This window comes from Bacillus sp. FSL H8-0534 (assembly GCF_038005885.1).
GTDB lineage: Bacteria > Bacillota > Bacilli > Bacillales > Bacillaceae_G > Bacillus_A > Bacillus_A pseudomycoides.
In genome coordinates, this window is record NZ_JBBOUC010000001.1 from 2768234 (window position 1) to 2825904 (window position 57671).

The window sequence follows — 57671 nt, forward strand, 5'->3', positions numbered from 1 at the left end:
GAAAACGCAATAATGCCAGGTCTTTTCGTATATTTACGAGCAATTTTCACAGCATTTTCAACTGCTTCAGCACCGCTATTTAAAAATAATACTTGTTTTTCAAATTTTCCAGGAGCTAATGCAGCAAGCTTCTCTGCTAATTCAATATATGGCTCATACATCATTACATTAAATCCAGTATGAATATATTGATCTACTTGTTTATGAAGCGCCTCTTTCACAGCAGGGTGACAATGTCCTACGTTAATCGTTCCAATTGCTCCTGCAAAATCGATAAATTGATTTCCATCTACATCTGTTACAAGCGCACCATCGGCTGACTGTACGAATGTTGAAATCCCATTACTCACGCCCCTTGGTACGATATTTTGACGGCGTTCTAATAAAGAAGCTGCCTTTGGTCCTGGAATTTGTTCATTTACTTTAGCGAATTTTGTATTCATCGTTTCTCCCATCCTTTTCTATGCTATGATTTTCTTTTTCTATATTGCAAGATGTATGCCAATTTACAAATGTAGTGTTGTTCTAACATTCCTAGTATTTCGACATAAAAAATAAGTCTATAAAGACTTGTTATGAGTCTCTATAGACTTATTTTATTTATACATTAGACTTCCTTTGTTCCCAAATAAATTCACCCGAGCTAGAAATAAGATCCCCTACAGAATCTAGTACAACATCGGCAAGTGGTGCTAATGTTTGTCGATCCCCCGTCCCAGAAAGAACACCAATTGCATAACAACCGCCACTATTTTTCGCTAAATGTAAATCGGTCGGTGTATCGCCAACTACCGCTACTTCCGATGAATCCAAGCTAAACTTCTCGCAAAATGCTTCTACAATTTGTTTATCTGGTTTTTGTGCCGGAAATGTATCTGCAGTTACAATACAATCAAAGAAAGATTCCAATCGATACTGCTTTAAAAATAATTCTGTCGGTGCAAAATCATCAGCTGTCACCACTCCTAAAATGAAACCTTTATCTTTCAATGTTTGTAAAACCCTTGGTAAATCTGCTGTCATTCTCATATGTGAACGATGTTCGTACATAAGAGTAAATAGTTTTCCACTTATCCAGTGATGCATATCACTCTTTTTAACAGACGGTATATACTTACAACAAATTTTCGCTATATCGAGGCTTGTTCCTGCTGCTAATACACTACTTGGATGAACAAACGCCCCTTTAACACCAATTTCTTCCAAAATAGTCAACTGTAATGATTGAGGTAATTGATGTAGTTCTATAAGTTCAGCTACAAGTTCTTCTGCAACTTTAATCCAAATCGAATGAAAATCCATTAATGTTCCATCTTTATCAAAGAGTATTGCCTTTATCTTCTCCATAACACACCCTACCTTTCTGCCCTTCTCACATTCAGTGTAGCAAGTAAATGTGGATATAAGATGAACGCATTGTAAAAATACATTGAAAATCAAACCAACTCCCAATTTACAAAAGGAATTAATGACACGATTCCATCGACACATTCCTATATATATAAATAAAAAAGGATACCTTTATAAGGTATCCTCTTTATGTTCTGGAACAAATAGTTCAAGACAATGATATATATTTTCAAATTCCATTGGCGCATCTCCGCCATATTCACCATCTAAATTAATCATTAATTTATCCGGCGAATGAACCTTAATACGATTTGCCTGCGTATATAAAACTTTTGGATTATTAATATGCTCACCGCGCTGTGCTTGTGTTGCTGCTTTAATCAAATCAGCAATAGAACCCTTCTTCAGCACTAATAAGTCAAATAAACCATCGTTAATAGATGCATATGGTGCAACCTTTTCAAAACCACCAACTGAACGGGTATTCGTAATTAAAAACATCGTAATCTCTTCTTGCAATAGCTTTCCATCATACTCGATTTCAACGTATGTTGGATGTAATGACGGCAGCATTTCGATACCTTTTAAATAATAGGCAAGCTGTCCTAGTACTGTTTTCAGCTTACTTGGTACTTCGTATGTTAATTCTGTAATACGTCCGCCGCCAGCAATGTTAATAAAATATGTATCGTTCGCTCTACCAAGGTCTAATGGAACAGTCTTACCTTCACAAATAATATCTGCCGCCTCTTCAATAGAACGCGGTACACCGATTGCACGTGCAAAATCATTTGTTGTCCCAACTGGAATGATTCCGAATTTCGGACGATATTCATTCCCTACTAAACCATTCACCACTTCATTTAACGTCCCGTCACCACCAGCTGCAATGACAACATCAAATTTACGATTTGCCGCTTGCCTCGCTGCCACAGTCGCATCTCCAGGACCCGTTGTCGCATGACAAGATGTTTCATATCCAGCTTGTTCTAATTTTTGTAATACTTCTGGTAAGTTCTTTTTAATTAACTCACGGCCAGAAGTAGGGTTATAAATTATTCTTGCTCGCTTCATCATTCATTAGCACAGGAAATTTCTCATTCACCATTCACAGAAAAAGAATATACCGAATCTTTATTCAGCGTTCCTATGCCTACCTCCTCTCATCTCCATATCCTTCCTTTAGCCCATTTAAAAGGACAAATAAGGACCCAGGTTCATACCGCTTTACATCAGCAAAATATAAAGAACAACCTACTAATGAAAGCTTTGCTTTATTGAACTAAGTAATATATATCATTTCACCATTCATAGTACTTTCTGTTTCTTACATACAAAACAGGGGATAACAATTATCTATTATTTCACGAGATGAAAAAACTCTCTATGTCTAGATTTATCATTATTCCCACCTTTTTGCAACTATCATACCATAGTTGCTATACAAACATTTTCTCACTTTTGTCAGTTAATCAAACGTTTGTTTAAATAATTTCTTAATTTAAACAAACGTTTGATTAACTCAGAAAAAACACCCAAATATGGGTGCTTTCTCTGATTAATCTTTACTATTTGATAACCGCTTAACTTCATAAGCTAGGCTATCCAGTTCCACTTTTCTTTATTATCGCTTGTTGATTTCTTCTAACAAGATTTTATTAACAAGTGGTGGGTTTGCTTGTCCTTTTGTCGCCTTCATAATTTGACCCACTAAGAAGCCAATTGCACGGTCTTTACCGTTTTTAAAGTCTTCAATAGATTGTTCGTTATTATCAAGAATTTCTGTTACGACCTTACGAAGTGTACCTTCGTCAGAAATTTGAACAAGACCTTTTGCTTTAACGATTTCTTCTGGGTCTCCACCTTTTTCAATTAATTCGTTAAATACTTTTTTCGCAATTTTAGATGAAATTGTACCTTTTTCAATTAATTGAACCATTTTAGATAGACCAGCTGGCGTTAATGCTACGTCTTTTAATTCTTTTTGTTGTTTATTTAAGTATGCAAGTACTTCACCCATTAACCAGTTTGATGTTAATTTCGCGTCTGCACCGTCTACAATTGTTGCTTCAAAGAAATCAGACATCTCTTTTGTTAATGTTAATACGTGTGCATCATAAGCTGGTAAACCAAGTTCTTCAACATAGCGTACTTTACGAGCATCTGGAAGTTCTGGAATAGAAGCGCGAACGCGTTCTTTCCACTCATCATCGATGTAAAGTTCAACTAAGTCTGGCTCTGGGAAGTAACGGTAATCGTCAGATCCTTCTTTTACACGCATTAAGATTGTTTTCTTTGTTGCTTCATCATAACGACGTGTTTCTTGTTGAATGATGCCACCAGATAATAATTCTTTTTCTTGGCGTACTTGTTCATGCTCAAGACCTTTTTGTACATAAGTGAAAGAGTTTAAGTTTTTCAGCTCTGCTTTTGTACCGAACTTCTCTTGTCCTACTGGACGAAGGGAAATGTTCGCATCACAGCGAAGAGACCCCTCTTCCATCTTACAGTCAGATACACCTGTATATTGAATGATAGATTTTAATTTTTCTAAGTATGCATATGCTTCTTCTGGCGTACGCATATCTGGCTCAGATACGATTTCGATTAATGGCATACCTTGACGATTATAATCCACTAATGAACCTTCACTTGTATGCGTTGATTTACCTGCATCTTCTTCTAGGTGAAGACGTGTAATACCGATGCGTTTCTTTTTGCCATCTACTTCAATTTCAATCCAACCATTTTCCCCAATTGGTTTATCATATTGAGAAATTTGGTATGCTTTCGGATTATCTGGATAGAAATAGTTTTTACGATCAAACTTTGTTTCTGTTGCGATTTCACAGTTTAATGCCATTGCAGCTTTCATTGCAAAGTTAACTGCTTCTTTATTTAGAGTTGGAAGCACCCCAGGATATCCTAAGTCAATTACACTTGTTTGTGTATTTGGATCCGCTCCGAATTCTGTTGGACTCGCAGAGAAAATTTTCGAATTCGTTTTTAACTCAACGTGAACCTCTAAACCGATAATTGTTTCTAAATTCATCTATGCTCGCCTCCTACAGACTTGCTTTTTTTGTATGATAATCTGTTGCTTGCTCAAACGCATGTGCAACGCGATAAATTGTTGCTTCATCGAAGTGTTTACCGATAATTTGTAAACCAAGTGGCATGTTGTTCGCACCGAATCCACATGGAACAGAAATCGCCGGAACACCTGCTAAGTTCACTGGAATTGTTAAAATGTCGTTTGCGTACATTGTCATTGGATCATCTACTTTTTCGCCTACTTTGAATGCTGGAGTTGGCGTTGTTGGTCCAATAATAACGTCATAGTTAGCAAATACATTTTCAAAGTCATTTTTAATTAATGTACGTACTTGTTGTGCTTTTTTGTAATATGCATCATAGTAACCAGAGCTAAGCGCAAATGTACCGAGCATGATACGACGTTTCACTTCATCACCGAAGCCTTCGCTACGCGTGTTTTTGTAAAGGTCCATTAAGTTACTCACATTGTCAGAACGCACGCCATAGCGTACGCCATCAAAGCGTGAAAGGTTAGCAGACGCCTCTGAAGAAGAAATTAAGTAATACGTTGCTAAAGCATATTTAGAGTGCGGAAGAGATACTTCTTCCCAAGTTGCCCCCATACCTTCTAATACTTTTAACGCAGCTAGTACTGACTCACGAGCTTCTTCGCCAACACCTTCTCCTAAGTATTCTTTTGGTACAGCGATACGTAAACCTTTTACATCACCTGTTAAACCAGCTAAGTAGTTGCCAACTTCAACATTTGCAGAAGTTGTATCCATGCGGTCAACACCCGAAATCGCTTGTAATAGGTATGCATTGTCTTCTACTGTACGTGTAATTGGTCCGATTTGGTCAAGAGAAGATGCAAATGCAACTAAACCAAAGCGAGATACACGTCCGTAAGTTGGTTTTAAACCAACAACACCGCAATATGCAGCTGGTTGACGGATTGAACCACCCGTATCAGAACCTAAAGAGAATAATACTTCTCCTGCCGCTACTGCCGCTGCAGAACCACCACTAGATCCGCCCGGAACATAATCTAAATTCCATGGGTTTTTCGTAGCATAGAAACCAGAGTTTTCATTTGAAGACCCCATTGCAAACTCGTCCATGTTTAATTTACCGATTGTAATTGTGTCAGCAGCTTTCAGCTTTTGCACAACTGTCGCATCATAAATTGGATCAAAGTTTGCTAATATTTTGCTCGCACAAGTTGTACGAAGGCCGTTTGTTACAATGTTGTCTTTCACACCGATTGGCATACCGAATAGTAAACCGTTATCTTCAGCACCAATTTTTGCATCTAATTCCTTCGCTTTCGCGCGTGCATTTTCTTCATCTAATGTAAGAAAAGCTTTTACGTTATCTTCTACATCCGCAATACGTTTGTATGATTCTTCTACTAAATCCGTAACGGAAATTTCTTTGTTGTTTAACTTCTTATGTAACTCTGATACAGAATGATCAAATAATGACATCGAAATTCCCCTCCTCTATTCTAATACTGCTGGAACACGGATTTGATTATCTTTGTGATCCGGTGCATTTTTTAATACTTCTTCAACTGGTAAACCTTTTTCTGGTACATCTTCACGCATAATATTTTTCATATCTAATACATGAGTTGTTGGTTTAACACCTGTTGTATCTAATTCATTTAACTGCTCTGCAAATGTAACAATTGCATCGAGTTGCTTTTGAAATTTTTCTGCTTCTTGATCTGTAATTGCAAGACGTGCTAAATGCGCTACATGCTTTACATTCTCAACGGAAATTCTTGACACGGCTAGGCCACCTCCATAATATATCGTTCAATCTACAATACTATTGATGATACCAAATTTTCAGTACTTCAAGCAAGTCAACACACGGTACTTACAGCATTTTTACATAAAAAAAGAAAGGCTTCTGCCTTTCCTCTCAATTTATTCTTTATCTAGTGGTTCTTTTTTCGGTAAACGCTCGTTATCTTCTTCATTATCACGAATTGTTTTTTGCAGTACAAAACAGGACATTGTTAAAAATAATGTACCTATTAAATAGTATCCTTTTACGCTAAGTGTTTCATCTAATGTATAAATACCAATTAACATACCAGAAAGCGCACAAACAAATGAAGTCCATGCTAAAAATGTGAACGCTTGGGTATTTCTTCTCCTCATGGTTCTCCCCCTTGTAGCTGTACCTCCATAATAGATAAGTATATTACTATTATGGATTTTTATGTGAAATATGTTTATCTACTTATTACTCTATTGCATACATTTTCTAATATAAAATTTATTTTTTATCTAATCTGAAAAAACAAATCATAATTGTTTGACATTTATTTCAAACATACATACAATAGAAATAAATATTACGAATCTCGAAATGTACGGGAGTGGAAATAATTGTTGCAATATGAACATTTTTTAGATTTACTGCTAGATAATGCCAAGAAGCTTTTCTACCCTGAAGAATGGGTGAGCCTTGATTTATCACTTTCTAAAACAGAAGTATTCTGTCTGTTATGGATGGAGCGAAATACAGATATTACAATGACGAAAATCACGGAGCTTCTCGATATTCCAATGAGCACAACGACAGGTGTCGTTAATCGACTTGTGAAAAAAGGATATATTGAGCGCTATCGGAATGAAAATGATCGACGCATTGTACTAATTCGCTTAACAGAAACTGGCGTACAACTCGTTCAAGAAGTAAAACACAATGCGGCTTATTACTTTAACCTTGTGACAGAAGCATTATCAGAAGAAGAAAAAGCATTTTTACTACAAATCTTCCAAAAGATTATGAATCACATCGCTACGTCACAACAAAAGCAAGTCGAAAAGCTTCCTACACCTAAGATGAAGAACATCCCGATTGAATAAGGCCCTTTATGGGTTTTTATTCAAACATATATTTCGACACTCGTAATATTCGACAACCGAAGCAAAGGGGATATAAATATGAGAATTATTTTGTATACAGGTAAAGGCGGCGTAGGAAAAACTAGCATTTCAGCAGCAACAGCACTTCAAAGTGCAAAACAAGGATTAAAAACATTAGTAATGAGCACTGATCCAGCTCATAGCTTAGGAGATTCCTTTGGCATAAAATTATCTTCTGAGCCACTAGAAATTCGTGAAAATTTATGGGCACAAGAAATCAATACAATTTATGAAATGGAAAAAGGCTGGGGGAAATTACAAAAGTATATTACATTGCTATTCACATCAAAAGCTGCTGACGATATTACAACAGAGGAATTAACGATGTTTCCTGGCATGGAGGACTTAATTAGTTTACTTCGTGTACTCGATTACTATAAACAGAAAACATATGATGTCATCATTATTGATTGCGCACCAACCGGAGAAACTCTCGCCATGCTAAGCTTTCCTGATATGCTCGGCTGGTGGATGGAAAAACTCTTTCCGATTAAAAGAAAAGTTTTAAAAGTTGTCCGACCTGTTGCACAACCACTTCTAGGAGTCCCACTTCCTACTGATGATATTATGGATGAATTAACAAATACACTTGAACACCTTGGAGAAATGCGGGATATTTTATCTAACCGTGAAGTGACAAGTATTCGCGTTGTTGTAAATCCAGAAAAAATGGTTATTAAAGAAGCGCAGCGTAGCTTCACCTATTTGAATTTATATGATTATAACGTGGATGCGATCATGATTAACCGCGTCATCCCTAATACCGTTACCGACTCCTACTTCCAAGCATGGAAAGACGCGCAGAAAAAATATAAAGCATTAATTCAAGATAGCTTCCAACCACTTCCTATTTATGAAGCTCCAATGTTTGAACAAGAAGTAATTGGATTACCTATGTTAGAGCGTGTAGGAGATGCTCTATTCAAAGATGATGTAGAACCAACCGCTGTAAAATTCAACGGGCGTACACAATATGTAAAAAAAGATGGTGATGAATATATTTTTGTTCTCTCTATTCCATTCTCAGATAAAAGTGAACTCGCTTTAAATCAAAAAGGTGATGAACTCATCATTCGCGCCGGCTCTGTCAAACGAAACATTACTTTACCAAAAACATTAACGCACTTATCTGTTCAGGGCGCAAAATTTGAAGGGGATGTGCTAATCATTCGATTTGGAGGCGTTGTTCATGCATGAGGATTTGCTAAGAACAGTCATTCAAACAAAATTAAAGCTTGGGATGTGTATCATCAATGAATTACCTACTCCTATCGGACAGCAAGCTAAAAAGATGATTCATATTTTGCAAGAAGAGCTTTCCGCTTGTATACAGGAAGAAAAACAGCCTGCAGAAGTAAACTTAAAAAGCATTACGATTGAATAACTATAAGAGCATAGGGGGCCCCTTTCCTTGCGGGCTTTCTATTTCTTTACCTGGGGATGATTTATTTGATTAAAACACCTAAAATTAAACATATATCTACCAATATTATTGTTTGGTTTATTCCCTTATTATTTTTCATTCATAACCTTGAAGAATCTATTAAAATACCTCAGTATCTTGCCAATCAATTCTCAATTCATTTCATAAGCAATAAGCAGTTTGTAATAGCGATTTGTATATTAACGACCATTGTTCTACTCTTCATTACCCTATACCAAATTCATATTATATCGTCTGTTTACTGGATTATTTTCATACAAGGAGCTATTTTCTTTAACGCTGTTCAACATATTGTTTTATTTTTCGTTTATCGCTCTTACAATCCTGGGGCAATATCAGCATTTATAATTGTACTGTTTTCCCTCTATGCATTCTCACTAGTAAAATTATTAATCAATAAAAAGAAACTGGCTCTCACACTATTTTTTAGTTTACTCTCCTATCCTATTATGATCTGGATCACCTTATTTTCAGCTAGCTTCCTTACTTAATCAAATTAAAAAACTAGGAAAACTCCTGGCCTTTTCACTCTACCTAACAGACATTGAATTTTTTATTACACAGAATTGGAAGGTACAAAATTAGGGTATCGTCTGTTAGGTATGATATATGTTGAACGAGCTAACAGCGAAGGGGTTCCTACTGGTTAGTTCGTTAAACCCGATATTATTTTACGATTTTTTTAAGTTTTTACACGCTGTAACAATTTGAAACAGAGCCTTGAAATCAAATAAAAAGTGCTCTTCTTCATATCTGTAATAAAAATAAGAAGAAGAGCACTTATATACTCATTCACATCTCCTCATCTTCCAAGCCTTTAAGAGCTTGCTTGGAATTAGCACGGTATTAAGAAACCCGTTGCTGAGGTATCGCAGGGCCAGTCCCTCCACCTCTCTGGATAAGAGTGTATCGATTTAATTGTCACTTAATTACGTCTTACTATAAAACTCTGAAAAGCGAGGGTCAATATAAAAACCCTAAAATATACTAGTTATCTTTTTATTAAAATTTTTAAATGAAATAAGAAAGTCTTTCTAAAAGGAAAATCTCCTCTGTTAATTGAATAACATTACATGAATACGAAATAAAAACGGAGGACGATCGATTATATGAAAACAGCCCTTTTACTCGTTGATATTCAAAATGATTATTTTCCAAATGGTAAAATGGAACTACGTGGCACCATGGAAGCTAGCGAGTATGCAAGTCAACTACTTCGGCATTTTCGAGAAATGAATCAACCTATTTTTCATATCCAACATGTATCTATTCAAGAAAATGCTACTTTTTTTCTCCCTAACACAGAAGGAGTCCACATTCATGAAAATGTTCGCCCCCTAAAAAATGAAACTGTTATTCTCAAACACTATCCAAATGGTTTTCGGGAAACGGACCTATTAGAGCAATTGCAAAACTTAGAAATTGAACATGTTATTATATGCGGGATGATGACTCATATGTGTATTGATGCTACAGTAAGAGCTGCTTTTGATTTCGGTTTTCGTTGTACTGTTGTACATGATGCATGCGCAACAAAAGATCTCATCTTTAAAAACGCTACGATTCCTGCCGTTTATATCCATAATACAATTTTAGCAAGTTTGAATGACGTATATGCAGATGTCATGAGTACAGAAGAATTCTTCAGTTTTAGAAACTCCATCTGAAACAAAAATCATGTCTCTCACAGACAGAGACATGATTTTTTATGCTGTTATTCAAAGGTTACCGTAACTTGAAATCTCCCGAACTTGTTTTTACTTTCACCTTATTTTCCCCTGTACCTTTTACTCCAACCAACTGATTTTTTGATTTCTCTTCATATAGCAGACCAGCAACATTTATATCCGCTTTACCTGAACTTCCATCAAACTCAACTCTTAAAGATTCAGGAAATGTATCAAATTGCATCTTAACATCACCGCTTGATGTATTACACTCTACTTCTCCCCGCAAACTACGATCATTATATTCAATATCACCCGATGATGTATTAGCTGCTAATTCTTTAGAATGTAAACCTTCTACTCTAATTTTTCCGCTACGTGTGTTCAATTTTGCTACTTCGATTTCACTTTTATCTGTCTTAATCTTTCCACTAGATGTTTTAGCTGTTAATTTTTCATTTACCTTAGAATGTGATAATGATACATCCCCAGAAGAAGTATTTATCTCCGCTACCTTTGTTTCAATTTCTTTTGCAACAAAATCTCCTGATGATGTGGTTACTTTGACAGTGTCATATATTTTCTTTGGAACTTTAACTTGTAAATTTACATCTGCGGCAGTTCCAATTCCCCATCCAACATAATTCTGATTTTTACTAAATTTAATATTTAATCTATTGTTTTCTTTTTTTACATCAAATTTATATTCATCTACTAGCTCTTTGCTTATTTCTCCATCCAGTAACACTTCGATATCTTTTGAATCAACTGTAATAATTTCAACATCTGCGGCAGAAGTCTTTATTTCAATTTCATCAATTTTTTCAACAGCCACCGTTTCTTTTTTATGAATTTCAGTTTTATTAAAAGCTACACCGAAAACAGTCATTGCCCCAACACCAATGCCCCCAATAACTAACAACGATAATGCGATAAGAACAATCTTTTTCATAAAATAACACTTCCTTCGTCGTATTTCTTTCTATAAAATCGTTAAAAATTAAATTCCATACATCCCTGTTCATATAGCTTTTATTATTCAGTACCATATATTATATAGTACTGTTCAATAGCTACTTATTTTTCTCCCAATCTTTCATGTTTCATTTTATCATTTACCATAATTTGTTACAATGTTTTTTCTGAAAAATACAAAAACACTACTTTCAGTGAGCAAAACCGAAAGTAGTGTCCTCTTGTCTAACCATAGATTTTCTTTCAAATTGTATTATACAGGAAATTCAAAAAATTAATACAGAAGAATATGACGAATGGATCAATTTTTCTGGTGCTTTTGTTTCTTTTCACTCTTTTATATTGTATTTAAGCAAGGTAGCAGTTTTCCAATCAGAATCTTTCTTACATGAAAAAGGCCTTCCCTATTACAGGAAGGCCTTTTCATCTATTTCTTATAAAGTTTCAGAAGTAGTTTTTCCTTGCATGTGAAGTGCGATATAGTCAGGTCCACCAGCTTTAGAGTCTGTACCAGACATGTTAAAACCACCAAATGGTTGGTAACCTACGATTGCACCAGTACATCCACGGTTGAAGTATAAATTACCAACGTGGAAGTCTTCACGTGCTTTTTCGATATGTTCACGGTTATTAGAAACAACAGCTCCTGTTAAACCGTATTCTGTATTATTTGCAATTGCAAGCGCATGATCAAAGTCTTTCGCTTTACAGAATGCTACTACTGGCCCGAAGATTTCTTCTTTCATTAAACGAGCGTCTTCTGCAACGTCAGCAACGATTGTTGGTTGGATGAACCAGCCTTTAGAGTCGTCTCCTTCGCCACCTGCTACTACTTTACCTTCTTCTTTACCAATTGCAACATAGCTCATTACTTTATCAAATGCAGCTTGGTCATTAACTGGTCCCATGTTCATGTCTTTTTCAGCTGGGTTACCTACAGTTAATTCTTTCGTTAATTCAACAGCACGGTTTAATACATGATCGTATACATCTTCATGGATTACTGCACGAGAACAAGCAGAACATTTTTGTCCTGAGAATCCAAATGCAGATGCAACGATAGACTTAGCAGCTAATTCAAGATCTGCTTCTTTATCAACAACGATTGTATCTTTACCGCCCATTTCAGCGATAACACGTTTTAACCAAATTTGGCCTGGATTTACTTTTGCTGCGCGTTCGTAAATACGAATACCTACATCGCGTGATCCAGTGAAGCTAATGAAACGTGTACGAGGGTGGTCTACTAAGTAGTCACCAACTTCAGATCCGCTACCAGGGATGAAGTTTACAACGCCTGCTGGTAAGCCTGCTTCTTCTAATACTTCCATAAATTTCGCTGCCACTACAGGTGTTGTACTAGCTGGTTTTAGTAATACTGTGTTACCAGAAACTACTGCAGCTGTTGTCATACCTGCCATAATTGCGAATGGGAAGTTCCAAGGAGAAATGATAACACCTACTCCTAATGGAATGTAAGAGAAACGATTATATTCAATTGGACGGCTTTCTACTGGAATACCGTCTTTTAATTTTAACATTTGACGACCATAATATTCCATAAAGTCGATTGCTTCTGCTGTATCAGCATCTGCCTCATTCCATGGTTTACCTGCTTCTTTTACAAGAATAGCAGAAAACTCATGCTTTCTACGACGAACAATTGCTGCAGCACGGAATAAAATGTCTGCACGCATTTCTGGTTTTGACTTTCTCCAAGTTTGGAATGTTTCATCCGCCACTTGCATTGCTTTTTCAGCTAATTCACGGCTTGCTTTTGAAACACTGCCCACAACTTCTTCTTTATTTGCAGGGTTTACAGAAACGATTTTCTCGTCTGTAGTGATCTTTTCTCCCCCGATAATTAATGGATAGTCTTGTCCAAGATAAGATTCTACTTTCTTTAAACCTTCTTCAAACGCTAACTTGTTAGCCTCTACTGAAAAATCTGTAAATGGCTCATGCTTGTATGCTACTACCATTCTTTTTAGCCTCCCCTTAGAAAAACGTTTACATTTTACAACATTATTCTACACGATAATTTAGATTTATTCAAATATTCCTAGACTTATATTTTAAAAATTAATAAATTTTTAAAATATAATAAAAAAGAAAAGCTTCATACGTTATGTATGAAGCTAAATAATATGAACATATTCCAAAACATTTTTCCCAATTAATAAAATTGTCACCAATAAAAATAAAGTGCGCACATATCCAACACCTTTTTGTACTGCAAACTTTGATCCTAGATAAGCCCCTAAAATCATTGATAACCCCATAATAATACCGTATTCAAAATGAATGACATCTAAAAATAGAAATGTGATTAAAGATACAATGTTACTAACGAAATTCAAAAGTTTTCCAGATGCAGCAGCTTGAATAAAGTCCAAACCAATTAATAAAAATGCAAAAATTAAAAATGAACCTGTCCCGGGACCAAAAAATCCATCATAAAATCCTAAACTTAAAATAACAAAGAAAAACATTAATGCTTTTCCTTTCGTCATCTTTTTATAAGTGGACACACTTCCCCAATCTTTTTTTACAATAATATAAATTGCAATAAATACCAACATAACAAGTACAAGTGGCCGTAAAATATCAGGTGGAATAAATTTCACAACTAAAGCTCCAGCTATCGCACCCACAATAGTTAATGGGATTAATTTTCCTACTATACGAAAATTAACCTTTCCTGAACGAATAAAATAAATAGCACTTGTAAAAGTCCCCATCGTTGCAGCCAGCTTATTTGTTGCAATTGCCGATGCAGGCGATAAGCCCACAAACATAAGTGCTGGAAGTGAAATGAGCCCTCCTCCTCCAACAACTGAATCAATAAATGCAGCCAAAAAACCAAAAGCAACGAGTAATACAATAATCTGTAAGCTTAACTCATCCATGTCTTTTCTCCTTACCCCTTTTTGTTCACAACATTAGAAATTATAACAAAATTACAGAAGAAAAAAAGCCGTTCCAGAAAGGAACAGCTTTTTTCTTAATCTAAAATTTTCACAAATGGTTCATCCTGCTTCGCCTCACGAATAATAATCGCTTCTGGTCGTTCAACAGATTTAATTGTCACCTGTACTTTCACATAATTCGGGAAGTATTGCATAACTTGTCCAGCAACAAATTGTGTAAATCCAATCACTTCTGCTTTTCCATTAAACTGAACAGGGATTTCAAGTTTCATTTCTTTTAATTGATCATCTTTATAAAATCCTGTACCAACAATAGCTGTGTAGTCACCTTTGAAAAACTCACTCAGTTTTGCTTTAAAGTTTTCTACAATTGCGTAATCTTCACGCACATCCGTTTTAGCTGATTCAGAAGGGAACAAGTAATATTTTTCATTAATTGCTTTCCAATCTCCTACTTTGTCACTGCCTTTATCTATTTGAGCATAAGATACAAATTTTCCTGGTACAAGTGTCGATTTTGATCCTTGGCGATAAATCGCAAATGTAATGGGAACATTTTTTAATTTTGGATCTTTCTTTTGCAATAATGTTAAAATTTCTTGTGCCATAGACTTACCTTGATCTAACATTTCTTTTTCTGAAATTTCCACCTCACGTGGATACCCATGTTCCTCAGTATAATAATGAACCGAATTCATTGCTAAACCAATAACAACTCCACCAAGTTCAACTTCTTTTTCACCTTTTCGTACATAATAATCGTGCTCTAAAATATTAGAAAGATACATTGGTGTTTTTTTGTTTCGAACCTCTAATGATTCTGAACCTTCTTGTAACGCCGGATTTAATCCAATATTAGGGAATTTCACTGCATCTTTTTTCAGTTTCTCTTCTAACTCTTTTTGCTCCGCATCTGTACGCTTTCTCTTTACAAGCATTTGAACCGTTTCTTTATCTAAAGAGCTACCACCTTTGAATAAATAATCCTTCGTACTAAACGATTCTTTCGCAATACGCATTAGTCCTGTTTCAAATTCATCTATATCCAGACGGCTATTTAATCCTTGTACAACTAAGCCACGTGCAGAACCTGGATCAAATGGCACCGTTGTTTTGTAATAATCCTCAGAAATAGAATATTTCGGAACAATCGCTTGTTCTTTTGATTTACCCGATTTTTCAACAACTTTTTCTTCTTTTTTTATACCTGTACTACATCCACTTAGAAGTAGACCTAGGCTTAATACCGCTAATGCTATTTTTTTCATGGTAAGTTTGCACCTCTTACTTATTCAGCTCTTGTAAGAACCTCTCTTCATTCCAAACCTCAATATTATGTTTCTCTGCTTGTGCTAATTTTGACCCTGCCGCTTCACCAGCAACGACTAAATCAGTACTTTTACTTACACTACCTGTTACTTTTCCACCTAGCTCTTCAATCTTTTTCTTCGCTTCGCTACGCCCCATAACTTCTAGTTTCCCTGTTAGAACGATTGTTTTTCCAGCGAAGTAAGATGCAATATTTTGTAAATCAGCACGTTTTATGCCTTTGTAGGTCATGTTAACACCGTACTCTTTAAATTGTTGTAATAATTCTAACACGTCTTCATTATCAAAGTACGTTACAATTGATTGGGCCATTTTCTCGCCAATTTCATTAATCTCTTTTAACTCTTCTTCTGTTGCTTTCACAAGATGATCCATCGTTTCAAAATGCTCAGCTAACGTGCGAGCAGCTTTTGCACCGACATGACGAATACCAAGTCCAAATAATAGACGCTCCAACGAATTTTCCTTAGAAGTTTCAATTGCTTGTACTAATTTAGATGCTGATTTCTCACCAAAACGCTCTAATTGTAACAATTGCTCTTGCGTTAATGGATACAAATCTGCGAATGTCCGAATATAATCTGCTTCAAAGAGCTGTGTAATAACACGCTCTCCAAGCCCATCAATATTCATTGCATTTCTTGAAACAAAATGAATCAATCCTTCACGAATTTGCGCTGGACATGCTGGATTAATACAACGCAAAGCTACCTCTTCTTCTAAACGAACCAGTTCACTGTCACAAGCCGGACAATGCGTTGGCATATGATACTCTTCTTCTTCACCAGTACGTTTATCGAAAATAACATTAACTACTTCTGGAATAATGTCTCCAGCCTTTTTCACAATAACGTAGTCACCAATTCGAATATCTTTTTCACGAATTAGATCCTCGTTATGTAGAGATGCACGGCGGACAATTGTTCCTGCCACTCGAACTGGCTCTAGTTCTGCCGTCGGTGTCACAACCCCTGTGCGTCCCACGCTCAGTTCAATACCTGTTAATCTCGTTACAACTTCTTCTGCCGGAAACTTATAAGCAATTGCCCAGCGTGGACTCTTTGCTGTTGTTCCTAAACTATCTTGCAAGGCCACATCATCTACTTTAATTACGATTCCATCAATCTCATAATTAAGATTCGGGCGCTTTTCCTGCCATTCTTCTACATAAGCGATTACATCTTCAATTGTTTCACATGTGCGGCGATTTGGATTCGTTTTAAACCCAAGCTCGCCTAAGAAGTTTAATGATTCGCTATGTGATGCAATCGTCTTTTCTTTCACATCAGCAAGGCCGTACACAAACATTGACAAATTACGCTTCGCAGCAATTTTTGGATCAAGCTGGCGAAGTGATCCTGCTGCTGCATTACGTGGATTTGCAAAAACTGCCTCGCCATTTTGTTCTTTCTCTTCGTTTAATTTTACAAATGAACGCTTTGGCATATATGCTTCACCGCGCGCTTCTAATGTTACTTCTTCTTTCAAACGAAGAGGGATCGCTTTAATTGTTTTTAAATTTTGCGTAATATCTTCACCAGTTACGCCATCGCCACGTGTTGCGCCTTGAACGAAGCGTCCTTTTTCATAATGAAGGGAAACAGCAAGACCGTCAATTTTTAGTTCACATATATATCTTACATTTGAATCATCAATTCCTTGACGTACTCTGCGATCAAAATCACGTAAATCTCCTTCATTAAAGGCATTTCCTAAACTTAACATCGGCGATTTGTGCGTTACTTTTTCAAATATATCAAGCACTGCTCCCCCAACTCGAACGGTGGGAGAATCTTCTATTAAAAATTCTGGGTTCTCTGCTTCTAATTTTATAAGCTCCTGCATATCACGGTCGTATTCCGCATCAGAAACAGAAGGATTGTCTAATACGTGATATTGATAGTTGAATGCATTTAACATATCACGAAGTTCTTCTATACGCTGCTTTGCCTCTTCTTTTGACATATCCTTACTCCTTTCTATTGTTTCGTTACAGGTGCAAATTTTGCTAATAAGCGTTTAATGCCAATTGGACTTGGAAATGCAATATCTAATTCTTTTGCATCTCCTTCACCTTTCACACTTACAACTGTACCAACACCCCATTTTTGATGGGACGCTTTATCACCTACAGCCCAGCCAATTTGCTCTCCTCCTGTCGTTTTCACAGTTGGACGCACAAATGCAGAGCGGGAACGTGTTGTCGTTGTTGCCCCAGCCGATCTTCCTTTTGCACTAAATGTCTCACGCTTTGGCGCTGTTTCATTTAATGGTTCTAGCAACTCCGTAGGAATTTCTGAAATAAATCGAGATGCTGCATTCATATTTGTTCTACCGAATAACGTACGCATTTGGGCATTTGATAAATATAACTCTTCTTCCGCACGAGTAATACCTACATAAGCAAGACGGCGTTCCTCTTGCATTTCATCTTCTTCCATAAGAGAGCGAGTATGCGGGAACACTCCTTCTTCTAGTCCAATAATAAAGACAACTGGGAATTCAAGTCCCTTTGCCGAGTGCATCGTCATTAAAATAACTTCTTCACCCGCAGCTGGATCCTCATCCACGCGATCAATATCTGCTACAAGTGCCAAATCTGTTAAGAAAGCAACAAGACTCTTATCTTCACTTTGCGATTCAAATGTCTGTGTAACAGATAAAAACTCATCTAAGTTTTCAAGTCGTCCTTCTGCTTCTAAAGAACGTTCATTCTTTAGCATATCGCGGTAACCCGTTTTCTCAATCACTTCTTCTACTAGTTCTGTAACAGATAAGTATTCTTGCATGTTTACCCAGTTGTGTAATTGACTTGCAAATTCTTTTACTGCTTTTGTGATTTTTGCACTTACTCCGACATGTTCAATTTCATCCATTACAGCCGTTAATGAAATCCCATTTTGCACGCCGTAGTTAATAATTTTATCGATAGACGTGGCACCGATTCCTCGCTTCGGCATGTTAATAATACGTGCGAAGCTAATCTCATCATCTGGATTTGCAATTAAACGTAAGTATGCCAAAATATCTTTAATCTCTTTACGATCATAGAACTTAATGCCGCCGACAATTTTATATGGAATATTAGACTTTAAGAAAATCTCCTCGACCATACGAGACTGGGCGTTCGTACGATACAGAACCGCAAAATCTGTATATTTTCGATTTCCCATTTGAATTTCATCGCGAATTTTTTTTGCAACAAAATATGCTTCATCCTTTTCCGTTGCAGCACGGTAATACGAAATCTTACTTCCAATTTGATTGTCTGTCCATAATTTTTTCGGTTTACGATTTGAATTATTTTCAATTACAGCATTAGCCGCATTTAAAATATTTTGTGATGAACGGTAGTTTTGCTCTAACAAGATAACCTGTGCATTTTCGTAGTCTTTTTCAAATGACAAAATGTTAGAAATGTCCGCCCCACGCCAACGATAAATGGACTGGTCAGAATCACCAACAACACAAAGGTTTTTAAAGCGAGCAGCTAATTTATTTACAAGAATGTATTGGGCTCTATTCGTATCTTGGTACTCATCCACATGAATATATTGGAACTTACGCTGATAGAATTCCAATACTTCTGGAACACGTTCAAATAAATGGATCGTCGTCATAATTAAATCATCAAAATCTAATGAGTTATTTTTCAAAAGACGTTTTTGATATTCTGTATATACATCGCTTGTTAATTTTTCAAATGGATCCGCAATTGAAATTTGCTTTGCATATTTATCAGCAGATAACAATTCATTCTTTGCATTACTAATACCAGATAAAATAGAACGTGGATCGAATTTTTTCGGATCAATATTACGCTCTTTCATAATCTTTTTTACAACCGTAAGTTGATCACTTGCATCTAAAATCGTAAAGTTACGATTAATTCCGATACGATCAATGTCACGTCGTAAAATACGTACGCACATTGAGTGGAACGTAGAAATCCAAATATCTTCCGCTTCCGGGCCAACAAGCTTATCGATACGTTCACGCATTTCACGAGCCGCTTTATTTGTAAAAGTAATTGCTAATACATTCCAAGGTGCTACACCTTTTTCACCAAGTAAGTATGCGATGCGATGTGTTAGCACACGCGTCTTACCACTACCAGCACCTGCCATTAATAGAAGTGGTCCGTTTGTTGTTTGCACTGCCTTTTGTTGCTGAGGATTTAAACCATTTAATAATTTATCAGTTATACTCATATGTGCCTGCACCTACTCTCCTTTTACAGCTTTTACTGTTTGTAAAGCTGCCTTTATATCATCATAAATTACATTTCCTACAACGACTGTATCAGCGTACTGTGCCATTTCTTTTGCTTCTTTCGCACTTGAAATTCCACCGCCGTAATACAACTTTGCTTGTTGTAATTCTGCTTTTACATTTTTAACGAGTTCAATATCTCCGTAAGTACCACTATATTCTAAGTAAAAAATCGGCAACTTCAGAAGCTTGTCTGCCATACGTGCATATGCAATCACATCATCTTCTGTTAAATCACATTTCGCCTCTGTAAGCTGAGCTACTTTTGCTTCTGGATTTAAAACACAATATCCTTCCATGAAAATTTCATCCCAGTTCATAATATCCCCGAATTCTTTCAATGCCTCATGATGAATTCCCGTTATCCATTCCACTTTTGAGCTGTTTAAAACACTTGGAATGTAATAAAAATCAAACCCTGGTGTAAGAGCTTCAAGATCAGAAACCTCTAACACACAAGGAACTGCATATCTACGAATGCTTACTAGCATGTGTAATACATTATCAATTGTTACCCCGTCACTTCCGCCTACAATCACTGCGTCTGTTCCAGATTCACAAATCATTTCTAAATGTTCATCGCTTAATTCCTTATTCGGATCAAGCTTAAATACATGTTTCCACTGTGAAATATCGTACATGAAAACACCCTTTCTTTTGTCTAGTCCTCTTTATGCATTCTTACATTATAACAAAAAAAGACACCTATACACACGTCCAATCCAACATCTTTTTCACCGTCAAATGTTGGATTACATATCGCGAAACTTACGTGGGATAATAACAACTGAAATAGTGTTTGCTATTTCTAAGCTGATGAAGAAGGAGTGTTTTCTTTGATGAAGCAAAACATCGGCATAATGAATGCTCTAATCCGAATTACACTCGGTTTAGTTGTACTAAGTTGCAGCACAGCTAAACTCACACGTAAACCATGGTGCACTTGGTCAAAGGTTTTGCTGTGGCTTGGTGCAATGAAAATTGCAGAAGGAATCTTGCGTTTCTGTCCTATTACTGAAGCATGTAAATTTGGAAAATATATAAACATGGGTGCCTTAAAAATACCTAGCATGGATTTTAATAAAAAAGGACATGCTAAACAAGAAGAAGTAAGTCACACTTCCAGTCCTGACAAACCAGGATCAAAAGGAAGTTATGATGCTTCTGACAAAGAGATTGAGTCAGCGATTGAAGAAGCAATCCTGGCGAAACCGCTTTGAATCATTTGTCACGATGCAAGATGCTCTCAAAGAGACTTGGCTGCTGCAGTGGGCGGCTAAGTCTTCTTTATTTTATCACAAAACAGAACTAATGTTCTTTTTGTTTTATTTCCCCTAAGAGATTCCACTAAAAAAAGAGCGGATTTTTTCGCTCTTTACTTTCCTTGTGTTTGAATGAATTCTTTCTCTTGCTCTGGATTTGTTAATTTGTAGGCTTTACCAGTGTTACCGCCTTGTATTTCCCAAAAAAATTATGCTCCTCAACCGCTTGAGTGAAATCACCTTTCTCCCATCTATCTAAGATTTCAACGTATTGTGGCTTGTATTGCAGAAGATCGCTTTTTTCAACCAGTTCTCGCACCTTTTTTAATGTTCTTCGAATTCATTTCAATAAATCCTCGCCTTTCGGAGGCTAATACTTTTTGATGAGTCATTTTGTGCATTGAATCAATTACAACACCCTCAGAATTTAATAAAGTGAAACTTTAATCAGTGGAGGTTTTCTTCATCCCCCACTGATTATTAGCCCGTACCAATCGAGCTTTTACGGGCAGCCCGACCCCCATCTAATCTCTTTGCTTTTACTGGATTCTGAGGTGGAGGTCTTACTGCCCGTTAATGCGGGATAAATAACTGTAGCTATATATTAATTTGAGATGTATCGCGCCGCACACCTAAAAAACTAATTTCCCACTCTTCTAAGAAAGATTTTTATTATTTTCAGAAAATAAGATTTTCCTCCCTTGCATTCGATGATATAAAAGTGATATCATTTTTATATCAGAAGGAGGCGATTAGTATGAGAGAAAAACAAGTGTTTTATGTAAATGGTTTTCTAGGTATTATTGGTCTTTTAGCTTTAGCCGGTATCGGTGTATTTTGCCTCGTACAAGAAATATTTGTAGTAGCTGTACTTTGTCTAATTTTAGCTGCTATTCTTGCCACCGGTATTGGGATTGTCCAACCAAATCAAGCAAAAGTAATTACGTTTTTTGGGAACTATTTAGGAACAATCCGTCAAAATGGATTATTTTTAACAATTCCATTCGCACTTCGTCAAACTGTTTCTCTTCGCGTTGAAAACTTTAATAGTAAAAAACTAAAGGTAAATGATGTAGATGGGAACCCGATTGAAATTGCAGCTGTTGTCGTTTATAAAGTTGTCGATTCAGCAAAAGCGATTTTTGGGGTTGAACATTATGATGAATTCGTAGAAATTCAAAGCGAAACAGCAATTCGCCATGTTGCAACGAAATATCCGTATGATAATTTTCAAGATGACAATTGCATCACACTACGTGGAAATGCCGAAGAAATCTCTGAGGAACTAAGACGTGAATTAGAAGCCCGCTTAGATATTGCTGGTGTAGAGGTACTAGAAACTCGTTTAACACATTTAGCTTATGCAACAGAAATTGCTCATGCAATGCTTCAGCGTCAACAAGCGAAAGCTGTTTTAGCAGCACGAAAAGAGATTGTCGAAGGTGCTGTAAAAATGGCGAAAGATTCCATTCATATGTTAGATGAAGAAGGCGTACTCGATTTAGATGACGAGCGTAAAGCGAACATGGTTAACAACTTATTGGTTGCCATCGTTTCAGATAAAGGTGCACAGCCAGTGATTAACACAGGAAGTCTATATTAAAGGTTGTAGGTAATTATGGCCAAAAAGAAAAGCTTTCCATTACGTATTGATCCTGAATTACACGCAGTCATCGAAAAATGGGCAAATGATGAATTTCGTAGCGTTAACGCTCACATCGAGTATTTACTTCGAGAAATGGCAAAGCAAAAAGGAAAACTAAAAAAAGAGAAAGAGTCTTAAGTTTATATTCAGTGGTTCTCTTTCCTACACAAAAAAAGCAACTAAATTTAGTTGCTTTTTCTAATTATTAAAAATAAAATCACCAATAAACTTTATGATTTCCATATAACACTGATTATGGAATACAGGCTTTATAACAGATACAACAATAATACGAGAAACAGACTTAAAAAAATAAAAACTTTCCACTTATACGATTATTAAAAAACAACCTAAACATTTAGGATTCTTTCCCTTTTTCGAATGTAAAATTCATTATATTTTTTTATATTCCTATCCTAATAAACACTGACCTCATCTCAATTTTACTGATATTCTCAACAACAACAACAGTATACATTCAGGCCATTTCTTTATCTCTTTTCTTTATTATAGCTGACTACAATCTCATAATATTCATCAAGGTCAATAGCATAAGCTTTTAATTCTTTTCATACTAGCCTTCCTTAGTTCACATAACGGGCGGTTTCAGTAGCTAGTTTGCCTAATTTAAAAGGAGAATAAGCTCTTTTATTCTCTTTAAGCATAGCATGTAAAAGAATATGAATTTATAAAAAGTAGGTGAAAACATGACATTAGATTCTCAACGTATTATAGGTTTCCCTGGTATGGGTATGGGTGGTTTCTCTGGTATGGGCATGGGCGGTTTCCCCGGTATGGGCATGGGCGGTTTCCCCGGTATGGGCATGGGCGGTTTCCCCGGTATGGGCATGGGCGGTTTCCCCGGTATGGGCATGGGCGGTTTCCCTGGTATGGGCATGGGCGGTTTCCCCGGTATGGGCATGAGCGGTTTCCCTGGTATGGGCATGGGCGGTTTCCCCGGTATGGGCATGGGCGGTTTCCCTGGTATGGGCATGGGCGGTTTCCCCGGTATGGGCATGGGCGGTTTCCCTGGCATGGGCGGTTTCCCTGGTATGGGTATGCGTGATTTCCCTGAAATGGGTATACCAGTATACTATTGATTTCTAATACTTTATAGCAAAAACAGATGACAATAGGTAAAACCCTCGCTTCAACCCATTAGGATCCTCTTACCTATTGCATCTATTAACTTGTACCAGTTTTTTCATAATGTTTATCAACAAATCAAATATAAAAAGACACTGAATAGTAAGCGTCAAATATTCCCCACCTACAATTTATAAATAAACCATGAGATAATCAAGCACTTCCACTTATTGGCGCTACGCTTACTTTAGTTATTTCTATTTTTCTATTGTTGATTGGCGAATTAAAATGCAAACAGATTGTAACTCCTTGAAACATTCAACATACAATATAATTTTTCCTATCTTTCTATCTAACTATATATGATGACAATCCAACCATACAAAAATGCACCCGCTAACTGCGGATGCGTAATATGAATAGAAATGAGATTCATATATTCTATTGTCTTAAAAATCAATTTAGAGGTTGTTTCACAAATCATCTCGGCTAAAGTCACACTCTTTTAACGGGACAACCTTCGTCTTTTTAATAAACTTATAACCTAACTAAAGAATAATAAACACCGGTACACTAATATACGATACAAGCATTCCATACCAGTTAATCGCCCCTCCAGAAACCACTTCACTTCCTTGTCCAATAATAACAATGATACATAATACTAACGTAAACAACGGACCAAAGGGATACCATTTCGCCTTAAATGTTAGTTCATTTAAGCTTCTCCCTTGTGCCACGTATGCTCTACGAAATCTATAATGACAGATTGCGATTCCAATCCATGTTAAAAACCCCGTTAACCCCGTCATATTAAGCAGCCATATATAAACAACGCCATCGCCAATGAATGATGATAAAAAGACAAGTAATCCAAAAATAATATTGGCATACAAAGCATAGGTAGGGACCCCTCTTCTATTTACCTTACGCAAAATTTTAGGCGCTTTTCCTTCTTGTGCAAGAGCCCAAAGCATGCGAGTAGAAGCATACATAGAAGAATTACAAGCTGAAAGCACAGAGGTTAAAATGACAGCATTCATTAATGATGCCGCAAATGCAAGTCCAGCTTTTTGAAAAACTAAAGTAAATGGGCTAATAGAAATATGATCCACATCCGATTTAAGAAGACTCGGGTCTGTATATGGAATAATAATCCCTATTACGGCTATAGCCAACACATAAAAAATTAACACCCTCCAAAAAACACTACGAATTGCCCGAGGAACATTCCGCTCTGGATCCTCACTTTCACCAGAAGCAATACCAACCATTTCTGTACCTTGAAAGGAGAAACCTGCAATCATAAAAACACCAACTATAGCCAAAAATCCTCCTTTGAAAGGAGCCTCACCTATCGTAAGATTATGAAACCCTACTGCCGGGCTAAAGAATATACCAAGTATCATGAAAATACCGATCACTAAAAATAGAATAATTGTAACGACCTTAATACCAGCAAACCAAAACTCCGATTCACCATACCCTCTAACAGACAGTACATTTAATAAAAATATAAGTGCCAAAAAAAGCATCCCCCATAGAACATCCGAGGATTCTGGCAACCAATATTTCATAACCAACGCACCTGCTGCCAACTCAGCCGGAATGGTTGTAGCCCAGCTTAACCAATAATTCCAACCAAGTGTAAATCCAAATGCCGGATCAACAAACCGAGTTCCGTATGTTTCAAATGAACCTGACGTTGGAAGATATGTTGCCATCTCACCAAGACTTGTCATTAAAAAATAAACCATACACCCAATAGCAAGGTACGCAACAAATGCCCCTCCTGGTCCCGCTTGACTAATCGTAGCACCGCTTGCAACAAATAATCCCGTACCAATTGCACCACCAATTGCAATCATAGATATATGTCGTGGCCTTAAGCCACGATTCAACTTCCCATCTATAGTAGATGGTGTTCCAATATTTGATTTTGTCTCTAAATTATCCATCGTCTCACCTCTCTCTTTGCAACGTTCCTAAAAAATAACCGATTCACTCTATGCAAAATCAAGTGATTCGTTTCAAAATATACAATGTCCCCTCTTTTTTATTCTGAACATTCTGACTATTTAACCTATAATAATAGAATTACAATGCTATAGAACGAAAGGCAATCAAAAACAATTCTGATTGCCTTCCCATTTTCTTCAAATCAATTCTAGTAACTGCACCTTCTTCTGATACGCTCTCCATGTAATACACCATTTTTTCGGATTATCGAGAAAATCCTGTTCATCTAATTTGTGAATCGTACTATTTTGCGGAGCGTTTTGAATGACTTTGGGATTTTCATAGGCTTCCTTAGAAATTTGTTCAAGGGCTGCTATATACTCATCTAAGTCAGTCTTAGAATAGCTCTCAGTCGGTTCAAGCGTGAACGGCTGGGGTACGATATATGGATGGTGACTCGTCCAGTAGTGTAAACCGAAATCTGTCATTCTTCTTTGAACATCTTCTGTCGTAATACCCGTTGCATTTTTCATCTCTTCCCAGCTATAGCGAACTTGCTCAAGGCGCTGTCCTTTTACATATGGAGCACTTGCACCACGAATCTTTTGTACTTTGTGATACATATAATTGTTATTTAATACAGCTGTTTTCGCCACTTCTTTTAATCCTTCTGGACCAAGGGCACGAATCCATGCATAAGACCTGAGAATTGTTTGTGCTACCCCATGAAAAGCGCGCACTTTTCCAATGGAATGTTTCAGATCATTGTTTAAATAATATTTTCCTTCATCGCATTCCACAATTGGTCCAGGTAAATATTCTTTTAGCTCTTTGCTCACTCCAAGTGCACCTGTTGCTGGTCCGCCACACATATGCGGAGCTGCAAATGTTTTGTGAAGATTAAAGAAACACATATCAAATCCTGCTTCTTTCGCCCGAGTAACCCCAAGAAGGCCATTTGCATTTGCTTGATCGTAGTAACAAATCCCACCAGCTTCATGAACAACCCTCGTAAACTCTTTAATCTTCGAATTAAAAATCCCTGTATCTTCAGGATTCGCTACAACAAATCCTGCTGTTCTTTCTGAAACAACAGCTTTTAACTTTTCAAGATCAGGAAATCCATCTTTATCGGGATGAAGCGTAATGATTTTAAAGCCTTTAACAGCTGCTGTAGCCGCTTGTGAAGGATGAGAAAAAATGGTTGTAATAATTTCGTTCCGTTTTTCTCCTTCTCCGCGAGATTCATGATATTTTCTTACAATAGAAGCCATAGCAAATAATGCTTGCGTACCACCACTTGGCTGAAATGAAAAATGATCCATACCAGATATTTCTCTCATACAAAGATCCAATTTATATATAATCTCTAGCATTCCTTGGACCGTACTTTCATCTTGAAGAGGATGCAGTTCCATTATTTTAGGATTTCGTACTAATAATTCATTAATTTTTGGGATATATTTCATCGTACAAGTCCCTTGCCCAATTTCAACGTTAAAATCGGATCCTAACGTCTCTTGTGAAAGTCTCACATAATGCCTTAACACACGCGCCTGACCGATTTCTGGAAGCCTCGCTCTTTCTTTTCTATACATAGAATGAGGAATCTTTGAAACTCCATCTCCAACTTCCTGCACAATCGTTTGATCCGCTGTCGGAACTTCTACTCCTCTTTCTCCTCGCTGATGAAGTTCAAAAATAATTGGTTCATTCCATTTTGCTTGATGAAAGTCACGAACTTTACTATCCCTTTTAATTTTCTTCATGAGTTCATTCTCCTTTCTGTTCATTTATTTTAATTCGTCACAATTTCTTGAAGGGCGGCAATTAACTGATCCAAATCTTCCTTCGTATGGACTTCTGTAACGCAATATAAAGCGCATTGACCAAATATAGGAAACTCTTTCGAAATATCCTTTCCTCCAAATACCTGTTTTTCTAGTAATTTCTTATTTATGATTTCGACTGATAAACCCGTCTCATTAAAATCGACAAGAAACTCTTTAAAAAATGGAGAACTTAATCTTGAACCTCTCACCCCAGGGATTTTGTTCAATTGTTTTACTGCATATTGACTATTTTGCATAATAGTTTGACCTAATTCATACATGCCATTCGGTCCAAGTAACGATAAATAAACCCCAGCTGTAATTCCCCATAACGCAGTTTGTGTACCAACTGATTCTTTTCCTTTTTCACGAAGGGCAAAAGATGTCCGATCATAAGCCACATCGCCAAAGCCATACTCCCCTTCTTTTACTGTTGGCACAATTCCAAATAGACGTGAAGGATATTCATTAATAAACTTTTCTTCATCCCTTGTAGCAATAAATCCCGCTTGTCCTCCACTATAGTTCATGTGCATACCAAGTGGCTGCAAATCACCACAAACAATATCCGCTTGATAGTGACTTGGCGGCGCCAACACTCCAAGTGAAATTGGATCAACACCAACTACTACTAGTGCATCATTCTGCTTCGCAATTTCCGCAATTTCCATACCTTGTGATTCAATAAACCCTAAATAGGAAGGATTTTCAAAATAAATGGCTGCCACATTAGAAGAAATCTTATTCTTTAAATCTTCTAAATCTAGAAGACCATTCTCAGCATCATAACTAACAAAAACAAATTCAAGATCTGGGGAGCCATAATTTTGAATAATTTTCATTCTTTCAGGTGATACGGTTTGCGCTACTAATACCTCTGTTCTTTTTGTAATACGAGCAGCCATTCGAATCGCTGTAGCTGCTGCTTGCCCCCAATCAAACGTCGGTACATTTACAACATCCATATCAACAAGTTCAGCTACTAGACTTTGATATTCAAATAACGCTTGGAATCTACCATGATCCTCGTAAGGTTCACCGGCATATGCCGTCAGAAATTCCGATCTTTGATTCACTTCATCGCAAACTGCTGGTACAAAATGCTGCCAGCAACCTGCTCCTAGAAAATTTAGATATTCACTTGTACTCGTGTTCTTACACAATATCCCTTCAATGTGGCGACGCAACTCGTATTCTGTAAGCGCCTTTGGTATGTTCATTTCCTCTTTCAACTTTAGTTCATCCGGTATACAAGCGTATAATTCCATCACTGATTCAGCGCCTATTTCTTTTAACATCTCTTCCTTTACTTCAGGTACCATATTTGGAATGTAAGGATGTACCTTTTTCGTCATCTTAATACCCCCTTATTAAAATTCTTTCAATTATGCTAAACCTCCACCATCAACAACAAGTTCCGTTCCTGTCACCCAAGATGACAAATCGCTAGCTAAAAATAAAACACCTTTTGCGATATCACGAGGCGTACCAATTCTTGATAGAGGTCGATCTGTTGCTGACTCTTTCAAAAATGTTCCCTCTTCCACATTTAATTGCTTCGCCTCGTCACGTAGTAACTGTGTATCTGTATCACCAGGACATATACAATTCACTCGAATATTTTGCGGACCATGATCAATTGCCATCGCCTTCGTTAAGTTCACAACACCGGCCTTTGCAGCACAATAAGCAGCTGCTTTATCGCCTCCTTTTAGCCCCCATCCGGAACCTGTATTGATAATACTCCCACCTTGCTTTTCAGCCATAATTGGAATGATATATTTAGATAATAGGTATACACCTTTTAATGAAACATTAATAACTGAATCCCACTCCCTTTCCTCTAATTCAACAACTGTTTTTCTTCTAATAATTCCCGCATTGTTAAACAACACATCTACACTTCCATATACCTGCCTAATATGTTCGCTAACATTCTTACAATCTAATTCACTTGTTACATCGCACTTCAAAAACTCTACTCGCTGTCCCTCATCTCGTAAACTCTGTGCAGCTTGCATACCCTTTTCTTCATCAATATCTAAAAGAATAACGGCAGCCCCTACTTCAGCAAAAATTGTTGCAGTCGCATACCCAATTCCTGATGCCGCCCCAGTTACAACCGCCACTTTATCCTTTAATTGAAAATAATCTCTTTCCATAAAAAAGCCCCCTTTATTTACATCTACTTTTTATTAAGCAAAAATCATGCCAATGTTATTGCATAGAAAATCCTTATCATAGCAAGCAATCTTAATACGATTGTTTGACATTTTTGACAAACGTTTGACACTTTTTCATTTTTCAGAATTATCATACAATGGTTGTATAATAGAAAGGAGGTTCTAAATTGTCTACAATCACAGCAATCACAAAAATTATTCATACCTTTTCCGAACTCTTACAAATAGAAATCGCCTATTTCAACCATGAAGGGCTATTAGTTTCTTCAACGGAAGAATATAAAAAGAAAAAAGGAGAACGTGTCTACCTCCCATTTTTCCAAAAACTATACGAGCATCCCATTACCTTTGTACATAAGCCAGGACATATGAATATGTGTCATGGTTGTCACTTTCAAAAGAGCTGTCCATCAACTGCAGAAATTATACAAAACATGATTCAAAATGAACGCCACTACGGTTATCTTTCATTCGTTAGTTTTTCAAAAAATAAACAACAGAAGTTAATCGACCAGCAAAAAGAATTTATCTATTGGATGGAAAAATTAAAAGGGATTATTACTGCTATCATTCATGAAACCAATTATTCCACTCCCACAATGGGCACGAAATTAAAACAAACTGAATATATCCTTGGGAACAGCCATACATTGCAAAACATAAAAGAAATCTTAAAAAATATGAAAAGTAGTACTTCCTCTATTGTTATTACTGGAGAAACAGGGACGGGAAAAAGCTTAATGGCAAAACTTATTCATGAACAGAGCATGTTCCAAAGAGGAGATTTCATTGAAATAAATTGTGCTAGTATTCCTGAATCTTTATTCGAAAGTGAACTCTTTGGCTATGAGGAAGGTGCATTTACGGGAGCAAGGAAAAAAGGAAAACCAGGTTACTTTGAAATGGCCGATCGAGGAACACTATTTTTAGATGAAATTGCCGATCTCCCTCTCCATTTACAACCAAAACTATTGAAAGTACTGCAAGATGGTGTTGTACAAAGAATTGGTGGAACACTTCCTAAAAAAGTGAATATCCGGATTATCGCTGCATCTAATCAATCATTAGAAAAATTGATGGAATCTAAACAATTCCGTTCCGATCTTTACTACAGACTAAATGTTATTCCTATCCATTTACCACCATTAAGAGAAAGAAAAGAAGACTTAAAAAAACTAGTTCCCTTCTTAATTGAAAAATTACAAACAAGAACAGGAAAATTCATTCAAACTTATACAGATGATTTTTTAGAAAAGTTAAAGCAATATCACTGGCCTGGGAACATTCGTGAACTAGAGAACATTTTAGAATACAGTATGAATATGGAAAAGAGTAGCCAATTAACCCAATCATCCTTACCGGGATTCCTACAACATAATATAACTCAACCACAGTCACCTTCAAAAGAATGCAGTACATTAAAAGAGGCCGAAAAAGAGAGTATTATTAAAAAGCTTCATTATTATGGATATGATTATGAAGGAAAAAAACAGGCTGCTGCTGATTTAGGAATTAGTGTTCGAACATTATACAGGAAGATGGAGAAGCTTGGGATTTCAGGATCAACTAGATAATATACTACTTTAATTATTAGGACTTGCTTTCTGCATACAAAATAAAGCAAACCACTTTTTATGTTTTGAACGAAAGTAAATACTAAACAAAAAAAGAAGCTAACATAAAACATGTTAGCTTCTAGCAATCTACCTTTGCAATTGCGCGGTATCCTATATCATTTCGATAAAATAACCCATCACTCTTAATTTTCGCGATTTCTTTATATACTTTATCTTTCGCTTCTTGTAAGTCTTTTGCTTTACAAGCAACAAATAGTACACGACCACCGTTTGTTACGAAATCTCCACGCTTCATAGCTGTACCTGCATGAAAAACAATTGCATCTTCTAATGTATCTAATCCGCGAATAATAGCGCCTTTTTCATATACTTCAGGATATCCTTTTGAAGCAAGTACTACACCAATAACCGCTTCTTCAGACCATTTAAGTACTAATTTTTCTCCATCTAAAACGCTATTACATACATCAACTAAATCATTGTCTAAACGAGGCAGTACAACTTCTGTTTCCGGATCTCCAAAACGAGCATTAAACTCAATTACTTTTGGGCCTTCGTTTGTTAAAATAAGACCTGCATATAAAATGCCTGTAAATGAACGGCCTTCTTTGATCATCGCTTGAGCGGTTGGATGTAAAACCGTTTCAATCGCTACTTCAACCGCTGATTCTGGAATTTGTGGTACTGGAGAATATGCACCCATTCCTCCTGTATTCGGTCCTTTATCACCATCAAAAGCGCGTTTATGATCTTGTGCAATTACCATTGGATAAACAGTTGTTCCATTTACGAATGCCATTAAAGAGAATTCCTGTCCATCTAAAAACTCTTCAATAACAACCTTTTTACTTGCTTCACCAAATTTCACATCTTGCAGCATTTCTTTTACAGCTTGTAATGCCTCTTCTAACGTCATTGCCACTGTTACACCTTTACCAGCTGCTAAACCGTCCGCTTTAATAACAATTGGTGCACCAATTTTTCGAATATACGCTACTGCTTCCTCATAGTTCGTGAACGTTTCATATGCTGCTGTTGGAATATCGTACTTTTTCATCAATTCTTTTGTAAAAGCTTTACTGCCCTCAATCACAGCCGCTGCTTTATTCGGACCAAAAACACGAAGTCCTTCTGCCTCAAAACGATCGACAATCCCATTCATAAGCGGAATTTCGGGACCGACGAATGTTAAACCTATATTGTTCTCTTTCGCAAACAGAACAAGTGCATCAAAATCATTTTCATCAATAGCAACTGGCGTTGCCACGTCTCTCATACCTTCATTTCCTGGTGCTACATATACCTTTTCCACTTGCTCAGACTGTGCAAACTTCCAAGCTAAAGCATGCTCACGTCCACCGCGGCCAATTACTAAAACATTCATATGTCATCCTCCAATATTCAAATAAGTACAAACCAGGAGCAATGCCCCTAGTTTGTTTCTATTCGTTCATGTTCAAAAAGAAGGTTATCTTGGCCGGACTTTTTAAACTTCCCCTATTAATGTTTGAAATGACGTACGCCAGTGAACACCATAGTAATGCCAAACTCATCAGCTTTTTTAATAGAATCTTCATCACGAATCGATCCGCCTGGTTGAATGATTGCTGTAATCCCTGCTTTAGCAGCCTCTTCTACTGTATCTGGCATTGGGAAAAATGCATCAGATGCAAGCGCACTACCTTGTGCTTTATCAGCAGCTTGTGTAATAGCAATTTTCGCTGAGCCAACGCGGTTCATTTGTCCAGCTCCAACTCCAATTGTCATATTATCTTTTGCTAAAACAATTGCATTTGATTTTACGTGTTTGACAACTTTCCAAGCTAGTTTTAAATCGGCCCATTCTTGCTCTGTTGGTTCACGTTTTGTTGGAACTGTAATTGCATCTTCATCTAGCGCTAGCGTATCTTCTTCTTGAACAAGAAGGCCACCTTGTACAGAAGTTAATTTTTTACTTGCATTTACTGCTTTTTCAATATTTACAGTTAAAAGGCGTAAGTTTTTCTTACTTTGCAACACTTCTAATGCTTCCTCTGAGAAGGAAGGTGCAATAATAATTTCTAAGAAAATTTCATGTAATTTTTCTGCTGTAGCTTTATCAATTTCACGGTTCGCTGCAATAATGCCGCCAAAGATTGATACTGGATCTGCTTCGTAAGCACGTGTATATGCTTCATGAATATCAGTACCAACACCAACTCCGCATGGATTCATATGTTTTACTGCTACCACTGCTGGTTCTGTAAATTCTTTCACGATGCTAAGCGCTGCATCTGCGTCATTGATATTGTTGTAAGATAGCTCTTTTCCATGTAACTGCTCTGCATATGCAACAGAAGAAGTTGCTGCAAATGGTGCTTTATAGAATGTTGCTTTTTGATGTGGGTTTTCTCCGTAACGTAAATCTTGGTTTTTCTCGAATGTTACCGTTAATGTTTCTGGACTTTCTTCTCCCATTTGTTCAGTTAAATAGTTTGAAATTAATGCATCATATGCCGCTGTATGGCGGAATACTTTTGCTGCTAATTTACGTTTTGTTTCGTCTGTAACTTCACCGTTTTCTTTTAACTCAGCTAGTACAACATCATAATCTGTTGGATCAACGATTACTGATACAAATTTATGATTTTTCGCAGCTGAACGAATCATTGTTGGACCACCGATATCAATATTTTCAATTGCATCAGCAAATGTCACATCAGGTTTAGCAACTGTTTCTTTAAATGGGTATAAGTTTACAACAACAAAGTCGATTGGCTGAATGCCTAATTCATTCATCTGCGCCACATGCGTTTCATTATCACGTACTGCAAGTAAACCACCATGGATGTTTGGATGTAATGTTTTTACACGTCCGTCCATAATTTCTGGGAAACCTGTTACTTCAGAAATCCCGATGACTTGTAAGCCGTTTTCTTCTAATAATCTTTTCGTTCCGCCTGTTGAAATAACTTCAATCCCTTGTTCAAGTAATCCTTTAACAAATTCTACAACCCCTGTTTTATTCGAAACACTTACTAATGCACGCTTTTTCATTTATCCTTCACCCCTAGTTGAATGTTATTTAACAGTTGGCTCTTCTATAAATTGAACGATTTCGTTCACCGTATCTACGTACAATCTATGTTCAACTTGCTGAATTTTCTTTTGTAAACTCTCTCTCGTATCCGTTTCAGAAACTGTTACTGCTTCTTGTGCGATAATTGGTCCTGTATCCATCCCTGCATCTACATAATGAATTGTCACACCAGTTACTTTCACACCCGCTTCTAATGCTTGACCAACAGCATCTTTCCCTGGAAAACTCGGTAATAATGATGGATGAATGTTAATGATTTTCCCACCATAGGCTTCTAATAATGTTGACCCGATAAGACGCATATATCCTGCCAAAATAACACAATCAATCTCGTATTCTCGCAGTTTTTTTAATATCTCATTTTCAAATGCTTCTTTTGATTCATATTCTTTCGCTGAAAAAGCAAAGCATGGAACATGATGATAATACGCTCGTCCGATAACACGTGCCTCAGGTTGATCACATACTAGCAAACTAATTTCAGCATGTAATCTTTTTTCTTCCACTGCATTAATTAGTGCTTGGAAGTTAGAGCCGCTTCCAGAGGCAAAGACTGCCAATCTACTCATAGTTCTGCGCCTCCATTAAAAGTAACACCTGATCCTTTTACAGTACGTCCAATAATATGTGCTTTTTCTCCTTGTTCTGCAAGAAGTTGAACAACAGCTTTTGCATCTTCTTCTTTTACTGCAACTACCATACCAATACCCATGTTAAAAATATTGAACATTTCTTTTTCTTCTAATTTTCCAACCTCTTGAAGCAAGCTAAAAATCGGTTGAATTTGCCAAGAACCTAGTTCAATTTCTGCACCGATTCCTTCCGGCAACATACGTGGAATATTTTCAATAAAGCCGCCACCTGTAATATGTGCCATGCCATACACTTCATACTTTTTCAATAGTTCTAAAATAGGTTTGACATAAATTTTCGTTGGTTTTAATAGTTCTTCACCAAGAGGTAGTTCTAAGCGACCCTGTATACGATCTAAAGATAGCTGTCCGTCTTCCAATAACACTTTTCGTACTAAAGAATACCCGTTACTATGAATACCACTAGATGCTAAACCAATTAATACATGACCAGCTTCAATAGACTGACCTGTTACAATTTTCTTTTTATCAACAATTCCAACAGTAAAACCAGCTAAGTCATACTCTTCAGTGGAATACATACCTGGCATCTCAGCTGTCTCTCCACCAATTAATGCACAACCCGCTTGGCGACAACCTTCTGATATACCTTTGACGATGTTTTCAATTTTACTAGGTTCTGCTTTACCGCAAGCAATGTAATCAAGGAAGAAAAGCGGTTCTGCCCCTTGGACAACAATATCATTTACACACATCGCTACTGCATCAATACCAATTGTGTCATGTTTATCCATCATAAAAGCGAGCATTAATTTTGTACCCACGCCGTCTGTTCCAGATACTAATACAGGTTCTTCTAATGCAAATTTTGATAGATCAAACATACCTCCAAAACCGCCAAGACCGCCTAGTACTTCTTTTCTCATTGTTGTTTGTACGTGTTTTTTCATGCGAGATACCGCTTCATATCCAGCTTCAATATCTACTCCTGCTTGCTTATATGCATTCGCCATCGTTTTTTACACCTCGTCTTTTAATTTCTCCCACCCAAGCGGGCACTCTCTTTATAGAGTATGTTTTAGGAAAAAGCTAGCTTCTACTTAAAATGAAGTAGAAGCTTCTCGCCTTTTTATTTCATACTTTCTAAAAGCTCTTGCTCATAATCATAAAGAGCTGTTGGATAATCTCCATTAAAGTAAGCCATACATAAGCCGCCGTATTTCCCTTCATATGGACGTCCAATTGCATCTACTAAGCCATCTTCACTTAAAAATGTTAAAGAATCTGCACCGATGATTTGACGTATTTCTTCTACAGAGTTATTTGCTGCAATTAATTCTTTTCTCGTTTGAATATCAATTCCATAGAAACATGGATACTTAAGTGGCGGAGAAGCAATTCTCACATGTACTTCTGTCGCTCCTGCCTCACGAAGCATGCGCACAATACGTTTACTTGTTGTTCCTCGTACAATGGAATCGTCAATCATTACAACACGCTTTCCTTCAACCACGCCTCGTACTGCTGAAAGCTTCATTTTTACCCCTTGCTCACGCAATTCTTGAGAAGGTTGGATAAAGGTACGACCAACGTAACGATTTTTAATTAATCCTAATTCGTATGGAATTCCTGTTGCTTCTGCATAACCGATCGCTGCCGAAATACTAGAGTCTGGAACACCTGTTACAACATCTGCTTCAATTGGAGCTTCCATCGCTAAACGTTTTCCCATATTTTTACGTGCTGCATGAACGTTAATGCCAGCAATATTAGAATCTGGACGAGCAAAGTAAATGTATTCCATACTACAAATTGCATGATCTACTTCGTTTGTAAAACGATCTACTTGAATACCCTCGTCATTAATGATAAGTAGTTCTCCAGGTTCTACATCACGAATGTATGTTGCACCAACTACATCAAAAGCACATGTTTCAGATGCTACGACATACGCATCCCCCATTTTCCCAATTGAAAGTGGTCGGAATCCATTCGGATCTAGTGCAACAATCATTTCGTTTCCTGTTAGTAAAAGATACGCAAATGCGCCTTTTACTTTGTTCAATGCATCTTTTACGCTCTCGATTAGTGAACCTTTTGTATTACGTTTAATTAAATGAAGCAGTACTTCTGTATCTGAACTTGTTTGAAAAATACTTCCTTCTGCCTCTAATTCACGGCGAAGCATTTTTGCGTTAATTAAATTTCCGTTGTGAGCTAACGCCATACTATGATCAGAGAAACGGAATAGTAATGGTTGCACATTTGCTACTTCACTTCCGCCTGCTGTCGCATAGCGCACGTGTCCAATTGCTGATTTTCCATTTAAGCCTTCTAGTTCACCTCTTGAAAACACTTCTGATACTAAACCTAACCCCTTATGGCCAACAATTTTCTCCCCGTTATTGACAACAATGCCCGCGCCTTCTTGCCCACGGTGCTGCAAACTATGCAATCCGTAGTACGTAACTTGTGCTGCATTTTCATGCCCCCAAATTCCGAAAACGCCACATTCTTCATTTAACCCCTTTATTTCAGCAAGCATGGGATTGCCCCTTTCCAAGCCTTTCTCATTTCATCAACATTTGCTATAAGTAATACTTCATTTTCTTCATTATGAATTGTTACTTCATTTGTATTTGTGACTTCTCCAACTTGAATTGCTTCTACTGATTTCTCAAACGCTTCTTGTTGTTCACGTTTTACTGTTACGACAAAGCGTGATTGTGATTCCGAGAATAATGCCGCTGTTGCTTCCCCATCTAATTTCACAGTAGCACCTAAGTGTTTCGCACCAATTGCACTTTCAGCAATCGCAACTGCTAATCCTCCTTCTGCAACGTCATGTGCAGATTGAACAAGTCCCGCTTGAATAGCTTCTAGTAATTGTTTTTGGCGTTTTAATTCTACTTCTAAATCGATGCTTGGTGATTGACCAAAGATTTTACCGTATACCATCTTTTGCAATTCACTTCCACCAAACTCAGCTTTTGTTTCACCAATTACATAAATAAGATCGCCAGCTTGCTTAAACTCTTGTGTTGTTACATGTTTTAAGTCATGAACAAGACCTACCATACCAACAGTCGGTGTTGGATATACAGCTTCACCGCTACGTTCATTGTACATTGATACGTTTCCGCCGATAACTGGAGTTTGTAATGTGCGACAAGCTTCACTCATACCATCTACTGACTTCTCAATTTGCCAGAAAATCTCTGGTTTTTCTGGGTTACCAAAGTTCAAGCAATCTGTAATTGCAAGTGGTTCTCCACCAGAACATACGATATTACGTGCAGCTTCTGCTACTGCAATTTTACCGCCCATTTCAGGATCTAAGTAAATGTAGCGAGAGTTACAGTCTGTTGTCATTGCTAATGCTTTCTCTGTACCACGTACACGTACAACTGCCGCATCTGATCCTGGTGTAACAACTGTGCTTGTGCGCACTTGATAATCGTACTGATCATATACCCACTCTTTACTTGCAATCGTTGGTTGTTGTAATAGAGCTAGTAATGTCCCTTTATAGTTATCTACTTTTGGTGTTTCCATCTTCATTTCTTGGAACTCTTTAAAGTACGCTGCTTCTTTTGAAGGCTTATGATAAATTGGTGCTTCTTCTGCTAATGCATCTGCTGGAACTTCCGCTACCATTTCACCTTTATGGAATAATCGAAGCATTTTATCTTCAGTTACTTTCCCCATCGTAACTGCCGCAAGTCCGTACTTTTCAAATAAATCTACAATTTCTTGTTCTCTACCTTTTTTTACCACAATCAACATACGTTCTTGTGATTCAGATAACATCATTTCATATGGTGTCATACCTGTTTCACGTTGTGGTACATCGTCTAAGTACATTTCAATACCCATTCCTGCTTTACTTGCCATTTCTGCAGAAGATGATGTTAAACCGGCAGCTCCCATATCTTGAATTCCGACAAGAGCATCAGATTGGATCAGCTCTAGGCATGCTTCAATAAGAAGTTTCTCCATAAATGGATCGCCTACTTGTACTGCTGGACGTTTTGCTTCTGAACTCTCAGATAGTTCTTCCGATGCGAAAGTTGCACCGTGAATACCGTCGCGTCCTGTTGAAGCACCTACGTACATAACCGTATTACCAGCACCGTGCGCTTGCCCTTTTTTAATATCTTCATGATTAATTAAACCAACGCACATTGCATTTACAAGCGGGTTGCCTTCATAACATGGATCAAACTGTACTTCTCCGCCCACAGTTGGAATACCGATGCAGTTACCATATCCTGCAATCCCTGCAACTACTTCTTCAAATAAATATTTTACGCGTGGTGATTGTAGTTCACCGAAGCGAAGTGAGTTTAATAATGCTACTGGACGTGCTCCCATAGAGAATACATCGCGAATAATACCACCAACACCCGTTGCCGCGCCTTGATATGGCTCAATTGCTGAAGGGTGATTATGACTTTCCATTTTAAATACAACCGCTTGGTTATCACCGATATCTACAATCCCTGCACCTTCTCCAGGTCCTTGTAGTACACGCTCTCCTGTTGTTGGAAACTTACGAAGAACTGGTTTTGAGTTTTTATAACTACAGTGCTCTGACCACATAACAGAGAAAAGACCTGTTTCTGTGTAGTTCGGCAAACGACCTAAAATCTTTTCAACCATGGCAAACTCTTCGTCTGTTAGCCCCATTTCCGCATATATACGTTCTTCTTTAATTTGTGTTGGATTTGGTTCAAGCATTAACGACATATGTTTCCCTCCAATGTTTCAAAATAGATTGAAAGACTTTTAAACCTTCAGCGCCGCCAAGCAATTCACTCACAGCACGCTCTGGATGTGGCATCATGCCAAGTACATTTCCTTTTTCATTTACAATACCTGCAATATCTGAAACGCTTCCGTTTGGATTGTCTACATAACGGAATGCAATTTGGTTCTTTTCTTCTAATTCTTTAAGAGTTGCTTCATCGCAGTAGTAATTTCCTTCGCCATGTGCGATTGGAATATCGATTACTTCACCCTGTTTATATTGCGACGTAAACATTGTTTCATTATTTTCCACACGTAACTGAACTGTACGGCACATAAACTTCAAGTTTTCATTTCGCATTAATGCACCTGGTAGTAATCCTGATTCAACTAAAATTTGGAATCCATTACATACACCTAAAATCGGCTTTCCTTGCTCAGCAGCTTTTTGCACTGCCTTCATTGCATTTGCAAAGCGAGAAATGGCACCACAGCGAAGATAATCACCGTAAGAGAATCCACCTGGTAAAAGAATTGCATCATACTCATCTAAATTCTCTGCATCATGCCAAACGTAGTCTACCTCTTCACCAAGCTCATCCTTAATTGCATGAAACATATCAACATCACAGTTCGAACCTGGAAAAACGATTACGGCAAATTTCACTGTGCGACAACCTCCTCAACTTCGTAACGGAAATCTTCCATTACAACGTTCGCTAATAGTTTTTCACACATTTCTTTTACCTTGCTATCCAGATCAGTTACTGATTTATCGATTGTTAACTCCATATATTTACCAATGCGGACATCTTGTACTTCTGTAAAGGAAAGACTGTGAAGAGCACCTTTCACTGCTGTTCCTTGTGGATCTAATACGCTCTCTCTTAATGTTACATATACCTTAACTTTATACATGTGAAGCTCCCCCTAAACGTTTTAAAATTTCTTCATATGCCTCTGTTAAATTGCCTAAATCACGGCGGAATACATCTTTATCAAATTTCTCATTGCTCTCTTCATCCCATAAACGGCAAGTATCTGGTGAAATTTCATCTGCTAATACGATTTCGCCTTCTTCTGTTACACCAAACTCTAATTTAAAATCTACTAATCTTACACGACAGCTTGCGAAGTGCTCAATCAATACTTGATTGATTTGTAGAGCTTTTTCTCTTAATGTACTTACTTGCTCTGGCGTTGCAACGTTTAATACGCGAATATGATCTTCTGTTACAAGCGGATCTCCTAAATCATCATCTTTGTAGTAAAATTCTACGATTGGTGCTGCAAGTACAGTTCCTTCTTCCATTCCTAATCGTTTTGAAAGACTTCCTGCAATTACGTTTCTTGTGACAACCTCTAATGGAATAATACTTACTTTTTTCACAAGCTGTTCTGTATCTGACAGCTTCTCAACAAAATGTGTTTTAATTCCCACTTCTTGTAACTTTCTGAATAAAAGAGTTGTAATCTCATTGTTCAGACGACCTTTTCCTGTAATTGTCGCTTTTTTCTCCCCATTGAAAGCAGTAGCACTATCTTTGTACTCTACCCAAACCATATCTGCTGCTTCTGTACGATAAATTCTTTTTGCCTTACCTTCATACAGCAATTCTAGCTTTTGCATTTCGCAAGCCCCCTGTAGTTTGAAAAATATGAATAATTTTTTTATAAAGAATGGCACAGAATGACTCTATTCTGTGCCATATAAAATTATCAGTTTAATCCAAGACGTTCAAAGATTGTATCAACGTGTTGTAAGTGATGCTCGTAGTTAAAGCATTCGTTGATTTCTTCTTGTGTTAATTTGCTTGTAATACGCTCATCTGCTTCTACAAGCTCCTTAAATTGTACTTGTGTCTCCCAAGCTTCCATCGCTTTAGGCTGTACGATATCGTAAGCTTCTTCACGTACCATACCTTTGTCGATTAGTGTAAGCATTACACGTTGAGAGTAAATTAAACCGTATGTTCTTTGCATATTGCGCTTCATGTTCTCTGGGAATACCGTTAAGTTTTTCACGATATTACCAAAGCGATTTAACATGTAGTTTAATGCGATTGTTGCATCTGGTAAGATAATACGTTCCGCAGAAGAATGTGAAATATCACGTTCATGCCATAATGGAACATTCTCGTAAGATGTCATCATATAACCACGGATAACACGAGCTAAACCAGTCATATTTTCAGAACCGATTGGATTTCGTTTATGTGGCATTGCAGAAGAACCTTTTTGTCCTTTCGCAAATGACTCTTCCACTTCACGTGTTTCACTCTTTTGTAAACCACGAATTTCGACTGCCATTTTCTCAATAGATGTTGCGATTAATGCAAGTGTTGACATGTAATGTGCATGACGATCACGTTGCAATGTTTGTGTTGAAATCGGAGCTGCTTCTAACCCTAAGTTTTCACAAACATATTTTTCTACGAATGGATTAATGTTCGCGTATGTACCAACTGCACCAGACAATTTACCAACGCGAACTGTATCAGCTGCTTGTTTGAAACGTTCTAAGTTACGTTTCATTTCTTCATACCAAAGACCAAGTTTTAAACCAAATGTTGTTGGTTCTGCATGAACACCGTGTGTTCTTCCCATCATAATTGTGTACTTATGCTCTTTTGCTTTGTTAGCTAAAATAGTAATGAAATTTTCTAAGTCGTTTAGTAGAATTTCATTTGCTTGTTTTAAGATATAAGATAAAGCTGTATCTACTACGTCTGTAGATGTTAAACCGTAATGTACCCATTTGCGTTCTTCACCTAATGCTGGTGTTTCTGATACAGCACGAGTGAAAGCAACTACATCATGACGTGTTTCTTTTTCAATCTCATAAATACGCTCCATATCGAATGATGCATGTTCACGAATTTTTTTCACATCTTCTTTTGGGATATCACCAAGTTCGGCCCATGCTTCACATGCTAAAATCTCAACTTCTAACCACGCTTTAAATTTGTTCTCTTCCGTCCAAATCGCACCCATTTCAGGGCGTGTATAACGACTAATCATCTTTTTCCCTCCAAAAGTTGTTCTTGATGGTCCCAAATATGCAATTCTTGCGCTTTGTCTAAAGCATCTTCAACATTTTCATTTAAAATATTTACATGCCCCATTTTACGCTGCAGCTTTGCTTCTTCTTTTCCATACAAGTGTAAATAGCACCCGGTTAATCTATTCACTTGCTTTAGGACCCCTTCTATATGTTCGCCTAAAATGTTTACCATGACAACTGGTTTTAACAAATTTGTTTCTCCTAGAGGTAAATTACAGATTGCTCGAATATGTTGCCCAAATTGACTCGTTTCGCATGCATCAATTGTATAATGTCCTGAATTGTGAGGTCTTGGTGCTAATTCATTAATATAAATCTCATCATCTGCCGTAGCAAACATCTCTACCGCTAGTGTTCCCACAAGCTGCAGTTCATCCGCTAGTACCTGTGCATATTCAATTCCTTTTTGTGAAAGCTCTTCTGTAATACGAGCTGGTACGATGGATTCATGTAAGATGTTATTAACGTGAATATTTTCAGCTACTGGAAATACCTTCGTTTCACCACTTACGCTACGAGTTACAATAACTGATATTTCTTTTTCAAATGGCACCCATTTTTCAAGAATACATTCAGCTTGACTGGCAAGCTCCCATGCTCTTACAACATCCGTCTCACTTCTTAAAACAACTTGCCCTTTTCCGTCATATCCTCCTGTTGTTGTTTTTAACACACAAGGAAAGGAAAGTTCCGTAATTGCTTCTAAAAGTTCATCTTGCTTCTTCACAAGTCTATATGGTGCTACTGGTAAACCAGCCTTTACGATTGCATTCTTTTCTGTAAAACGATTTTGCGTTTTGTTTAATAACTGACTGCCTTGTGGTAAATACGCATGTTTTTCAAGCCATTGTAAACATCTATAATCAATATTCTCAAATTCATATGTGACAACATCGCTTATTTCCGCTAAATGCTGAATCGCTTTCAAATCATCATAAGATGCAACAATTTCAATATCAGCAACTTGTGCACATGGTGAATGCTTTGCCGGATCTAGTACAGCAATTTTATAACCCATTTCCTTCGCTGCTAGCGCCATCATTCTTCCAAGCTGGCCACCACCAATAATGCCAATTGTTTTTCCCGGTAAAATGATTCTTGTCATACCAACTCACTACCTTCACGCACATTTTTCTCAATTGCTTCTCGTCTCAGTTCTAATGCATCATGTATGTCATCATGAAATGATCCAAGTATTTGTGCAGCAAGTAGTCCTGCGTTTGTTGAACCAGCCTTACCAATCGCAACAGTCGCAACTGGAACCCCTCCTGGCATTTGAACGATAGACAGTAAAGAATCTAAACCATTTAACGCTTTTGATTGAACAGGAACACCGATTACAGGAAGATTTGTCTTCGCCGCAACCATCCCTGGTAAATGAGCGGCTCCTCCAGCTCCAGCAATAATAACTTTTAACCCACGTTCACGAGCTGTTTCTGCATATTCAAACATATAATCTGGAGTCCGATGAGCGGATACAACTTTCTTCTCATACGGAATGTGTAATTCATCTAAAATGTCACAAGCATATTTCATTGTTTCCCAGTCTGACGTGCTTCCCATTATGATTCCAACTAGTGATTTCATATTAGAATCCCCCCGATTCAAATAAAAAAAGCCTGAAATAGAACAGTTTCTCTTTTACTATGAGAGAAAGCGCTCTACTCAGGCATACGTATCCCTTGTGAATAGAAAAATACCGAGTGACTTTCCCCCATAGTCTAACGAATAACGGTCGTTAGGTAGAGACTTGCAGGCCATATCCCCGCGATTATATGAGGTGCGATATAATATTGTTTCTATGGATATATTAACAACATTTCATAAGCCATGTCAACAAATAATCGAATGTTTTTTTATTAGTTATTGATATCGTTCGTGTTTTAGTTATATTCAAAAGAAGAAGTGAAAATATATGCAAGTGGGAAAGGGAATTAGGATAGGCGTATAAGATGCAATCATATGAAGATCTAGCCGTGTAGCGATAAAATACCTTAACCAGGATTTAATTGAATTTCATTTTCTAAATTTATCACAATAACAGTTATTTATTTTCAAATTCATACCATGTATAACCTTAGCATAAGAAGAAGTAATCAAATTAAGGTTTAAGTAATATCATTTTTTGTATATTTAAGTGAAGCTCATGATACTATTACTATAAGTTCACACTAATTTATAGGTGGATTAATTATGCAGAACCTTAATATATGATCATATTTGTTTTTTTTCATCGCAGTAACTGGTGCAATTATTGAATCTTCCTTTATAACATCTCACTTTTTCTACTATCATTACTTCAAACCTATACTGCTTATAGAAATAATTAGTCCCATTATCGGAACTATTCTAGGTTCGTTCGGAAAACCTGGAAAACCAAAACAAATCACTATTATTTTAAACAGCCTCTTCTTTTTTCTTTTTTAGCATTACTAAATTTATGGATTACTACATTTGGCAAATAAAAATGTATACAAAAAAACCTAAGTCGAAACGACTTAGGTTTTTGCTTGGCGACGTCCTACTCTCACAGGGACAAGGTCCCAACTACCATCGGCGCTAGAGAGCTTAACTTCCGTGTTCGGTATGGGAACGGGTGTGACCTCTCTGCCATCATCACCAAACTATTGAAGGTATATTCCTTCAAAACTAGATAACATTTGCTTCATATTATATGGTTAAGTCCTCGATCTATTAGTATTCGTCAGCTCCACATGTCACCATGCTTCCACCTCGAACCTATCAACCTGATCATCTTTCAGGGATCTTACTAGCTTACGCTATGGGAAATCTCATCTTGAGGGGGGCTTCATGCTTAGATGCTTTCAGCACTTATCCCTTCCGCACATAGCTACCCAGCTATGCCCTTGGCAGAACAACTGGTACACCAGCGGTGCGTCCATCCCGGTCCTCTCGTACTAAGGACAGCTCCTCTCAAATTTCCTACGCCCACGACGGATAGGGACCGAACTGTCTCACGACGTTCTGAACCCAGCTCGCGTACCGCTTTAATGGGCGAACAGCCCAACCCTTGGGACCGACTACAGCCCCAGGATGCGATGAGCCGACATCGAGGTGCCAAACCTCCCCGTCGATGTGGACTCTTGGGGGAGATAAGCCTGTTATCCCCGGGGTAGCTTTTATCCGTTGAGCGATGGCCCTTCCATGCGGAACCACCGGATCACTAAGCCCGACTTTCGTCCCTGCTCGACTTGTAGGTCTCGCAGTCAAGCTCCCTTATGCCTTTGCACTCTACGAATGATTTCCAACCATTCTGAGGGAACCTTTGGGCGCCTCCGTTACACTTTAGGAGGCGACCGCCCCAGTCAAACTGCCCACCTGACACTGTCTCCCGGGTCGATAAGACCCGTAGGTTAGAATTTCAATACAGTCAGGGCGGTATCCCACCAGCGCCTCCACCGAAGCTAGCGCTCCGGCTTCAAAGGCTCCCGCCTATCCTGTACAAACTGTACCAAAATTCAATATCAGGCTACAGTAAAGCTCCACGGGGTCTTTCCGTCCTGTCGCGGGTAACCTGCATCTTCACAGGTACTATAATTTCACCGAGTCTCTGGTTGAGACAGTGCCCAAATCGTTACACCTTTCGTGCGGGTCGGAACTTACCCGACAAGGAATTTCGCTACCTTAGGACCGTTATAGTTACGGCCGCCGTTTACTGGGGCTTCAGTTCAGAGCTTCGCTTACGCTAACCCCTCTCCTTAACCTTCCAGCACCGGGCAGGTGTCAGCCCCTATACTTCGCCTTACGGCTTCGCAGAGACCTGTGTTTTTGCTAAACAGTCGCTTGGGCCTATTCACTGCGGCTTTCCGTTAAGAAAGCACCCCTTCTCCCGAAGTTACGGGGTCATTTTGCCGAGTTCCTTAACCAGAGTTCTCTCGCACACCTTAGGATTCTCTCCTCGCCTACCTGTGTCGGTTTGCGGTACAGGCACCTTTTATCTCGCTAGAAGCTTTTCTTGGCAGCGGGGAATCAAAGACTTCGCTCCATAAGGAGCTTCCCCATCACAGCTCAGCCTTCACGATAAGCGGATTTGCCTACTTATCAGCCTAACTGCTTGGACGTGCACAACCAATCGCACGCTTCTTCTATCCTTCTGCGTCCCTCCATTGCTCAAACGATAAAGAGGTGGTACAGGAATATCAACCTGTTGTCCATCGCCTACGCCTGTCGGCCTCGGCTTAGGTCCTGACTAACCCTGAGCGGACGAGCCTTCCTCAGGAAACCTTAGGCATTCGGTGGACGGGATTCTCACCCGTCTTTCGCTACTCATACCGGCATTCTCACTTCTAAGCGCTCCACCAGTCCTTACGGTCTGACTTCACTGCCCTTAGAACGCTCCCCTACCACTGATACCATAGGTATCAATTCGCAGCTTCGGTGGTGTATTTAGCCCCGGTACATTTTCGGCGCAGAGTCACTCGACTAGTGAGCTATTACGCACTCTTTAAATGGTGGCTGCTTCTAAGCCAACATCCTAGTTGTCTAAGCAACTCCACATCCTTTTCCACTTAATACACACTTTGGGACCTTAGCTGGCGATCTGGGCTGTTTCCCTCTTGACTACGGATCTTATCACTCGCAGTCTGACTCCTAAGGATAAGTCATTGGCATTCGGAGTTTGACTGAATTCGGTAATCCGATGAGGACCCCTAGTTCAATCAGTGCTCTACCTCCAAGACTCTTACACTTAAGGCTAGCCCTAAAGCTATTTCGGGGAGAACCAGCTATCTCCAGGTTCGATTGGAATTTCTCCGCTACCCACACCTCATCCCCGCACTTTTCAACGTGCGTGGGTTCGGGCCTCCATTCAGTGTTACCTGAACTTCACCCTGGACATGGGTAGATCACCTGGTTTCGGGTCTACGACCACGTACTAAACGCCCTATTCAGACTCGCTTTCGCTACGGCTCCGCCTCTTCAGCTTAACCTCGCACGGGATCGTAACTCGCCGGTTCATTCTACAAAAGGCACGCCATCACCCATTAACGGGCTCTGACTATTTGTAGGCACACGGTTTCAGGATCTCTTTCACTCCCCTTCCGGGGTGCTTTTCACCTTTCCCTCACGGTACTGGTTCACTATCGATCACTAGGTAGTATTTAGCCTTGGGAGATGGTCCTCCCAGATTCCGACGGAATTTCACGTGTTCCGCCGTACTCAGGATACATTCAAGAGAGAACGAAGTTTCGACTACGGGGTTGTTACCCTCTGTGACGAGCCTTTCCAGGCTGCTTCGTCTACCTCGTTCCTTTGTAACTCCGTATAGAATGTCCTACAACCCCAAGAGGCAAGCCTCTTGGTTTGGGCTAGATTCCGTTTCGCTCGCCGCTACTCAGGAAATCGCATTTGCTTTCTCTTCCTCCAGGTACTTAGATGTTTCAGTTCCCTGGGTCTGTCTTCCTTACCCTATGTATTCAGGTAAGGATACCATACCATTACGTATGGTGGGTTTCCCCATTCGGAAATCTTCGGATCAAAGCTTACTTACAGCTCCCCGAAGCATATCGGCGTTAGTCCCGTCCTTCATCGACTCCTAGTGTCAAGGCATCCACCGTGCGCCCTTTCTAACTTAACCAAACTAAAATTAAAAAATATGAGCTACACTGTTATCTAGTTTTCAAAGAACATACATTTATTTCTGAGAGATAGTTCTCTCAAAACTGAACAAAACGAAACACGGAAACTTATATTGATGAACAGCGTTCATCAATTCTCCATAGAAAGGAGGTGATCCAGCCGCACCTTCCGATACGGCTACCTTGTTACGACTTCACCCCAATCATCTGTCCCACCTTAGGCGGCTGGCTCCAAAAAGGTTACCCCACCGACTTCGGGTGTTACAAACTCTCGTGGTGTGACGGGCGGTGTGTACAAGGCCCGGGAACGTATTCACCGCGGCATGCTGATCCGCGATTACTAGCGATTCCAGCTTCATGTAGGCGAGTTGCAGCCTACAATCCGAACTGAGAACGGTTTTATGAGATTAGCTCCACCTCGCGGTCTTGCAGCTCTTTGTACCGTCCATTGTAGCACGTGTGTAGCCCAGGTCATAAGGGGCATGATGATTTGACGTCATCCCCACCTTCCTCCGGTTTGTCACCGGCAGTCACCTTAGAGTGCCCAACTTAATGATGGCAACTAAGATCAAGGGTTGCGCTCGTTGCGGGACTTAACCCAACATCTCACGACACGAGCTGACGACAACCATGCACCACCTGTCACTCTGCCCCCGAAGGGGAAGCCCTATCTCTAGGGTTGTCAGAGGATGTCAAGACCTGGTAAGGTTCTTCGCGTTGCTTCGAATTAAACCACATGCTCCACCGCTTGTGCGGGCCCCCGTCAATTCCTTTGAGTTTCAGCCTTGCGGCCGTACTCCCCAGGCGGAGTGCTTAATGCGTTAACTTCAGCACTAAAGGGCGGAAACCCTCTAACACTTAGCACTCATCGTTTACGGCGTGGACTACCAGGGTATCTAATCCTGTTTGCTCCCCACGCTTTCGCGCCTCAGTGTCAGTTACAGACCAGAAAGTCGCCTTCGCCACTGGTGTTCCTCCATATCTCTACGCATTTCACCGCTACACATGGAATTCCACTTTCCTCTTCTGCACTCAAGTCTCCCAGTTTCCAATGACCCTCCACGGTTGAGCCGTGGGCTTTCACATCAGACTTAAGAAACCACCTGCGCGCGCTTTACGCCCAATAATTCCGGATAACGCTTGCCACCTACGTATTACCGCGGCTGCTGGCACGTAGTTAGCCGTGGCTTTCTGGTTAGGTACCGTCAAGGTGCCAGCTTATTCAACTAGCACTTGTTCTTCCCTAACAACAGAGTTTTACGACCCGAAAGCCTTCATCACTCACGCGGCGTTGCTCCGTCAGACTTTCGTCCATTGCGGAAGATTCCCTACTGCTGCCTCCCGTAGGAGTCTGGGCCGTGTCTCAGTCCCAGTGTGGCCGATCACCCTCTCAGGTCGGCTACGCATCGTTGCCTTGGTGAGCCGTTACCTCACCAACTAGCTAATGCGACGCGGGTCCATCCATAAGTGACAGCCGAAGCCGCCTTTGAATTTCGCACCATGCGGTGCAAAATGTTATCCGGTATTAGCCCCGGTTTCCCGGAGTTATCCCAGTCTTATGGGCAGGTTACCCACGTGTTACTCACCCGTCCGCCGCTAACTTCATAAGAGCAAGCTCTTAATCCATTCGCTCGACTTGCATGTATTAGGCACGCCGCCAGCGTTCATCCTGAGCCAGGATCAAACTCTCCAATAAAGTTAGTTTGTCTAGCATCTAAAATAAAAATTGACGTTTCACGTTGTTTGTTTCGTTCAGTTTTCAAAGAACTTGCTTGCCGCTCATTTGCGACTTCCTTATATTAACACTTTCATGTTTCAATGTCAATTAAGTTTTTTATTTCGTTTGTCGTGTTTTGCTTTGTTGCTATCAGCGACTCATATAATATTACACCTCTATATAATAATAGTCAATGTTTTTTTACATAAAAAGTTTTTTCTATATATAAGCAAACACAAATCATTAACCTTCTGTTCATACTCCCTTTTTCTATTTCCCATAGACCTAACCTTTCCAAAAGAGAAGAGCCTAAAAGCACTTAATTCCTCCCTACTCCACATTATGAGCACTGACTCAATGAGCCCTATTTTCATAGAAAGCACTTCTTCCCTAGTTATCCTGTACGCTCCCCTAGATCAATTATAAAAAGGGCGTGCCATTCGATGAATCACACACCTCTTTTTATGTTCTTGCATTAATGTATTTTATACTTTCTATCTTCCTTAGTCTGTCGATCTACGGATTTCATTAGAACACGCAACTTATCTTGATCCGCCCAGATAACTCCAAATAAAACTAGACATCCTCCTATTAATATCTTCCATGTTAAAGATTCATTTAATAGAATAACCGAAGCAATAATACTTATAGGTGGTAAAGCATTTAGATACAACCCACTTACTGATGCCGAAACCCTTTCTAGCGCCTTATTCCAAAACCAATAAGCTAGGATTGTTGCACAAACAACAAGGTATGTAAAACTAAGCCCTGTCTTCCATGTGTCTATCTGAGGTAGAACATAATAAAAAGTTTCGATAACTGCAAAAGGGAATAGAATCATTGCCCCTATGATTAATGTTAATGTTGTAAATACTTCATTTGATAGATTCTTTTCTTGTTTTGGCCTTTTTAATAATATTGTATAGAAAGCAAATAAAAAAGTACTTAATAAAATAAGTATATCCCCAATTAGAGAGGCACTTTGATCATTATTACCAGATGGAATAGTAATACATACTACCCCTATAAAACCTAATATAATTCCAATCCAATAGTTTAACTGAATCTTTTCTTTTAAAAACAGTGCCGAGAAAATAATTGTAACTAATGGTAAAGCGGCATCAATGATACTAACATGCAATCCACTTGTTAAAGAAATCCCATACGAAGTAAACATAAAGTATCCTGCCACGCCAATAAAAGATAATACGCTTATCCTTTTCCACGGAACATCCCTATTAACAATACTTTTTCGTAGCTGCTGAAAAGAAAACAATAAGGTGAATGGTTGAATTGACTCTAGCGCCCATTTTGTCGGAGCAATTGCTATTCCCCATAGTATAACCGCTACTAGTAACATACTTATCTCTTTCATAAACCCCCACACCCATTCAAAAAGATATATTATGTATTATATCTTTTTAGTGGTTTTCCTTGTTAAATATATTTGTAATTTCAATTAGTAATAAGCTGTAAAGAAACCACTAAACCCTTTTCATACATATTGTTTCATTAACGTCTATTTTCCCTTCCATAGATAACTGATTTATTAAGTATTGTTTTCTGAATCGACAAGACATTTAGCAAGACTTTCAATAGTATGTAAAAACACAAAAAAGACGAGTCATTCTGACTCGTCTAAAGTTGCTTGGCGACGTCCTACTCTCACAGGGACAAGGTCCCAACTACCATCGGCGCTAGAGAGCTTAACTTCCGTGTTCGGTATGGGAACGGGTGTGACCTCTCTGCCATCATCACCAAACTATTGAAGGTATATTCCTTCAAAACTAGATAACATTTGCTTCATATTATATGGTTAAGTCCTCGATCTATTAGTATTCGTCAGCTCCACATGTCACCATGCTTCCACCTCGAACCTATCAACCTGATCATCTTTCAGGGATCTTACTAGCTTACGCTATGGGAAATCTCATCTTGAGGGGGGCTTCATGCTTAGATGCTTTCAGCACTTATCCCTTCCGCACATAGCTACCCAGCTATGCCCTTGGCAGAACAACTGGTACACCAGCGGTGCGTCCATCCCGGTCCTCTCGTACTAAGGACAGCTCCTCTCAAATTTCCTACGCCCACGACGGATAGGGACCGAACTGTCTCACGACGTTCTGAACCCAGCTCGCGTACCGCTTTAATGGGCGAACAGCCCAACCCTTGGGACCGACTACAGCCCCAGGATGCGATGAGCCGACATCGAGGTGCCAAACCTCCCCGTCGATGTGGACTCTTGGGGGAGATAAGCCTGTTATCCCCGGGGTAGCTTTTATCCGTTGAGCGATGGCCCTTCCATGCGGAACCACCGGATCACTAAGCCCGACTTTCGTCCCTGCTCGACTTGTAGGTCTCGCAGTCAAGCTCCCTTATGCCTTTGCACTCTACGAATGATTTCCAACCATTCTGAGGGAACCTTTGGGCGCCTCCGTTACACTTTAGGAGGCGACCGCCCCAGTCAAACTGCCCACCTGACACTGTCTCCCGGGTCGATAAGACCCGTAGGTTAGAATTTCAATACAGTCAGGGCGGTATCCCACCAGCGCCTCCACCGAAGCTAGCGCTCCGGCTTCAAAGGCTCCCGCCTATCCTGTACAAACTGTACCAAAATTCAATATCAGGCTACAGTAAAGCTCCACGGGGTCTTTCCGTCCTGTCGCGGGTAACCTGCATCTTCACAGGTACTATAATTTCACCGAGTCTCTGGTTGAGACAGTGCCCAAATCGTTACACCTTTCGTGCGGGTCGGAACTTACCCGACAAGGAATTTCGCTACCTTAGGACCGTTATAGTTACGGCCGCCGTTTACTGGGGCTTCAGTTCAGAGCTTCGCTTACGCTAACCCCTCTCCTTAACCTTCCAGCACCGGGCAGGTGTCAGCCCCTATACTTCGCCTTACGGCTTCGCAGAGACCTGTGTTTTTGCTAAACAGTCGCTTGGGCCTATTCACTGCGGCTTTCCGTTAAGAAAGCACCCCTTCTCCCGAAGTTACGGGGTCATTTTGCCGAGTTCCTTAACCAGAGTTCTCTCGCACACCTTAGGATTCTCTCCTCGCCTACCTGTGTCGGTTTGCGGTACAGGCACCTTTTATCTCGCTAGAAGCTTTTCTTGGCAGCGGGGAATCAAAGACTTCGCTCCATAAGGAGCTTCCCCATCACAGCTCAGCCTTCACGATAAGCGGATTTGCCTACTTATCAGCCTAACTGCTTGGACGTGCACAACCAATCGCACGCTTCTTCTATCCTTCTGCGTCCCTCCATTGCTCAAACGATAAAGAGGTGGTACAGGAATATCAACCTGTTGTCCATCGCCTACGCCTGTCGGCCTCGGCTTAGGTCCTGACTAACCCTGAGCGGACGAGCCTTCCTCAGGAAACCTTAGGCATTCGGTGGACGGGATTCTCACCCGTCTTTCGCTACTCATACCGGCATTCTCACTTCTAAGCGCTCCACCAGTCCTTACGGTCTGACTTCACTGCCCTTAGAACGCTCCCCTACCACTGATACCATAGGTATCAATTCGCAGCTTCGGTGGTGTATTTAGCCCCGGTACATTTTCGGCGCAGAGTCACTCGACTAGTGAGCTATTACGCACTCTTTAAATGGTGGCTGCTTCTAAGCCAACATCCTAGTTGTCTAAGCAACTCCACATCCTTTTCCACTTAATACACACTTTGGGACCTTAGCTGGCGATCTGGGCTGTTTCCCTCTTGACTACGGATCTTATCACTCGCAGTCTGACTCCTAAGGATAAGTCATTGGCATTCGGAGTTTGACTGAATTCGGTAATCCGATGAGGACCCCTAGTTCAATCAGTGCTCTACCTCCAAGACTCTTACACTTAAGGCTAGCCCTAAAGCTATTTCGGGGAGAACCAGCTATCTCCAGGTTCGATTGGAATTTCTCCGCTACCCACACCTCATCCCCGCACTTTTCAACGTGCGTGGGTTCGGGCCTCCATTCAGTGTTACCTGAACTTCACCCTGGACATGGGTAGATCACCTGGTTTCGGGTCTACGACCACGTACTAAACGCCCTATTCAGACTCGCTTTCGCTACGGCTCCGCCTCTTCAGCTTAACCTCGCACGGGATCGTAACTCGCCGGTTCATTCTACAAAAGGCACGCCATCACCCATTAACGGGCTCTGACTATTTGTAGGCACACGGTTTCAGGATCTCTTTCACTCCCCTTCCGGGGTGCTTTTCACCTTTCCCTCACGGTACTGGTTCACTATCGATCACTAGGTAGTATTTAGCCTTGGGAGATGGTCCTCCCAGATTCCGACGGAATTTCACGTGTTCCGCCGTACTCAGGATACATTCAAGAGAGAACGAAGTTTCGACTACGGGGTTGTTACCCTCTATGACGAGCCTTTCCAGGCTGCTTCGTCTACCTCGTTCCTTTGTAACTCCGTATAGAATGTCCTACAACCCCAAGAGGCAAGCCTCTTGGTTTGGGCTAGATTCCGTTTCGCTCGCCGCTACTCAGGAAATCGCATTTGCTTTCTCTTCCTCCAGGTACTTAGATGTTTCAGTTCCCTGGGTCTGTCTTCCTTACCCTATGTATTCAGGTAAGGATACCATACCATTACGTATGGTGGGTTTCCCCATTCGGAAATCTTCGGATCAAAGCTTACTTACAGCTCCCCGAAGCATATCGGCGTTAGTCCCGTCCTTCATCGACTCCTAGTGTCAAGGCATCCACCGTGCGCCCTTTCTAACTTAACCAAACTAAAATTAAAAAATATGAGCTACACTGTTATCTAGTTTTCAAAGAACATACATTTATTTCTGAGAGATAGTTCTCTCAAAACTGAACAAAACGAAACACGGAAACTTATATTGATGAACAGCGTTCATCAATTCTCCATAGAAAGGAGGTGATCCAGCCGCACCTTCCGATACGGCTACCTTGTTACGACTTCACCCCAATCATCTGTCCCACCTTAGGCGGCTGGCTCCAAAAAGGTTACCCCACCGACTTCGGGTGTTACAAACTCTCGTGGTGTGACGGGCGGTGTGTACAAGGCCCGGGAACGTATTCACCGCGGCATGCTGATCCGCGATTACTAGCGATTCCAGCTTCATGTAGGCGAGTTGCAGCCTACAATCCGAACTGAGAACGGTTTTATGAGATTAGCTCCACCTCGCGGTCTTGCAGCTCTTTGTACCGTCCATTGTAGCACGTGTGTAGCCCAGGTCATAAGGGGCATGATGATTTGACGTCATCCCCACCTTCCTCCGGTTTGTCACCGGCAGTCACCTTAGAGTGCCCAACTTAATGATGGCAACTAAGATCAAGGGTTGCGCTCGTTGCGGGACTTAACCCAACATCTCACGACACGAGCTGACGACAACCATGCACCACCTGTCACTCTGCCCCCGAAGGGGAAGCCCTATCTCTAGGGTTGTCAGAGGATGTCAAGACCTGGTAAGGTTCTTCGCGTTGCTTCGAATTAAACCACATGCTCCACCGCTTGTGCGGGCCCCCGTCAATTCCTTTGAGTTTCAGCCTTGCGGCCGTACTCCCCAGGCGGAGTGCTTAATGCGTTAACTTCAGCACTAAAGGGCGGAAACCCTCTAACACTTAGCACTCATCGTTTACGGCGTGGACTACCAGGGTATCTAATCCTGTTTGCTCCCCACGCTTTCGCGCCTCAGTGTCAGTTACAGACCAGAAAGTCGCCTTCGCCACTGGTGTTCCTCCATATCTCTACGCATTTCACCGCTACACATGGAATTCCACTTTCCTCTTCTGCACTCAAGTCTCCCAGTTTCCAATGACCCTCCACGGTTGAGCCGTGGGCTTTCACATCAGACTTAAGAAACCACCTGCGCGCGCTTTACGCCCAATAATTCCGGATAACGCTTGCCACCTACGTATTACCGCGGCTGCTGGCACGTAGTTAGCCGTGGCTTTCTGGTTAGGTACCGTCAAGGTGCCAGCTTATTCAACTAGCACTTGTTCTTCCCTAACAACAGAGTTTTACGACCCGAAAGCCTTCATCACTCACGCGGCGTTGCTCCGTCAGACTTTCGTCCATTGCGGAAGATTCCCTACTGCTGCCTCCCGTAGGAGTCTGGGCCGTGTCTCAGTCCCAGTGTGGCCGATCACCCTCTCAGGTCGGCTACGCATCGTTGCCTTGGTGAGCCGTTACCTCACCAACTAGCTAATGCGACGCGGGTCCATCCATAAGTGACAGCCGAAGCCGCCTTTGAATTTCGCACCATGCGGTGCAAAATGTTATCCGGTATTAGCCCCGGTTTCCCGGAGTTATCCCAGTCTTATGGGCAGGTTACCCACGTGTTACTCACCCGTCCGCCGCTAACTTCATAAGAGCAAGCTCTTAATCCATTCGCTCGACTTGCATGTATTAGGCACGCCGCCAGCGTTCATCCTGAGCCAGGATCAAACTCTCCAATAAAGTTAGTTTGTCTAGCATCTAAAATAAAAATTGACGTTTCACGTTGTTTGTTTCGTTCAGTTTTCAAAGAACTTGTTTGCCGCTCATTTGCGACTTCCTTATATTAACACTTTCATGTTTCAATGTCAACTAAGTTTTTTATTTCGTTTGTCGCGTTTTGCTTTGTTGCTATCAGCGACTCGTATAACATTACACCTCTATATAGTAATAGTCAATAGATTTTCAAAACTTTTTTTGATAGATTTATTTCTTCTTTATGTAGCATTGAGTATCTCCCACCTTCTTTCCACTTAGTTTCTCCCAGCTATAAATCTTTAGTAGATTATCATACATTTGCATTTCTCTATTTGATTCTATACTTACAACCTTATTTTAACAATTCATAGTATATAATGAGATAGCTATTGTATTTTTCATTATCGAAAACAAAATACAAAACTCTATTATAAGCAGGTGAAACTATGGAAGATATCCGTGTACTTATAGCAGACGATGAAAAAGAAATACGAGATTTATTAAAAAAATATCTAGAACGAGAATTATATACAGTTGATATCGCTATAAATGGTGAAGAAGCTCTTCACTTATTTAATCAAAATAAATATAACCTCATCATACTAGATCTTATGATGCCTAAAGTTGATGGTATCGAAGTATGTAGAAGACTTAGGAATAAAACAAATATCCCCATATTAATGCTCACTGCTAAAGATCAAGAAGTAGATAAAATTTTAGGCTTAAGCATAGGGGCAGACGATTATATTACAAAGCCTTTTAGTATTAATGAAGTGGTTGCTAGAATAAAAGCTCTTATGAGGCGTTTTTTAGTATTAGGGAGTAACGCTAGCGTACAAGAAAAAACACTCTTAACATTCAAAGGACTAACAATTGATGTAAACAAGTACATAGTTAACGTAGATGGCAAAGAAATATCTTTAACTGGAAAAGA

The 57671-nt window shown here is 39.2% G+C and carries 43 protein-coding genes, 6 rRNA genes, 2 pseudogenes and 2 riboswitches (2 of these 53 running past the window's edge); of the genes and pseudogenes, 12 read left to right on the top strand and 39 right to left on the bottom strand.

Annotated features, from left to right (window positions below; all coding sequences use genetic code 11):
* The 7 genes from gabT to MHH71_RS14160 form a co-directional block, all read right to left on the bottom strand.
* Window positions 1-443: the start of a 4-aminobutyrate--2-oxoglutarate transaminase gene (gene gabT, locus MHH71_RS14130; RefSeq protein ID WP_033798568.1), read on the bottom strand. The gene continues 919 nt to the left of window position 1, outside the view; the window shows 443 of its 1362 coding nt (coding positions 1-443); it begins with the start codon at window positions 441-443; the stop codon falls past the left edge of the window.
* A 157-nt stretch (window positions 444-600) separates the two neighbouring features.
* Window positions 601-1347 (bottom strand): HAD family hydrolase, encoded by a 747-nt coding sequence (locus MHH71_RS14135; protein ID WP_006093236.1) that lies wholly within the window; start codon window positions 1345-1347, stop codon window positions 601-603.
* Between the two features lie 174 nt (window positions 1348-1521).
* On the bottom strand, window positions 1522-2427 hold the full coding sequence (locus MHH71_RS14140; protein ID WP_006093235.1) for a diacylglycerol kinase: 906 nt from the start codon (window positions 2425-2427) through the stop codon (window positions 1522-1524).
* A gap of 547 nt (window positions 2428-2974) precedes the next feature.
* Window positions 2975-4402: an Asp-tRNA(Asn)/Glu-tRNA(Gln) amidotransferase subunit GatB gene (gatB, locus tag MHH71_RS14145; RefSeq protein WP_006093233.1), complete on the bottom strand. Its 1428-nt coding sequence runs from the start codon at window positions 4400-4402 to the stop codon at window positions 2975-2977.
* Window positions 4403-4415: 13 nt separating this feature from the next.
* Window positions 4416-5873 carry an Asp-tRNA(Asn)/Glu-tRNA(Gln) amidotransferase subunit GatA gene (gatA, locus tag MHH71_RS14150; RefSeq protein ID WP_006093232.1) on the bottom strand — a complete coding sequence of 486 codons (1458 nt, stop codon included), beginning with the start codon at window positions 5871-5873 and terminating at the stop codon, window positions 4416-4418.
* A 15-nt stretch (window positions 5874-5888) separates the two neighbouring features.
* A complete protein-coding gene (gene gatC / locus MHH71_RS14155; RefSeq protein ID WP_003194647.1) occupies window positions 5889-6179 on the bottom strand; it encodes an Asp-tRNA(Asn)/Glu-tRNA(Gln) amidotransferase subunit GatC in 291 nt (96 codons plus the stop codon).
* Between the two features lie 141 nt (window positions 6180-6320).
* Complete coding sequence (locus MHH71_RS14160; protein WP_006093230.1) at window positions 6321-6557, bottom strand: YiaA/YiaB family inner membrane protein; 237 nt, start codon at window positions 6555-6557, stop codon at window positions 6321-6323.
* 231 nt (window positions 6558-6788) lie between these two features.
* Here MHH71_RS14160 and MHH71_RS14165 point away from each other — a divergent pair, with 231 nt between their 5' ends.
* The 5 genes from MHH71_RS14165 (at window position 6789) to MHH71_RS14185 (ending at window position 10442) form a co-directional block, all read left to right on the top strand.
* Window positions 6789-7271: a MarR family winged helix-turn-helix transcriptional regulator gene (locus MHH71_RS14165; protein ID WP_006093229.1), complete on the top strand. Its 483-nt coding sequence runs from the start codon at window positions 6789-6791 to the stop codon at window positions 7269-7271.
* Between the two features lie 78 nt (window positions 7272-7349).
* Window positions 7350-8528, top strand: coding sequence for an ArsA family ATPase (locus MHH71_RS14170; protein WP_006093227.1), 1179 nt, complete (start codon window positions 7350-7352; stop codon window positions 8526-8528).
* Window positions 8521-8715: a DUF3926 domain-containing protein gene (locus tag MHH71_RS14175; RefSeq protein WP_033798567.1), complete on the top strand. Its 195-nt coding sequence runs from the start codon at window positions 8521-8523 to the stop codon at window positions 8713-8715. Before MHH71_RS14170 ends, MHH71_RS14175 begins: the two co-directional genes overlap by 8 nt.
* Window positions 8716-8780: 65 nt before the next feature.
* Window positions 8781-9266 (top strand): HXXEE domain-containing protein, encoded by a 486-nt coding sequence (locus MHH71_RS14180; RefSeq protein ID WP_018766486.1) that lies wholly within the window; start codon window positions 8781-8783, stop codon window positions 9264-9266.
* A gap of 308 nt (window positions 9267-9574) precedes the next feature.
* Window positions 9575-9680, bottom strand: a riboswitch (SAM riboswitch).
* Window positions 9681-9884: 204 nt separating this feature from the next.
* Window positions 9885-10442, top strand: a complete 558-nt coding sequence (locus MHH71_RS14185; protein ID WP_003194639.1) for a cysteine hydrolase family protein — start codon at window positions 9885-9887, stop codon at window positions 10440-10442.
* Window positions 10443-10500: 58 nt separating this feature from the next.
* Here MHH71_RS14185 and MHH71_RS14190 read toward each other — a convergent pair whose 3' ends face one another.
* From MHH71_RS14190 to MHH71_RS14220, 7 genes are all read right to left on the bottom strand, one after another.
* A complete protein-coding gene (locus MHH71_RS14190) occupies window positions 10501-11394 on the bottom strand; it encodes a DUF4097 family beta strand repeat-containing protein (protein WP_006093222.1) in 894 nt (297 codons plus the stop codon).
* A gap of 457 nt (window positions 11395-11851) precedes the next feature.
* Window positions 11852-13399 carry an L-glutamate gamma-semialdehyde dehydrogenase gene (gene pruA, locus MHH71_RS14195; RefSeq protein WP_006093220.1) on the bottom strand — a complete coding sequence of 516 codons (1548 nt, stop codon included), beginning with the start codon at window positions 13397-13399 and terminating at the stop codon, window positions 11852-11854.
* Window positions 13400-13555: 156 nt separating this feature from the next.
* On the bottom strand, window positions 13556-14326 hold the full coding sequence (locus tag MHH71_RS14200) for a TSUP family transporter (protein ID WP_006093218.1): 771 nt from the start codon (window positions 14324-14326) through the stop codon (window positions 13556-13558).
* Window positions 14327-14421: 95 nt separating this feature from the next.
* Window positions 14422-15615 (bottom strand): CamS family sex pheromone protein, encoded by a 1194-nt coding sequence (locus MHH71_RS14205; RefSeq protein ID WP_006093217.1) that lies wholly within the window; start codon window positions 15613-15615, stop codon window positions 14422-14424.
* 16 nt (window positions 15616-15631) lie between these two features.
* Window positions 15632-17641 carry an NAD-dependent DNA ligase LigA gene (gene ligA, locus MHH71_RS14210; protein ID WP_006093215.1) on the bottom strand — a complete coding sequence of 670 codons (2010 nt, stop codon included), beginning with the start codon at window positions 17639-17641 and terminating at the stop codon, window positions 15632-15634.
* 14 nt (window positions 17642-17655) lie between these two features.
* Window positions 17656-19887, bottom strand: a complete 2232-nt coding sequence (pcrA, locus tag MHH71_RS14215) for a DNA helicase PcrA (protein WP_240516957.1) — start codon at window positions 19885-19887, stop codon at window positions 17656-17658.
* Window positions 19888-19899: 12 nt separating this feature from the next.
* Window positions 19900-20589, bottom strand: a complete 690-nt coding sequence (locus MHH71_RS14220) for a heptaprenylglyceryl phosphate synthase (RefSeq protein WP_003194625.1) — start codon at window positions 20587-20589, stop codon at window positions 19900-19902.
* A 198-nt stretch (window positions 20590-20787) separates the two neighbouring features.
* Here MHH71_RS14220 and MHH71_RS14225 point away from each other — a divergent pair, with 198 nt between their 5' ends.
* Window positions 20788-21168, top strand: coding sequence for a YgaP family membrane protein (locus tag MHH71_RS14225; RefSeq protein WP_018766479.1), 381 nt, complete (start codon window positions 20788-20790; stop codon window positions 21166-21168).
* A gap of 202 nt (window positions 21169-21370) precedes the next feature.
* Here MHH71_RS14225 and MHH71_RS14230 read toward each other — a convergent pair whose 3' ends face one another.
* Together MHH71_RS14230 and MHH71_RS30600 are read right to left on the bottom strand one after the other, a co-directional pair.
* Window positions 21371-21529 (bottom strand): DUF6241 domain-containing protein, encoded by a 159-nt coding sequence (locus tag MHH71_RS14230; protein ID WP_231398951.1) that lies wholly within the window; start codon window positions 21527-21529, stop codon window positions 21371-21373.
* Window positions 21513-21611, bottom strand: coding sequence for a DUF6241 domain-containing protein (locus MHH71_RS30600; RefSeq protein ID WP_367899845.1), 99 nt, complete (start codon window positions 21609-21611; stop codon window positions 21513-21515). Before MHH71_RS30600 ends, MHH71_RS14230 begins: the two co-directional genes overlap by 17 nt.
* Window positions 21612-21967: 356 nt before the next feature.
* Between MHH71_RS30600 and MHH71_RS14235 the strand changes: the two genes are divergently transcribed.
* The 3 genes from MHH71_RS14235 (at window position 21968) to MHH71_RS14245 (ending at window position 23955) form a co-directional block, all read left to right on the top strand.
* Window positions 21968-22813 carry an SPFH domain-containing protein gene (locus tag MHH71_RS14235; protein WP_006093212.1) on the top strand — a complete coding sequence of 282 codons (846 nt, stop codon included), beginning with the start codon at window positions 21968-21970 and terminating at the stop codon, window positions 22811-22813.
* A 15-nt stretch (window positions 22814-22828) separates the two neighbouring features.
* Window positions 22829-22993, top strand: a complete 165-nt coding sequence (locus MHH71_RS14240; protein ID WP_003194620.1) for a toxin-antitoxin system HicB family antitoxin — start codon at window positions 22829-22831, stop codon at window positions 22991-22993.
* 569 nt (window positions 22994-23562) lie between these two features.
* Window positions 23563-23955, top strand: a complete 393-nt coding sequence (locus MHH71_RS14245) for a hypothetical protein (RefSeq protein ID WP_078211696.1) — start codon at window positions 23563-23565, stop codon at window positions 23953-23955.
* A gap of 459 nt (window positions 23956-24414) precedes the next feature.
* On the opposite strand, the pseudogene MHH71_RS14250 reads toward MHH71_RS14245, so the two are convergent.
* From MHH71_RS14250 to MHH71_RS14265, 4 genes and pseudogenes are all read right to left on the bottom strand, one after another.
* A pseudogene (locus MHH71_RS14250) lies at window positions 24415-25899 on the bottom strand (amino acid permease).
* 198 nt (window positions 25900-26097) lie between these two features.
* Entirely contained in the window at window positions 26098-27669 is a 1572-nt protein-coding gene (gene gcvPB, locus MHH71_RS14255; RefSeq protein ID WP_087944634.1) for an aminomethyl-transferring glycine dehydrogenase subunit GcvPB, read from the bottom strand.
* Window positions 27670-27698: 29 nt separating this feature from the next.
* Window positions 27699-29087 (bottom strand): aminomethyl-transferring glycine dehydrogenase subunit GcvPA, encoded by a 1389-nt coding sequence (gene gcvPA, locus MHH71_RS14260; RefSeq protein ID WP_006093193.1) that lies wholly within the window; start codon window positions 29085-29087, stop codon window positions 27699-27701.
* A gap of 30 nt (window positions 29088-29117) precedes the next feature.
* Entirely contained in the window at window positions 29118-29894 is a 777-nt protein-coding gene (locus MHH71_RS14265) for an SDR family NAD(P)-dependent oxidoreductase (RefSeq protein ID WP_006093195.1), read from the bottom strand.
* Window positions 29895-30082: 188 nt separating this feature from the next.
* Between MHH71_RS14265 and MHH71_RS14270 the strand changes: the two genes are divergently transcribed.
* Window positions 30083-31489: a sigma-54 interaction domain-containing protein gene (locus MHH71_RS14270; protein ID WP_006093197.1), complete on the top strand. Its 1407-nt coding sequence runs from the start codon at window positions 30083-30085 to the stop codon at window positions 31487-31489.
* 121 nt (window positions 31490-31610) lie between these two features.
* Here the strand turns inward: MHH71_RS14270 and purD are convergent, their stop codons facing one another.
* The 12 genes from purD to purE form a co-directional block, all read right to left on the bottom strand.
* Window positions 31611-32876, bottom strand: coding sequence for a phosphoribosylamine--glycine ligase (gene purD, locus MHH71_RS14275; protein ID WP_003194602.1), 1266 nt, complete (start codon window positions 32874-32876; stop codon window positions 31611-31613).
* A gap of 116 nt (window positions 32877-32992) precedes the next feature.
* Window positions 32993-34528 (bottom strand): bifunctional phosphoribosylaminoimidazolecarboxamide formyltransferase/IMP cyclohydrolase, encoded by a 1536-nt coding sequence (gene purH, locus MHH71_RS14280; protein ID WP_003194601.1) that lies wholly within the window; start codon window positions 34526-34528, stop codon window positions 32993-32995.
* A 24-nt stretch (window positions 34529-34552) separates the two neighbouring features.
* Window positions 34553-35140, bottom strand: coding sequence for a phosphoribosylglycinamide formyltransferase (purN, locus tag MHH71_RS14285; protein ID WP_033798565.1), 588 nt, complete (start codon window positions 35138-35140; stop codon window positions 34553-34555).
* Window positions 35137-36177, bottom strand: coding sequence for a phosphoribosylformylglycinamidine cyclo-ligase (gene purM, locus MHH71_RS14290; RefSeq protein ID WP_003205715.1), 1041 nt, complete (start codon window positions 36175-36177; stop codon window positions 35137-35139). The genes purN and purM overlap by 4 nt, the downstream gene beginning before the upstream one ends.
* A gap of 116 nt (window positions 36178-36293) precedes the next feature.
* On the bottom strand, window positions 36294-37709 hold the full coding sequence (gene purF, locus MHH71_RS14295; RefSeq protein WP_018766468.1) for an amidophosphoribosyltransferase: 1416 nt from the start codon (window positions 37707-37709) through the stop codon (window positions 36294-36296).
* Complete coding sequence (gene purL / locus MHH71_RS14300; RefSeq protein WP_033798566.1) at window positions 37694-39913, bottom strand: phosphoribosylformylglycinamidine synthase II; 2220 nt, start codon at window positions 39911-39913, stop codon at window positions 37694-37696. The genes purF and purL overlap by 16 nt, the downstream gene beginning before the upstream one ends.
* Window positions 39897-40580, bottom strand: coding sequence for a phosphoribosylformylglycinamidine synthase subunit PurQ (gene purQ, locus MHH71_RS14305; RefSeq protein WP_018766466.1), 684 nt, complete (start codon window positions 40578-40580; stop codon window positions 39897-39899). The genes purL and purQ overlap by 17 nt, the downstream gene beginning before the upstream one ends.
* On the bottom strand, window positions 40577-40831 hold the full coding sequence (gene purS, locus MHH71_RS14310; RefSeq protein WP_000278826.1) for a phosphoribosylformylglycinamidine synthase subunit PurS: 255 nt from the start codon (window positions 40829-40831) through the stop codon (window positions 40577-40579). Before purS ends, purQ begins: the two co-directional genes overlap by 4 nt.
* Window positions 40824-41543 (bottom strand): phosphoribosylaminoimidazolesuccinocarboxamide synthase, encoded by a 720-nt coding sequence (purC, locus tag MHH71_RS14315; RefSeq protein ID WP_003194587.1) that lies wholly within the window; start codon window positions 41541-41543, stop codon window positions 40824-40826. Before purC ends, purS begins: the two co-directional genes overlap by 8 nt.
* 89 nt (window positions 41544-41632) lie before the next feature.
* Window positions 41633-42934 (bottom strand): adenylosuccinate lyase, encoded by a 1302-nt coding sequence (gene purB, locus MHH71_RS14320; protein WP_018783509.1) that lies wholly within the window; start codon window positions 42932-42934, stop codon window positions 41633-41635.
* Complete coding sequence (gene purK / locus MHH71_RS14325; RefSeq protein ID WP_018783508.1) at window positions 42931-44082, bottom strand: 5-(carboxyamino)imidazole ribonucleotide synthase; 1152 nt, start codon at window positions 44080-44082, stop codon at window positions 42931-42933. Before purK ends, purB begins: the two co-directional genes overlap by 4 nt.
* Complete coding sequence (gene purE, locus MHH71_RS14330) at window positions 44079-44564, bottom strand: 5-(carboxyamino)imidazole ribonucleotide mutase (RefSeq protein WP_006093209.1); 486 nt, start codon at window positions 44562-44564, stop codon at window positions 44079-44081. The genes purK and purE overlap by 4 nt, the downstream gene beginning before the upstream one ends.
* Before the next feature lie 110 nt (window positions 44565-44674).
* Window positions 44675-44776, bottom strand: a riboswitch (purine riboswitch).
* Between the two features lie 421 nt (window positions 44777-45197).
* Between purE and MHH71_RS14335 the strand changes: the two are divergent.
* Window positions 45198-45442 (top strand): annotated as a pseudogene (locus MHH71_RS14335) (hypothetical protein).
* Window positions 45443-45485: 43 nt separating this feature from the next.
* Here MHH71_RS14335 and rrf (MHH71_RS14340) read toward each other — a convergent pair.
* From rrf (MHH71_RS14340) to MHH71_RS14370, 7 genes are all read right to left on the bottom strand, one after another.
* Window positions 45486-45601 (bottom strand): 5S ribosomal RNA (rrf, locus tag MHH71_RS14340).
* 50 nt (window positions 45602-45651) lie between these two features.
* Window positions 45652-48573 (bottom strand): 23S ribosomal RNA (locus tag MHH71_RS14345).
* A 145-nt stretch (window positions 48574-48718) separates the two neighbouring features.
* A 16S ribosomal RNA gene (locus MHH71_RS14350) occupies window positions 48719-50270 on the bottom strand.
* A 496-nt stretch (window positions 50271-50766) separates the two neighbouring features.
* On the bottom strand, window positions 50767-51666 hold the full coding sequence (locus MHH71_RS14355) for a DMT family transporter (protein WP_006097679.1): 900 nt from the start codon (window positions 51664-51666) through the stop codon (window positions 50767-50769).
* A gap of 271 nt (window positions 51667-51937) precedes the next feature.
* Window positions 51938-52053: ribosomal RNA gene (rrf, locus tag MHH71_RS14360) — 5S ribosomal RNA — on the bottom strand.
* Window positions 52054-52103: 50 nt separating this feature from the next.
* Window positions 52104-55025 (bottom strand): 23S ribosomal RNA (locus MHH71_RS14365).
* Between the two features lie 145 nt (window positions 55026-55170).
* Window positions 55171-56722 (bottom strand): 16S ribosomal RNA (locus tag MHH71_RS14370).
* Together the 16S, 23S and 5S rRNA genes form the textbook arrangement of a ribosomal RNA operon.
* A 461-nt stretch (window positions 56723-57183) precedes the next feature.
* Here MHH71_RS14370 and MHH71_RS14375 point away from each other — a divergent pair.
* Window positions 57184-57671, top strand: the 5' portion of a protein-coding gene (locus MHH71_RS14375; RefSeq protein WP_006093176.1) for a response regulator transcription factor. Its footprint extends 226 nt past the window's final position; the window shows 488 of its 714 coding nt (coding positions 1-488); its start codon is at window positions 57184-57186; its stop codon lies beyond the right edge, outside the window.

What these genes read in the sequence shown, in the direction of transcription:
- MHH71_RS14265 (WP_006093195.1), bottom strand. Translation starts at nt 29,894, where the DNA reads ATGGAAAGAGATTATTTTCAATTAAAGGATAAAGTGGCGGTTGTAACT.
- purF (WP_018766468.1), bottom strand. Translation starts at nt 37,709, where the DNA reads ATGCTTGCTGAAATAAAGGGGTTAAATGAAGAATGTGGCGTTTTCGGA.
- gatB (WP_006093233.1), bottom strand. Translation starts at nt 4,402, where the DNA reads ATGAATTTAGAAACAATTATCGGTTTAGAGGTTCACGTTGAGTTAAAA.
- MHH71_RS14170 (WP_006093227.1), top strand. Translation starts at nt 7,350, where the DNA reads ATGAGAATTATTTTGTATACAGGTAAAGGCGGCGTAGGAAAAACTAGC.
- purC (WP_003194587.1), bottom strand. Translation starts at nt 41,543, where the DNA reads ATGCAAAAGCTAGAATTGCTGTATGAAGGTAAGGCAAAAAGAATTTAT.
- purE (WP_006093209.1), bottom strand. Translation starts at nt 44,564, where the DNA reads ATGAAATCACTAGTTGGAATCATAATGGGAAGCACGTCAGACTGGGAA.
- MHH71_RS14175 (WP_033798567.1), top strand. Translation starts at nt 8,521, where the DNA reads ATGCATGAGGATTTGCTAAGAACAGTCATTCAAACAAAATTAAAGCTT.
- purK (WP_018783508.1), bottom strand. Translation starts at nt 44,082, where the DNA reads ATGACAAGAATCATTTTACCGGGAAAAACAATTGGCATTATTGGTGGT.
- pcrA (WP_240516957.1), bottom strand. Translation starts at nt 19,887, where the DNA reads ATGAGTATAACTGATAAATTATTAAATGGTTTAAATCCTCAGCAACAA.
- purB (WP_018783509.1), bottom strand. Translation starts at nt 42,934, where the DNA reads ATGATTAGTCGTTATACACGCCCTGAAATGGGTGCGATTTGGACGGAA.
- MHH71_RS30600 (WP_367899845.1), bottom strand. Translation starts at nt 21,611, where the DNA reads ATGCACAAAATGACTCATCAAAAAGTATTAGCCTCCGAAAGGCGAGGA.
- MHH71_RS14220 (WP_003194625.1), bottom strand. Translation starts at nt 20,589, where the DNA reads ATGTACGATATTTCACAGTGGAAACATGTATTTAAGCTTGATCCGAAT.
- MHH71_RS14235 (WP_006093212.1), top strand. Translation starts at nt 21,968, where the DNA reads ATGAGAGAAAAACAAGTGTTTTATGTAAATGGTTTTCTAGGTATTATT.
- MHH71_RS14190 (WP_006093222.1), bottom strand. Translation starts at nt 11,394, where the DNA reads ATGAAAAAGATTGTTCTTATCGCATTATCGTTGTTAGTTATTGGGGGC.
- purD (WP_003194602.1), bottom strand. Translation starts at nt 32,876, where the DNA reads ATGAATGTTTTAGTAATTGGCCGCGGTGGACGTGAGCATGCTTTAGCT.
- MHH71_RS14185 (WP_003194639.1), top strand. Translation starts at nt 9,885, where the DNA reads ATGAAAACAGCCCTTTTACTCGTTGATATTCAAAATGATTATTTTCCA.
- MHH71_RS14225 (WP_018766479.1), top strand. Translation starts at nt 20,788, where the DNA reads ATGAAGCAAAACATCGGCATAATGAATGCTCTAATCCGAATTACACTC.
- MHH71_RS14205 (WP_006093217.1), bottom strand. Translation starts at nt 15,615, where the DNA reads ATGAAAAAAATAGCATTAGCGGTATTAAGCCTAGGTCTACTTCTAAGT.
- gcvPB (WP_087944634.1), bottom strand. Translation starts at nt 27,669, where the DNA reads ATGAAGAAAATTAAAAGGGATAGTAAAGTTCGTGACTTTCATCAAGCA.
- purN (WP_033798565.1), bottom strand. Translation starts at nt 35,140, where the DNA reads ATGAGTAGATTGGCAGTCTTTGCCTCTGGAAGCGGCTCTAACTTCCAA.
- gatA (WP_006093232.1), bottom strand. Translation starts at nt 5,873, where the DNA reads ATGTCATTATTTGATCATTCTGTATCAGAGTTACATAAGAAGTTAAAC.
- pruA (WP_006093220.1), bottom strand. Translation starts at nt 13,399, where the DNA reads ATGGTAGTAGCATACAAGCATGAGCCATTTACAGATTTTTCAGTAGAG.
- MHH71_RS14135 (WP_006093236.1), bottom strand. Translation starts at nt 1,347, where the DNA reads ATGGAGAAGATAAAGGCAATACTCTTTGATAAAGATGGAACATTAATG.
- purM (WP_003205715.1), bottom strand. Translation starts at nt 36,177, where the DNA reads ATGGCGAATGCATATAAGCAAGCAGGAGTAGATATTGAAGCTGGATAT.
- MHH71_RS14160 (WP_006093230.1), bottom strand. Translation starts at nt 6,557, where the DNA reads ATGAGGAGAAGAAATACCCAAGCGTTCACATTTTTAGCATGGACTTCA.
- ligA (WP_006093215.1), bottom strand. Translation starts at nt 17,641, where the DNA reads ATGTCAAAAGAAGAGGCAAAGCAGCGTATAGAAGAACTTCGTGATATG.
- purH (WP_003194601.1), bottom strand. Translation starts at nt 34,528, where the DNA reads ATGAAAAAGCGTGCATTAGTAAGTGTTTCGAATAAAACAGGGGTTGTA.
- MHH71_RS14240 (WP_003194620.1), top strand. Translation starts at nt 22,829, where the DNA reads ATGGCCAAAAAGAAAAGCTTTCCATTACGTATTGATCCTGAATTACAC.
- MHH71_RS14355 (WP_006097679.1), bottom strand. Translation starts at nt 51,666, where the DNA reads ATGAAAGAGATAAGTATGTTACTAGTAGCGGTTATACTATGGGGAATA.
- gcvPA (WP_006093193.1), bottom strand. Translation starts at nt 29,087, where the DNA reads ATGACGAAAAAGGTACATCCTTACATTCCAAATATGGTACCTGAAGTA.
- purS (WP_000278826.1), bottom strand. Translation starts at nt 40,831, where the DNA reads ATGTATAAAGTTAAGGTATATGTAACATTAAGAGAGAGCGTATTAGAT.
- MHH71_RS14140 (WP_006093235.1), bottom strand. Translation starts at nt 2,427, where the DNA reads ATGATGAAGCGAGCAAGAATAATTTATAACCCTACTTCTGGCCGTGAG.
- MHH71_RS14245 (WP_078211696.1), top strand. Translation starts at nt 23,563, where the DNA reads ATGACATTAGATTCTCAACGTATTATAGGTTTCCCTGGTATGGGTATG.
- purL (WP_033798566.1), bottom strand. Translation starts at nt 39,913, where the DNA reads ATGTCGTTAATGCTTGAACCAAATCCAACACAAATTAAAGAAGAACGT.
- MHH71_RS14200 (WP_006093218.1), bottom strand. Translation starts at nt 14,326, where the DNA reads ATGGATGAGTTAAGCTTACAGATTATTGTATTACTCGTTGCTTTTGGT.